A 57,671-nucleotide genomic window follows, 5' to 3' on the forward strand; every position below is an offset into this window, starting at 1 on the left:
TGGTGACCTTGGTCAGCTTTGTATCGACCAGACCGGGGGCGAGGCCATTGACGCGGATGCCCTCGGCAGCGAGCGCCTGTCCCAGCGTCTTGGTCAGGCTGATCGCGCCGGCCTTGGACGCGGCATAGGCCGGGTTGCCGATATTGGCCTTGAGACCGGAGATCGAGCTGACGACGATGATCGAGCCGTTGCTTTCGCCAAGCCGCGCGTGGAACTTCATCGAACAGTGCATTACGCTGTCGAGATTGACGGCCATGACCTTGTCCCAGCCCTCCCGCGCAAACTCGCCGCGCTTGTAGACCACCGTGCCCTGGCAGAGGACGAGCACGTCGAGGCTGGAGTAAGGAAAAGGGGCTGCCGCGATGGCATCGGGATTGCCGACATCGACGCAGGTGTAACCGAGACCGGAGAGATCAGACCCATCGGCAGGATAATAGTCTTCTGCGCCAGGCCGGGTTCCCCAGACGTGGACTGCGGCGCCGCGTGCACGAAAGGCTTGTGCGATGCCGTTGCCAATGCCGCTGGAGCCGCCAACGACAAGGACATGCCTGCCGGTGAAGTCTGTATCGTCGATCATCGCTCTCCCTTTCGGCCGCAGCATGCGACTCTGTGCAATCAGCTTAACGGTCCGGTCGCCACGCAAAAGACCCTCGCTGTCTTCCGATAGCGAGGGTCTTTGCATCCATTCCTGCAACGTCAGAACGAGGCGCGGACGCGGATGCCGTAGGTGCGAGGCGCTCCGGGATAGGCGTTCTGATCGCCGGTCTGGAGCGGGGTGGGGAATGACTGGGTGAACCAGGTCTTGTCGAACAGGTTCTGCACCCAGCCTTCGATCAGCAGGCCGGTCTTCGGCAGCTTGAACCCGAGGTTGGCGTTGACCAGGGTGACCGGGCCCTGTTCAGCCGTAGTCGCGGTGCTGATCAGCTGGCGGCTCTGATACTGTGCCTGCACGCGAGCCAGCACACTGAGGTTGTCGTTGATCGGCTGATCGAGGTTCAGCGTGGCGTTGCCAGAGAACTTCGGGCTGAAGCGGAAACGCGAGTCCGACAGGACCGGGTCGATGTTGCTATCCTTCCCGTACTGGGCATGCGGGATCCACGTACCATCGAGGCCGAGCGTCAGGCTGTCGGTGATCTGGAACAGGTTCTCGATCTCGAGACCGTAGTCCTTCGCCGACTTGGCATTGAGCACTGTGAAGCGCAGCCCGATGAACTGCGCGATCTGGAGGTCGGACAGGTCATAGTAGAAGAACGCGATGTTGGTGCGGGCCCGTCCATCAAGGTACTGGAACTTGCCGCCGACTTCGAAGGCGTTGACCTTCTCCGGCTTGTAGCGCGGGTTCAGCGGTGCCTGTGCTGGTGCATTGCCGAAGAAGCCGATGCGGATTGCGGCAGGCAGGGCATTGTAGACAGCGGCGTTGTTGATCAGCGTGCCTGCCGCATTGACGTCCATGTTGACGCCGCCCGCCTTGAAGCCGCGGTTGTACGTCGCATAGAGCATGATGTCGTCAGTCGGACGGTACTGGACGCCGAGGGTGCCCGAGAGCGCCTTGTTGGTCGTCGTGGCGTCGTATGCCGGCGATGGGGCGATACCGAGCAGGGTGAATACATCCGTCGGGATCGGGCGATAGAAGGCGTTGTTGAAGAAGCCGCGCTTCTTCTCGATCGAGTAGCGCACACCAGCAATGACGTTGAACTTGTCGTTCACCGCGAAATCGAGGTGGGCGAAGCCTGCGTAGGACTTGGCCGTGCCGCCCATGCGCTCGGTGGTCCATGTACCGGGGGCAGCGTATGCAGTGCCCGGGGCGACGCCGAGGCTGGCGAAGATCGCATCCCAGTAGAACTGCGCCTGGTTCGCCCATGGCAGGCTGCGGCCCATCTTGAGCTTCTCGTCCGAGAAGAACAGTCCGAAGACTGCCTCGGCATTGAGCGCCGGAATCTTGGTGTTGTAGGTCAGTTCCTGCGAGATGAAGCGGCTCGAGAAGCTCTCGTCATAGCGGAAGATGTCAGCGCCGGAGAAATCGGGGTCGAGATCGCGCTGGTCGACCGTGAACTTGCGCACTGCCGTGACCGACTTCAGCGTCCCTTCGCCGACCTGTGCGTCGATCAGCAACGTGCCGCCGTAATCCTCGATTTCCTGCTGGCCGTTGCCATTGAGGGTCTGCTCGAACTTCGAAGGATCGCGGGCGGGAAGCTTGCGACCGGTCGGCGTCATCGACGAAGCCGGGATCAGGCCGGCAAGCACGCCAAGAAACTGCTGGCTGCTGGCTGGCTGGTAGAGCGTCAGCAGATCGATGATCGGCTGGGTGGGACCGTCGATGAAGGCCGAGGTGGCGTAGCAGCAGTTGCCCTGGCTGTGCGAGTAGTCGCCAATCAGGCGGACGGTGAGGTTCTCGCTCGGCTCGAACAGCAGCTGCGCCTTGACCGCGCGGGTCTTGTTGTCGTTGAGGCTCTGGCCGGTGGTGCTGTCGGTGAAGAAGCCATCGGCCGACGAGGCGAGCCCGGCGATGCGGAATGCAACCTTGTCCGAGAGTGGAGCATTGACGGCGCCGCGGGCAATCAAGGTGTCGTAATTTCCGTAGGTCACTTCAACGGCGCCATTGACGTCGTTGAGCGAGGGTGATGCCGAGGCGAGCAACAGGGCGCCGGCGGTGGTGTTCTTGCCGAACAGGGTCCCCTGCGGGCCGCGCAGCACCTGAAGGTTGTCGATGTCGAGGAAGTTCTGCAGCGCCGCTGCCGCGCGGGTGCGATAGACCCCATCGATGAAGACGCCGACCGAGCCTTCGAACGAGCGGCTGTTTCCGGTCGTGCCCAGACCACGGATGATGAGGTTCGCGCTCGAGGTTGCGATGTTGGTGACGCGGAAGCTGATCGAGGGGCTGATGGCCTGGATGTTCGCGACGTTCTCGACGCGCGCCTGGGCGAGTGTTTCGGCGTTGGCCGCAGTTATCGCGATCGGCACGTCCTGAAGATTCTCGGTCCTGCGCTGTGCCGTTACGATGATCTCGGCAAGGCCGGGGGTAGATTGCTCTTCGGCCTGCTGGGCGTGCGCCAGGTTCGGCAAAGTGACCGAAGCCGCGATTGCGGCCAGTGCTGCGTTACGCAAGTACAATGCTTTCAAGGCTGCCTCCCATGCGCCGCCTTGTGGCGGCTGTAATTGGTGTTCCAGACGCTGTCCCGGACTGGACAGAAGCTGACTGCAGCGGCATTGTGCGTTTAATCGTTTAATTGATCTTGACGGATCGCGGCACAGTATTGTCAGATTGCATCATGATGGAATCGGAAAGCGGTCTCGCTCATGCCAGCGCCATGCGCCAGTTCGCTCACTTCGCGGAAGTGTCGGGGCTTGATCTGAGGAGCCTTTGCCCTCCCGACGTCTTTGCCCACGTGGAACAGGCGAACGAGGCGGAATGGCTGCCGGCAAGTGCGCACGTAGACGTTCTGCAGGCTGCCGCGATCGCATCCGGTCGCGATGATCTTGGCGTGGCCTTCTCCATGTGGTGCAATGTGCGCGGCTTCGGCCCGATCAGCCTGCTTTGGGATCATTGCACCACGCTTGACGAGGCGACACGGATAACGCGACGCTACATGCACCTCGAAAGTGCGGCGATGCGTTCGAGCACGGATATTACCGGGCATGAGGCGGCCTTGCGCCATGTTCTCATGGTGCCTGCGCGGTTTGGCGGCTCGCAATTCCTGCAGGCCACGCTGACACTCCAGTTACGCATCACGCGGATGCTGCTTGGCGAGGAATGGACGCCGATCAGGCTGGAGCTGGATCATCCCGCGCCGCAGAGTTGGCGATATCATCAGGCGGTGTTTCGTTGTCCGATCGAGTTCGGGTCGGATCGCTGTGCGCTGGTCTTCCGCAAGTCGGATCTGCATCGGCCTTCGCAGCGGGCCAATCCCAACATGGTTCGCTACCTTGAAAAGCAGTTGGCCCAAGCCGATAGCCAATGGCCGGGCGATCTCATGCAGCAGGTGCGCTACTTCATCGCCACCAACCTGACGGAGCGGCGGGCAAACCTGCCGCATGTTGCCGGGCTTGCCGGCCTCTCTCCGCAGAGCCTCCAGCGCCGCCTTGCCGAAAGGGGCACGAGCTTCGCAGTGATTCTCGAACAGGTGCGAAAGCATACTGCCGACGAATACTTCCGCACTGCACGACGACCCAACCTCACCGAACTTTCGCATCGCCTCGGCTATACCGACGCCAGCGCGGCAAGCCGCTTCCTGCGTCAACATATGTCCACCGGCGCGCGAGCCCTTATGGCGCAAACGCGCCCGCGCAAGGCACCCGATGGTCAGTCGGCAAATGCCTGAGGCACAAGGGATTCTGCAATTTTCCAGAGCTGCATCTCGCTTGCCGCGCGCATTTGACGGTTGCTTCGCAGCACCGCCAGCTCGGTGAGGATGGAAAGGCCCGCGACGGGTCGATAAACGACGTTTCCGTGATCCTTCGGGCGAAATTGCGCGATGGAGATCGCCGGAATGCGATATTCGCGGCAATATCGTTCCAGCGCAAAGGCGTGTGCTTCGGGCGGGAGGAAGCCCGTTGCCCCGGCAGCCGCGAGCCACGTCGATATCGGTTGATACAGGCTCTTGCCGTGCAGCGGGGCGAGCATCGCGATGACCGATCCGGACAAAGCTGCCTGCGGCACGACGTCGAACCGGGCGAGAGGGTGCTCTTGCGGAATGGCCAGGCCGATCGGTTCGCGGCTGAGAGTCAGGCGAGGCAAACCATCCGGAATTTCAAGTTCGCCGCATTGCTGGCGGGCCATGTCGGCCAAATACTTGTCGTGAGGCACGACGGCCGCAACCACCATGGCAAGATCGACGGTGCCCTTGATCAGCCCCTCGCAAAGCGAATAGGCAAAATCGTTGTCCACCCGCAGCGATATGTCCGGAAGCTCGCGCGCGATCGCCGATAGCAGCGCTCCGTGCTGAGGCAGTTCGAACGTATAGATTGGCGCGCCGAGGACGATCCGGCGATCAGGGCGATCCCGCCAAGCGGCAAGTTGGGCGGCGAAGGCATCGGCTTGGGCGACGAAGGTACCGGCCTGGTCGAGCAGTGCCGTGCCAACGGGCGATAGCTGGACCGCGCGCGTAGTCCGGTCGAACAGGCGCTGGCCGATCTGTTCCTCGAGCTTGCGGATCTGTGCCGAAAGGCTGGGCTGCGTCAGGTTCATGCGCTTCGCCGCACGGCCGAAGCTCAATTCCTGCGCAAGAGCGAGGAAGCACCGGATAGCTTTCAGATCGACATCGGGCTGCATGAGCTCGATATATTCGAATACCCTATAAATCGAAAGATTAAATCGATTGGACGGTGCGGTCCGGCGCTTTTAGCTTGGCGGGAAAAAGCGAAAGGATGCCATGCCCCTGTCGGAGAATACCCCGGTCATTGTCGGTGTCGGCCAGTTCGTCGAACGGGTCGACAATCCTGGATATGTCGGCCTGTCGTTTGCCGATCTGGCCGCTGCGGCCGCCCGGGAGGCTCTTGCCGACACGCAGGCAGGTGCGGCAGTTGCAGCGCAGGTGCAGGCGGTCGGTTCAATCCGGACGTTCGAGGAATCCGGAGCGATGCAAGTCCCGTTCGGGCGGGCGGACAAGCTGCCACTGGCAGTTGCGCGAAGGCTGGGCATCAAGCCGGAAGTCGCCATCCTCGAGAAGGTGGGGGGACAGTCTCCGCTGGCCTTGCTGGCTGATCTTGGGAACCGCATCGCGACAGGTGCCGTGTCGGCAGCCTTGATGTTCGGCAGCGAGGCGATCTCGACCGTGCGCCATCTCGTGGCCAAGGGCGAGACGCGTGATTGGGCCGAGAGCGATGATCCCGATGCCACCGGCGTCGAGTGGATCGACAAGGGCAGGGGCTTTGAGGGCACCCTTTCGGCAGCCAGCATTGCCCATGGCATTCGCGCGCCGGTAACGGCTTACGCATTGTGCGAGAATGCCCGGAGAGCCCGTCTTGGCCTATCGCGCAAGGCCTATGCCGACGAGATGGGGAAACTGTTCGCGCCGTTCACGAAAGTTGCGGCAGCAAACCGTTACAGCGCAGCCGCGGTCAAGCCGATGAGTGCGCAGGAAATCGCCACTCCCGGCGAGCGCAATCGGATGATCTGCGATCCCTATCCTCTCAAGCTGGTCTCGCGCGACCAGGTCAATCAGGCGGCAGCGCTCGTGCTGATGTCAATCAAGGCCGCCCGCGCGGCGGGGGTGCCTGAGGCCAAGTGGATATATCTTCACGGGGCTGCCCTGGCCAACGAGCGGGAACTGCTGGAGCGGCCGGATATCGGGGCCTATCCCGCTGCAAATGCCGCCATTGCCGCCGCCTTGTCGCAGGCGAACGTGACGGCCGATGCAATCGCCGCTTTCGATTTTTATTCCTGCTTCCCCGTCCCGGTGTTCAATGCCGCGATCGACGGCCTTGGCCTTGCTGCAGATGACCCGCGTAGTTTGACGGTTACCGGAGGTCTTCCCTACTTCGGCGGAGCCGGCAACAACTACTCCACGCATGCGTTGGCAAGCATGGTCGAAATCTTGCGAGGCAAGCCTGGAGCCAAGGGCTTGGTAGGCATGAACGGCGGCTTCCAGTCCAAGTACGGCGCAGCGGTGCTGTCCACCGGCCCGCGTGAATGGCCGGGGTGCCTGACTGCGGAACTACAGGCAGAGCTCGATGCAGTCCCTGAGGCCGCCATGGCGCTTGCGCCGCAAGGGAACGGCCGCATCGGCACATATACGGTGACCTTCGCCAAAGGCGTGCCGGAGCAGGCCATCGTGATCGGTGAACTCGACACTGGCGGACGCTTCGTTGCCACCACACGCGATGCCACCACCGTTGCAGCGATGCTGGAGCGCGATCCGCTTGGCAGGCCCGTGGTCATTACGACGGGTGAAAAGGCAAACAGCTTTGCGTTCGACTGAAGGGACAGGGCAGGTGGCGGAAAATTCGGTTCTCCTCGAAGGCATCCGCGTTGTCGACCTGACAACCGTGGTCTTCGGCCCATACGCCACGCAGATCATGGCGGATTTGGGTGCGGACGTGATCAAGGTCGAAGCGCCAGGCATTGGCGATGCGTTTCGCTGGTCGGCAAGAGCGGCTGTCACGCCGGGCATGGCACCGGCGTGGATGGCGCTCAACCGTGGCAAGAAGTCCGTTGCGCTCGACCTGAAGGACGAGGGCGACCGGGCCGTGATGCTCGACCTGCTGCGCGATGCAGACGTGTTCGTGGTGAACGTGCGGGGCAAGGCGCTCGAGCGGATCGGGCTGGATTACGAGGCGCTCAAGGCGATCAATCCCGGTTTGATCTATGTCCACTGCGTCGGCTTTGGCCAGGATGGTCCTTATGCAGACCTGCAGGCCTATGATGACGTGATCCAGGCGGCCACCGGCACCGCCACGCTGTTGCCTCGGGTCGACGGCAACCCGCGCCCGCGCTATCTTCCGTCGCTGATCGCTGACAAGGTGGCAGGACTGCATGCCGCCTATGCCGCAATGGCTGCCATCGTGCACAAGCAGCGGACGGGCGAAGGGCAACGGGTTGAAGTGCCGATGTTCGAGGTGTTTTCAAGCTTCATGCTGCTTGAACACCTTGGTGGCCTGACATTCGATCCGCCCAATGGACCCGCAGGATACCCACGGCAGGTCGATCCCGATCGCCAGCCTTTCCCGACAGCCGATGGCTGGATCAGCATCGTTGCCTATACCGACGATGCGTGGATACGCATCTTCACGCTGCTGGGGCAGCCGGACTTCCTCGATCAGGAGCATCTCTCGACGCCGCAGCTTCGGCTCAAGGCGCAGCCGGAATTGTACCAGGCGATAGCGCGTTTCACGCCGGCCTTGCCGACTGCGGAGATACTGGCGCGGTGTCATGCTGCCCAGATCCCTGCGCAGGCCGTACGCGATCTGGCAGACGTGATGACTGATCCCCATCTTCAGGAGACAGGCTTCTTCCGCCGACGCGAGCACCCGGTTGAGGGCGCCTATTTCGAGCAGGCCCCGCCTGTACGCTTCGAGGTTTCCGAAAATGGTAAATCTGTCTCTTTCCCTCCCTCGGCTGGCGCCGATAGTGAAGAGATCAGAGCTTACGGATGGCAGGCCTTTTCAGGCACAAAAGATGGTTAAGATATCTGTTTGTTTCTATTGATAAAACTACGGATTAAATCCGACTAAAGCTCCTATGAATTCCCGATAAAGGTAAGGTTCTGGAAACCGTCGAGCGCCGTTTTAGCCAATGTCAGAAATGGCAGGGGCAAGCGGGACGGCATGGCAAGGTTCATCGAAAGGCTTTTTGCGAGCAATGTCGGCAGCGTGCTGCCGATCGCCGCTGCCAGCGTGCCGGTCATCGTCGCGTTGATCGGCGGCGGGCTTGATATCAACCGCGTCTACAAGGCGCGCAATCGGTTGCAGTCAGCCTGTGATGCCGGCACGCTTGCTGGCCGCCGCGCCGTTACGACCAATGGCTATGACGCTGCCGCCCGGAACCAGGCGAATGCCTACTTCAATACCAACTTCGTGGAAGGTGAGCTTGGCGCGACCGGGACGACGTTTACCACGGCGTCGACCAATGGCGGCAATCTGATCTCGGGAACGGCTGCGACGACGGTCCAGACGGCAGTAATGAACCTGCTCGGCGTGGACACGATCCCTGTCAGCGTGGCCTGCAGCGCCACGATGGGTGTGGGCAACAGCGACATTACCATGGTGCTCGATACCACCGGCTCCATGGGCAACACGCTTTCCGGCACCAGCCAGACCCGCATTCAGGCGCTGCGCGTGGCAATGAAGAACTTCTACGATACGGTTGCCACGGCCACGCAAGGCTCCAACGCGCGCATCCGCTATTCGTTTGTTCCCTACAGCTCGTCGGTAAACGTCGGGCGCCTGATCTACAATCTCAACCCGGCATATCTGGCCGACACGTGGCCGATCCAGACGCGCGAGCCGGTATTCAACACGATTACCGAGCAGGTCTTCACCGGCTGGTCTGCAGCGGTCAATACCAGCGAGCAGACCTACTCCACCGAGACCATCGGCAGCACATCGCAGCACAGTTCGACCAATTACAATTCGCAGGCCACCTGCAACAACGCGCGCCCTGCCGATGTTGCCTGGGCCAACAACGGCAGCGCGACAAGTTCGTCCAGCACGACGACGAATGGGGCGGGGCAGCAGGTCGTCACCACCACAACCACCCAACCTCAGCGCAAGACCACATATGTCTGCCAGCTACAGAGCAGCAACCGCTGGCGCGTCTTCTGCTATTATACGACCCACAACTTCATCACCCGCAATTATGCCACCTCCGATCCGATCTACGAGACACGCACCCGGCAGGAATTCTCGAGCTGGGCTTACCGGCAAGTCAGCAACGTCGATACCAGCGTTTACAAGACATTCACGGCGGTCAGCAAACCCAACGGCAGCAACGGGACGGCAGCCAGCTACACCTGGGGAGGCTGCATCGAGGAGCGCGAAAGCGATGCCACGAGCAGCATCAGCTACTCCAGCGTCACGGGTATGTCGCCTTCGACGGCGCTGGACCTTGACGTCGATCTAGTTCCGGATGGCAATCCTGAAACCAAGTGGGGTCCGATGTGGCCTGAACTGGCCTACTATCGAACGACGACGGTATGGGGCACAACATATCTCACCGATGCCGTGCAGACCTCGCAAGGGAGCAAGGCCTCGTCCTATTGCCCCCATCAGGCGCAACTGCTGTCCACCATGAACCAGTCGGCGTTCTACAGCTATGCCGATGCCCTTGCTGCTGCCGGTTCGACCTACCACGATCTGGGCATGCTGTGGGGGCTGCGGTTGAGTTCGCCGCAGGGACCATGGGCCGACACCGTGAACATCGCGCCGACCAACGGTGGCAAGGTTTCGCGCCACATCATCTTTATGACCGACGGGCAGATGGAGCCAAGCACCACGATCCAGTCGAGCTATGGCATAGAATGGCATGATCGCCGGATAACCGACGATGGCTCGAGCAACCAGGCTGCGCGCCACACGCTGCGCTTCCGCGCCCTATGCGACAACGCCAAGGACAAGGGGTTCCGCGTGTGGGTGATCGCCTTTGCTTCGAGCCTCACTTCCGATCTGACCTATTGCGCATCGAGCAACAGCTCGTTTCTGGCCACCAACGCTACACAGCTGAACAGTGCCTTCCAGGAAATCGCGAAGAACGTGGGCGAATTGCGGGTGTACCAATGAGGAAACTTCGTAGCCTGTACGGCGAGGACGCCGGCGTCACCACCATCGAGTTTGCGATCGTGATGCCGACGTTTCTACTGGCGCTGGTGGGTTGCCTGGATCTGGGCCAGATGGTTTACGCCAAGGGCGTTCTCGATGGAGCGGTCGAGAAGGCCGCACGCGATTCCACGTTGGAGACCGGCGACACTTCCGTCGCCGACGCCAAGGTTGTCAGCGCCATGCGCCCGATCGTGCCCGGTGCGCAGGTGACTTCCACCCGCAAGAGCTATTACGACTTTGCCCGCACCAACAAGGGCGAGCCGCTCGACGACAAGAACGGCGATGGGGCGTGCTCACCGGGCGAGGGGTATACGGACGAGAACGGCAACGGATCGTGGGACGAAGATCTGGGGCGGTCGGGCAATGGCGGCGCGAACGATGTGATCGTCTACACGGTGCGGGTGCAATACGATCCCGTTTTCGCCATTCCCCTCCTGCCGCTTGACTGGAGCCGCCGCGAGATCTCCGCAACGGCAGTGAAACGCAACCAGCCTTTCGCTCTGCAGGACGGCAGTTACGGATCGACACCGCGCGTATGCTGAAGACATTTGCCGCCAGATTTGGCCATTGCGCCAAGGGCCTCGCCCGGGATCGCTCGGGCGTTTCGGTTGTCGAATTTGCGATCATCACGCCGTTCATCCTGTCGATTGCGCTCTACGGGCTTGAAGTGGCCTACATGAACTCTGTCGACATGAAGATCAGCGAGATAGCGCTCTCGCTTGCGGACAACGCTTCGCGCATCGGGCAGACTGACAACAGCGTGGTCACGCCGACAGTGAGCGAGGCCGACATCAACGAGGTCATGCGTGGCGCGCAGGAGCAGGCAGCAGGGCTTGATTTCGCAACCCGAGGCAGGATCATTCTCTCGAGCCTTGAACGCGACGCAGCGACGGGCAAGCAGTACATTCGCTGGCAGCGCTGCTATGGACAGCTCTCGCGGCAATCCGCTTATGGCAATGACAGCACGCGAAACGGGCTGAACGGTACGGCGCTGGCCGGAATGGGAAGTGGACCGACCAAGATCACCGCGTCGGCCAACAGCGCGGTGATGTTTGTCGAAGTCTACTATCAGCACCAGGGGCTTATGGGTGATCTGTTTGTCGACAATCCCGTTATGCGCAAGAAGGGGGCATTCCTCATCCGCGACAACCGCAACCTCACGCCGGGGGTTACCGGAACGGGCGGGGCCTATCCCTGTGGCTGACCGGAGCGTGGACTGACGGCTTGCGCGCAATGAATTTCCGCAAGCGGTGGGAGGGTGTAGTCTCCTGAAGGTGCCCTGAAGCCATGCTGAGTCGATGGCGAGCGGGCTGAACAGGAGAGACCTCGATGAAGCATGCGGATATTGCAGCGATTGCCGGAATGGTTGCTCTTGTCACTGGCGCGACCGGACCAGCCATGGCCAAGCCAGTAACGCTTGCCGCCACGCTCGGCGGCGCAGCCGAGACGGCGGGCGGCGACCCTGATGGCATTGGCGGCTTCAAGGCCGATGGCGACGACGAGACCGGTGATTTCTGCTTCACCCTGTGGGTCGAGAAAACCGAAAAACCAACCATGGCCCACGTCCATGAAGGCAACGCCGGAAGCGACGGCAAGCCGGTTGCCACGATCGAGGTCACCGGCAAAGACAGCGACAATTGCATCGCGATGGAACCCGAACTGCTGAAGAAGATCATCGCCGCGCCGGGAGCCTATTACGTCAACGTTCATACGGCGGATTTCCCGAAGGGCGCGGTGCGGGGGCAGCTTGAGGTGAAGTGATCCAGACGCTTAAGCGGCGGGATTAGCGTGGATTCTCGCCGTCACGCCGGCCGTTCCGCAAGAAACGCTGATAATTGCGCGAAACCGTCTGGAACGTCCCGCCAAAACGCCGAAAGGTTTTGAGGATGTCGCTGAAGAAGGTCGTCTAATAACGGTGCGGTGGTAGGTTCGGTCAATCGATTGAGCCACTGGGCAATCGGTAGTCGTGCGTACGCTAAGCCGCACAACAGGCTCTCGGTTCGGTTGCCGATCCAACCATCTCTTACATGAAGAAGATCTTGTTCGCTTGCGACCGCAAACCACGCATCGATAAAGCGTCGAACCGCATCTCTCTCATCCTCCAGCCAATTGTCCCACTGCGCGCGAGCGAGCTTGCTGAGCACGATTTCCGTGTCCGGAATTTCAGAAGAGCTAAGCGCCGCCAACTCGAATATGCGAGGCATCAGGTAACGAAAATCTCGGTCGCCTCCCAATGTCAGATAAGCGCCTGAGATGTATCGCCATAGTTGATCCCCGCGTAGTTCCCGCAGCGGCGTGGCGAGTAGCACATCGACACTGCGAGTGTTGATACAACAAGGACAGCCTTCAATGGCCGAAGGAGTCTCGGCAGAGAACACCCGATACAAATCTTCGATCGTCGTCGCCAATCTTGCGTGGCTAGCAGTCGGAAGCGGTGGACTCATTTCCAAACTTTATGGTTCAGGATAGATGTCCGCAATGGCATCGTATCCAGCACTGCAGCATTTTTCACGAAATGCTGAAGTGCGACAGCCAACCATCCGCAGAAGTCAGCTCATGCTGAGCTTGTCGAAGCATCCAGCGCGAGGCGTCATTCGACAGGCTCAGGACGAGCGGACGTTGTGAGCGTTTCCCAAACAGCAAATGGGGGCCAGCATTGCTGCCGGCCCCCACTCTACGTCCGCTCTGGCTTGTTTTGTCGCGTCTTGCTTCCGCCGTTCCGCGCTGGCTCGTCATTGCTGACGTCCATGCGCCTCGTGGCTTTGCTCGTCGGAGCGCGCTTTGCGCGTGTTGGGCGTGTGGTTGGATGCCGTCCGGGGCGCGTAGCCCCTGGGCTGCCGCCGATCCGTGCTTTCGCACAAGGTCGCGCCGCTATCCGTCCTTCCGCCTATCCGCGCCGGTCGAGTGCCAGGCACTCCTCCGTCGCTCCGGTTTACCGCGACTGTTCCGGGTGCTCTTTCAAGCGGTCCGGAAAAAGCCGTCCGTGGGCGTTTCCCCTTTGTCTGGTAGCTCGCTCCCGACCTGGCTTTCACCTGGCCGGACGAACGCCGCCGTTCACCGGGGTGAAATGCTGCTCGCCATCCTTGTCTTCGCCGCATCGCGCTGGATGGAGACCGAAGCCTGCCCGCGCGCTGTACCGTGGAAAACGATGCCGTTCCGCATTCCGTTTCCGATCACGAAGGCCGCAGTTTCGCGCATCCGCAGATCAGCCCGAAGGTGTCTGCCGGTTGGTTACGCTGCAAACTATCCGTGTTCGTATCGTTGCGCACTTAATCCTGAAAATTCAGAGGTTTGGGCCCTGAACTTTGGGGTTCGTGCGCTCTCGACAATCAAAAGCTGCGCCTGTTGCTCGAGTCGCGCAAGCAAAAAGTGCGGGAGTTATCCACAACCCCCGCACCTTTCGGTGGATAGTTATTGTGCAGCGCCGAAGCGCAGCACTTGGTGCTGCGTTCCAACCCTATCTGCACCACGCCCGCTCATCCTGAGCCTGTCGAAGGATGTCGCGCTGGACCAGCATCCTTCGACAGGCTCAGGATGAGCGGGGTGGCAGTGGGCGGCGCCTTAGCGGCCTTGCTGAGCCAGAAGGCGCAACCGGAGCGCGTTCAGCTTGATGAAGCCGGCCGCATCCTTCTGGTCATAGGCGCCTGCATCGTCCTCGAACGTCACGTGGCGTTCGGAGTAGAGGCTGTCGGGCGACTTGCGGCCGACGACCGAAGCATTGCCCTTGTAGAGCTTGAGCCGGACCGTGCCGTTGACCCGGGCCTGGCTGTGGTCGATCGCTGCCTGCAGCATCTCGCGCTCAGGCGCGAACCAGAAGCCGTTGTAGATGAGCTCAGCGTACTTGGGCATGAGCTCGTCCTTGAGGTGCGCCGCACCGCGATCGAGCGTGATGCTTTCGATCCCGCGATGGGCACGAGCGTAGATCTCGCCGCCCGGCGTTTCATACATGCCGCGGCTCTTCATGCCGACGAAGCGGTTCTCGACGAGGTCAAGACGGCCGATACCATGCTTGCGGCCAAGGTCGTTTAGTGCAGTCAGCAGGGTCGCCGGCGACATGGTTTGACCATTGAGGGCAACGCCATCGCCCTTCTCGAAGTCGATGGTGATGTATTCCGGCTGGTCGGGCGCGTCTTCCGGGTTGACCGTGCGCGAGTAGACGTAGTCCGGGGTCTCTTCCCACGGATCTTCCAGCACCTTGCCCTCGGAGGAAGTGTGGAGGAGGTTGGCGTCGGTCGAGAACGGGCTTTCCCCGCGCTTGTCCTTGGGCACCGGGATCTGGTGCGCTTCGGCCCAGGCGATCAGCGCGGTGCGGCTGGTGAGGTCCCATTCGCGCCACGGTGCGATGACCTTGATGCCGGGTTCAAGCGCATAGGCCGAGAGTTCGAAGCGGACCTGGTCATTGCCCTTGCCGGTCGCGCCGTGGGCGACGGCATCAGCGCCGGTCTCGCGCGCGATCTCGATCAGGCGCTTGGAAATCAGCGGGCGGGCGATCGAAGTGCCGAGAAGATAGTCGCCCTCGTAACGGGCATTGGCGCGCATCATCGGGAAGACGAAATCGCGCACGAATTCCTCGCGCAGGTCGTCGATGTAGATGTGATGGTCGGGCACGCCCATCAGCTTGGCCTTGGCGCGCGCAGGTTCCAGCTCTTCGCCTTGGCCGAGGTCGGCGGTGAAGGTCACCACTTCGCAGTTGTAGGTGACCTGCAGCCACTTGAGGATGACGGAGGTGTCGAGGCCACCGGAATAGGCGAGGACGACCTTCTTGATATCGGACATGAGCGCTACGACTCCCGTGAAATACGCGCCGCGCGCCTAACAGGGAGGGGGCGGGGGTGCAAGGTTTGCCGGGATGTGGCTGCCTGACGATCAGGGCGCAAAGGCGGGCAGGGGCCTGTCCTTGTAGTAGCTTGCCAGTTTCTGCAGGTTCTCGTGGTGCGCCTCGCGATAGGCCCACCACAGGCTGACAGTGCCTGCCTTCAGTTCGGCCGGGATGAACCGCTCGATGGGCTGGTTGGCAAAATCCTTGTCGTGCGCGTGTTCGGCCATGCTCCGAATGTAGTTGCGGGTCATGTCGATCAGGTCGGTGTGATAGCCGCCTTTGGCGATGACCGCCGGATCGCCATGGTTGGGCAGGATGCCCACCGGCGCCCATTCTTTCATCGCGCCGAGGTTGCGGTACTGTTCCGCAAGGCTTTCCGGTTCGGCAATGAAGGTCAGGGTATCTTCAAGCGTATCTCCCGCCAGCAGCAGCCTGTCCTGCGGGAGCCACGCGACGAGGCCGTCGGCGGAGTGGATGTTCACCGGGCGCAGTTCAACCGTATAGCGCCCGACGCTGACCGTTGTCGGTTCGGTGATGCCAACTTCGGGCACCTTCAACGGCGATATGGCTGGCGGGCCTTGCAAGGTGCCATCCTCGATCTGCGCCTTGTGCCGGATCAGCTGTGCCCGGGCCTTCTCCGTCGCGATCACCGTGCTGTCCGCATAAAGCGCATTGCCGCCGACGTGATCGAGATGCCAGTGGCTGTTGACGACGATGAAGTGCTTCACGCCGCGCTTTTCAAGCCAGGCTCGCACCTGCTGCGCCTGCTCGATGCTCGGGTAGGTGTCGTAGACCAGCGCCTCGGCGCCGTCCAACACGGCAAAGGTAGCGACGCCGACAAAGTTCGCGCCATGGTCCGCCCAGGTGGCCTTCGACAGATCGACGCCTTTCTCTTCCGGACGACCGTCATAGAAGGCGATGAGGTGATCGTTGATTGGCAGGACGCGGACTTCGCCCGCGTGAACAGTCGTCACCGTCGCGAGCAAGAGCCCTATTGCCGCAAGTGCTCTCCTGATCGCCATGTCGTCCCTCATGCCTGTTTCAGACAGGCTAGGAAGCCACCGGGCGATCAGGAATAAGCCGAACGACGCAGAGTGCGCCTTACATGTGCCGGTAGATCGCCCGTTCGTGGCTGAAGCACTTGAAGCCGAAATAGCCGTGATAGCTGCCCATGCCGCTGGTGTTGACGCCGCCGAACGGCAGGTTGTTCTCAAGGTAGTGCGAGAATACGCCATTCACGGTGACGCCGCCTGAAGAGGTGCGGGCGAGGACTTTCTCGATGTTGTCCTCGTTCTTGCTGTAGACGTAGAGCGCCAGTGGCTTGTCGCGTGCCTCGATGTAGCCGATTGCCTGATCGAGGGTGTCGTAGGTCATCACTGGAATGACCGGCGCGAAGATCTCGTCCTGCAGGATCGTCATCTGCGGTGTGACGTCGGTCAGCATCGTTGGGTGGACGGTGAGGTCATCCGCGTCGAAGGTGCCGCCCACGGCGACGGTTGCGCCCTTGGCAACGGCGTCGTCGAACATCGCCTTCACCCGGTCGAAGTTCGCCTTGTTGACGATCTGGGCGATGCTGTCCTTCTTCAGCGCGCCGCTTTCGTCATAAAGGTTTTTCTCGACGTTGGCGCGGAAGCCTTCGACCAGCGCGGCCTTCTTGTCTTCCTTCACGAACACGTAGTCAGGGCTGATGCAGGCCTGTCCGCCGTTGAACTGCTTGGCAGCGGCAAGTTGTGCCGCAATCTGGTCGATATCGGCGCTGTCGTCGACGATCACCGGAGACTTGCCGCCAAGCTCCAGCGTCACGCTGGTAAGGTGCTTGGCCGCTGCCGCCATCACGATCTTGCCGACGCGCGGGCTTCCGGTGAAGAAGATGTGGTGGAAGGGCAGGTCAAGCAGCGCAGTTGCCACGGAAACATCGCCTTCGAACAGGGCGACGTCCTTCTCGTCGAAGGCCTCCTTGATGATCACCGCAGCGATCTTCGCGGTGGCAGGGCACAGGTCGGTAAGCTTGACGATGCAGGTGTTGCCCGCCGCAATCGCAGCGGCGACCGGCCCGAGCGCAAGACCAAGCGGGAAGTTCCACGGCCCGAGGATCAGGCAGACGCCCCGTGCTTCATAGGCGATCTGGGCGCGGTCTGCCGGGTTGAGCGAGGTCTGGACTTCCGTCGGCTTCATCCACTCATCGAGATTGTCGATGTTGCGCTGGATGTTGGCGGTGACGTTGAGCACTTCGGTAACGCGGATTTCACCCACCGGCTTGCGGGTGTCCTCCAGCACGGCTGCCACGATGTCGTCCGCATGGGCTTCGACCGCAGCCTTGAGGCGCGCGAGCTTTTCCTTGCGCACATCGGCGCTCGAGGCCTTGGCTTCCCACATATGCGCTTGCTGGAGCGCGAACACGCGCTGGATGTCGGCGGAAAGGTCGGCGGCGGTAGGAGCGGTCATCGAAAGGCACCCTGCTGAAATTTGTTCGTTAGCCTAGCTAACGAACCGTCCTGCGAATGGCAACGTCTCAGCGATGTTGACCGCCCCAGCCCACCGCGCATTTCACCTGATGGCTCAGGGCAGGGTTCGCCACGCCAGATCGGCAAACTCGCACAGCAGGGGGCGGGTGTCGCGCGGATCGATGATGTCCTCCACGCCGAAACGCTCGGCAGTGCGGAAGGGCGAACGTACCCGGTTCAACCGGTCACGGATGCTTTCAAGGTGTGCTGCCGGGTCCTCGGCCGCCTCGATCTCGGACTTGTACGCAACTTCGATGCCGCCTTCGATCGGCAGGCTCCCCCAGTCCCCCGATGGCCAGGCAAAACGGTACTGGAAGCTTTCGGCGTTGCTCATCGCGCTGCCGGCGATTCCGTAGGCGCGACGGACGATAACCGAACAGAGCGGCACGGTGGCCTTGTAGATGGCGTTCATCGCCTGGACGCCATAGCGGATCGTTCCGGTGCTTTCGGCGGTGTGGCCGATCATGAAGCCGGGGTTGTCGACAAGGTGGACGACTGGCAGACGGAATTGGTCCGCCAGCTTGATGAAGCGTTCGGCCTTCTCGCTGCTGCGCGCATCCCACGACCCGCCGAGATAGCTGGGGTCGCTGGCCAGCACCGCGATTGGCCAGCCGTCAAGCCGGGCAAAAGCGGTGATGACCGCGCGGCCCCAAAGGCGGCCCATCTCGAACAGTGAGCCCTTGTCGACTACGGCATCGAGCAGACGGCGCATCGAATAGACCTGCTTCGCCTCGCGCGGGACAAGATCGATCAGGAAATCCGCTCTTCGTTCGACGGGATCGTTCGAGGCAAGCCGAGGGGCGGGAGCACCGGCATTGCTCGGCAGGTAGGAGAGGAACCTGCGCGCACGGGCAAAGGCTTCGGCTTCGCTCGTGACTTCCTCGTCAACCACGCCGTTGCGGGTATGAATGGCGCTGCCGCCGAGCTCTTCCTTGCTGCGATCTTCGCCGATGGCCGATACGACCGCTGGACCGGCGGCGAATAGCTGCGACAGGCCCTTGACCATGATCGAGTAATGGCTGGCAACAACGCGCGCCGCACCCAGGCCTGCAGTTGGGCCGAGCGAGAGCGCGACGACCGGAACGGAGTCGAGGTTCTTGACGACATGACCCCAGCCCGGCGTCGCCGGAACGTAAGTTGCGCCGATATCTTCCAGCGTCCGCACCGAACCACCGCCGCCGGTGCCGTCGATCATGCGGATCAGCGGGATCTTGAGGGTGTGTGCCATCTGCTCGCACTGGATGAACTTGCGCGCGATAGCGGCGTCCGCCGCCCCGCCGCGCACGGTGAAGTCATCTGCGGAGGCAACGACCGGGCGCCCTTCGATGTTCGCGCGGCCGAAGATCAGGTTGGACGGAGCAAGGTCAAGCAGTTCGCCGTCCGATCCATAAGCGCCCTTGCCGGCGATCTTGCCGATTTCGCGGAACGATCCGGCATCGACCAGACCGGCGATGCGGGCACGGGCATCGAGCTTGCCACGGCCATGCTGGCGGGCGACCTTTTCGGCGCCGCCCATCTGCTCGGCCAGCGCCGCGCGGCGGCGCAATTCTTCGACCTCGGGTTCCCAGCTCAAGCGATGTCCTCTCTGTCTATAAGAGGCAGTTCACTCGATTTGCCCCAACAGCGCAATCGGCATTGCTTGACGCTTTCCGCGCCTACTCCGCCGCCTTGCGCTCCAGATGCCATTCCGGCGCTTCGTCCAGAGCGGACAGTCGCGCCCATTCCTGCTGCATGTAGTCGCGGGTCATAGGCAAGGCGCTCCGGCGCTTTACGCTCTGGATGTGGAAGTTGACCATGCCGCCGTGCCGGAAACTCTGTTCGGCACCGGCAAGGTAGAACTGCCACATGCGGAACAGGCGCTCGTCATACAGCGCGACGATTTCGTCCCGGTGCATCGTGGCGCGTCGATACCATTCGGCGAGCGTGTAGGCATAGTGGTAGCGCAGGACTTCGATGTCGCCCACTTCCCAGCCGGTCCTCTCCAGCGCCGAGACCAGTTCGCTCATCGCCGGGATGTAGCCGCCGGGGAAGATGTACTTGCGCGTCCACTTGTCGGTCGTGCCGGGCGCGCCCTTGCGGCCGATCGTGTGGGTCAGCATGATCCCATCGGGATCGAGCAGCTCGTTGGTCTTCGCGAAGTATTCGCCAAAGTTGGGTGCGCCGACGTGCTCGATCATGCCGACGCTGGTGATGCGGTCGAACTGGCCTTGCACATCGCGATAGTCGATCAGCTGGAACTTGACCTTGTCGGCGACGCCAGCTTCTTCGGCGCGCTCCTGCGCGAATTTCACCTGATCGGGCGCAAGGCTCACGCCAAGCACTTCGCAGCCGAAGTGGCGGTTGAGATAGAGCGCAAGACCGCCCCAGCCGCAGCCGATGTCCAGCACGCGCATCCCTGAACTCTGCCCCGGCACCAGCCGGAGCTTGGAGGCGATCAGCGCCTTCTTGTCGACCTGAGCGCGCTCCAGTGTGTTTTGAGGATCGCGGAAGTAGGCCATGGTGTATTGCCGGTCCTCGTCGAGGAACAGCTCGTAAAACTGGCGGGTCAGGTCGTAGTGGTGAACGACGTTCTTCGAGGCCTGCGCCCGCTGGTTGATCTGGTCGATGCGCGAGACGACCCTGGACAGCGCCTTGCGGACCGGACCCTTGCGGTCGATGCCGCCGGCGCTGCTGGCATTGCCCATGACGAACAGGACGAAATCACGCACGTCATGCGGCGGTTCGATGACCATGCGTCCGTCCATGTACGCTTCGCCCGCGCCGACTCGCGGGTCCTTGGCAACGTGCATGGCCGCGCCCTTGTCCGTGAAACGGATCTTCAGGGGCGGAGCGGTTGGCTCGCCGTAGGCGTACTCCTTGCCATCATGATCGATTACGACAAGCTTACCCTTGCGGATCAGCCTCTTGAGCATCTGGTCTAGCAGCCACATGCCCACAGGTTATGCGAAGCCGATCCTGTCGCAAGGGTTTATTGACGAAGATTGCATGTAACATTGTCACTTTAAAATCCGTTCATGTCGTGCAATGGTCAATGCGATTGCAATTGTAACTTTCAGGACCGGGTGCCATGGCCAAATTCCGTCTTGCCGCTTCCGCTGCGCTGCTATCGTTGTCATTCCATTCTGCGCAGGCTCTGGCTGACGAGGGCATGTGGACTTTCGATGCATTCCCGACGGCCAGGATGCAGAAGGACTACGGGTGGGCACCCGATGCGAAGTGGCTGGCCCGCGTGCAGGCAGCAGCAGTGCGCCTGACCGGCGGCTGTTCGGCCAGCTTCGTCTCGTCCGAAGGGCTGATCCTTACGAACCACCATTGCGTCGTCGAATGCGCGCAGGACAACTCGACCGACCAGCGTGATCTCCTGAAGGACGGCTTCGTGCCCGCCCGGCGCGAAGACGAACTCAAGTGCCCCGGCCAGCAGGCCGAGGTCGTGACCGCAATTTCCGACGTGACCGCACGGGTCAAGGCGGCGATCGGCACTTCCACCGGCGAGGCGCTGGTCAAGGCGCGCGATGCCGAAGTGGCGCGGATCGAGAAAGACGGGTGCAAGGACGGCAAGACCACGCGATGCGAGGTTGTAACGCTGTTCGGCGGTGGCCAGTACAAGCTCTATACCTATCGCAAGTATTCCGACGTGCGCCTGGCCTGGGCGCCACAGTTTCAGGCGGCGTTCTTCGGGGGCGATCCGGACAACTTCAACTACCCGCGCTATGCGCTCGATGCCGCGTTCCTGCGCGCCTACGAGAATGGCAAACCGGTTCCAACTCCTGCCCATCTCTCATGGAACTCTCGCGGGCCGAAGGTAGGCGAAGCCACGTTCGTGGTGGGCAATCCGGGGGCAACGCAGAGGCTTTTCACCACTGACCAGATCGCCTTCCAGCGCGAAGTCGGACTTCCGCTGACAACGACCATCCTGTCCGAACTGCGCGGGCGCCTTATTGCGGCAATGGACAAGAGCCCGCAGCAGAAGCGCGAGGGCGCCGACGAACTGTTCGGGATCGAGAACAGCCTCAAGGTCTATATCGGGCGGCAGAAGGCGTTGAACGATCCGGCATTCCTCAAGATGCTTGGCGATGCCGAGGCGGACCTGAAGGCGAAGACCAAGGGCAAACCGGGGATCGGCGATCCATGGGCGGATACGGCAAAGGCAGTCCAATCCTATCGCGACATCTATGTGCCGTGGCGCTTCATCGTGCCGCACTCCGCATTGATGGATCAGGCCATGAAGCTGGTGCAAGGCGCGGCAGAGCGGGAGAAGCCCAATGCCGAGCGCCTGCCGGAATTCCGCGATTCCAGCCTCGAACTCACGGCCAAGACGCTGCTCGACGATGCACCGGTGTATCCGTGGATGGAGCAGCTGGAACTGGCATGGAGCCTGTCGAAGGCGCGCGAGTATCTTGGTGCCGACGATGCTGACACCCGGCTGTTGCTGGGTAAGGAGTCGCCGGAGGCTTTGGCCGAGCGACTGGTTGGCGGGACGACGCTGGCCGATCCGGCGGTTCGCAAGGCGCTGTGGGAAGGCGGCCGCAAGGCTATCGAGGCGTCATCCGACCCGATGATCGTCTATGCCCGCAAGATCGACGCCCGAGAGCGGGAACTGAAGAAGCTGGTGGACGAACGCTATGCCGGACCTCTGGCCGAAGCAGGAGCCCGGCTCGCCGATGCGCGGTTCATGGCCTATGGCAACAGTGTCTATCCCGACGCCACGTTCACGCTGCGCATCAGCTATGGGAAGGTCGAGGGCTGGAAGGAGCGCGGGCAGGACGTTGCGCCCGTCACCACCATCGGAGGTGCCTTCGACCGGGCGACCGGTGCCGAACCGTTCGATCTGGCCAGTGCATTTGCGGCGAACGAGGCGAAGATCGACAAGTCCTTGCCGTTCGATTTCGTCACGACGAACGACATCATCGGTGGCAATTCGGGATCGCCGGTCATCGACCGCGACGGCAGCGTGATCGGCGCGGCGTTCGACGGTAATATCCATTCGATCGGTGGCAACTACGGCTATCAAGGTGAAGTCAACCGGACCGTCGTCGTCAGCACCGCAGCGATCCAGCATGCGTTGGACGTGATCTATCCGGCCCCCGCGCTAGTCAAGGAACTGGCGCGCAAATAGCAAAAGGGCGGCCCTTGCGAGCCGCCCCGATGCTTGAAGCTGAAAATCGCTTAACGGCAGCGACCACCACTCCGTTCGATCTCACGCCCGAGCAGTGCGCCGCCCGCTGCGCCGAGGATCGTGCCCAGAGCGCGATCGCCCCGCGTATCGATCGTGCGGCCCAGCAGCGCGCCGCCTGCAGCGCCGATGATCAGCCCGGTCGTGCCGTTGTTGCGACGGCAGTAGTAGCGTCCGTCACGACCGCGCCACACGGTATCGCGGCTTCTGATGCGACGCGGCTCAAGGTAGCGGCCACGGCTGTCATAGATGCGGTCGTGCTTTGCCCGGTGACCGTGGGCAGGAGCCCAGTGCGGGGGATCTGCCAGCGCCGGTGCGGCGGGAATAGCGATGGCTGCCAGGGTTGCGGCCAGAATGGTCTTTCTCATGGGATGCTCCCGTAGTCGAAACGATGCTTGCAGTTCGGTTGATCCGATTTGCTGCGACAACGGCGATCCTTGCGACACGATCCACAACGTCGGATGAACAGGCACGGCAGCTGCGCGGCAAGCGACGATCCGCCTCTTGCCTGCGATAGGCGGACGCCCAAGGACAGGCCTTTTCGCGGTGCCGGACCGACCGGCACCATTCAGGCCCACATGATCAGTAGTTCCACTGCACCTGCGCGCGGATGACATCGCCCTTGGCCTGCCCGGTCCGTCTCTCGTCTGCTTCGGTACGCGAGACGTTGGCATAGTTGAGCGTGACTTCCAGTTCCTTCAACGGGAGCCACTCGACGCCCACCTCGTACTCGTCCGTTTCGAGCCGTGGCGCGTTGATCGCGCTCTTCCAGCCGCCGCGATACTTCTGCCAGCGCGCAAACGGAATGAGCTGGCCGATCGGGGTTTCCGGCATGCGGTACATGGCCATGACATAGCCGCCGGACGCCCGCTGCGAACGGATGGCGCCAAGCGTGCGGTCCCATTGCGGCGCGGTCCCGAAGGTCCATTCGGCTTGGATGCCGAAGGGCTTGGGATAGATCATGCCGTGGAAGTTCACGTGGTTGTCGTCATAGGAGATCGTCGAGACGCCGCCGGTGCGGACTTCGGGTCGGAACTGGTTGCGCATTGCGGTCACGCCGAATTCCGCGACCTGGCCATCAAGGCCGATGCCGTCGAGCCGGAACGGCACCGTCGCCATGGCGACCGTCATCAGACCGCCGTTGCGTTCAACCTTGTTGATGCCCTGGCCGTTGTACGCGGCAATGGCGAAGGCGCCGTAATTGCCAAACAGCTTCTGGCCATCCTGGGTAAGCTCGTCCCAGATCTTCTGGATCTTCGGCGGGGTGTAATAGAGGACGGCGCCAAGATCGCGTTCACCGGGAACGGGCGCGTTGATCGCATCGGTACGATCCAGCGGCACACGGTTCGAGGAGCTCTGGAGGTTCTCCCAGCCATAAGGCACCTTCGACTGGCCGAGACGCACCTTCAATGTCTTGGCCTTGTCGAGGAACACGTCTGCATAGGCATCGCGCATCTGGAAGAAATGCTGGCGCGATTCATTTGCCGACTGGTTGCTGACCGCAGCCGCCATATCGCCTTGCATGTAGAGCGAGACGCGGTCGGAGATGTCACCCTGCACGACAAGGCGAGCACGGCGCAGCGTGAAGTTCCCGTTCTCGCTGATCCCGCTGTCCTGCACCGAGCGCAGCCTTGATACTCCTGCAGGCGCGTTCTTCGGCCCGCTGACGATCTCGTTTAGGCGCATCTGGGTGTAGCCCCGGATCATCAGCTTCTCGTGCCAGGCCTTCTTCTTTTTCTCGACCGGTGCGGCGCTGGCCAAGGCAGCGGGCGTGGCCGTTGGTGCCGTGGCAGCAGGATTGGACGAAACTGGCGCTGCCGGGGCAAGAGGCGTGGTGGTGGCTGGCGCGGCCGCTATTTGCGGAGCCGCCTGGGCCGCCTGCATTGCTTTGACGATGGCCTTCAGTTCATCGACCTGGCGCTGAAGATCGGCGATCTTTGCGTCCTGATCTTCGGCCGCTGCCGCGATCTGCGGCGCAGACAGGAAGACGGTTGCTGCCAACGCCGCCTTGAACGCCTTGCTTGCCGACACTTTGCTTCTCCGTTCGCTGTGTTGCCGGAGCCGCTAGGCGCTGAAAATGACGAGTTTGTGACAGCCAGTTGACGCAATGGCAGATTTCGCATTGTGGAATACGACTTATCCATATGATTCTAAGTGGAAAAATAATATTTCGGCTTTGTGTCCGATGTCGAGAAACTGACGCACATCTGAAAAGAATCGCGTCTCGGGGCTTTCACCGATGCAGACTCCGGCCATCGTGACTCGCTGGATCACACCTGCTAACGGCGCTCCGGTGCGCACCGCACCGCTTTCATTCAAAGACCGACATGACCGACCTTTCGCTGATCCGCAATTTCTCCATCATCGCCCATATCGACCACGGCAAGTCGACGCTGGCGGATCGTCTGATCCAGTACACCGGGGGCCTTTCCGAGCGTGAGATGTCTGAGCAGGTGCTCGACAACATGGATATCGAGAAGGAGCGCGGCATCACGATCAAGGCGCAGACCGTGCGCCTTGATTACAAGGCCAAGGACGGAAAGACCTATCAGCTCAACCTGATGGACACGCCCGGCCACGTCGACTTTGCCTATGAAGTCAGCCGGAGCCTTGCCGCCTGCGAAGGCGCGCTGCTGGTGGTGGACGCGGCGCAGGGCGTGGAAGCGCAGACGCTGGCCAACGTCTATCAGTCGATCGAGCACGATCACGAGATCGTGCCGGTGATCAACAAGATCGACTTGCCCGCCGCCGAGCCCGAAAAGGTCAAGGCCGAGATCGAGGACGTGATCGGCCTCGACGCCAGCAACGCCGTGATGACCAGCGCCAAGTCGGGCATCGGCATCGAGGAAGTGCTGGACTCCGTGGTCGAGCGCATTCCCCCGCCGAAGGGCGATCGCAGCGCACCGCTCAAGGCCATGCTGGTGGACTCGTGGTACGACCCGTACCTCGGCGTCGTCATCCTCGTTCGCGTGATCGATGGCGTGATCAGGAAGGGCCTGCAGGTCAAGTTCATGGCCGGGGGAACCGAACACCTGATCGACCGCGTCGGCTGCATGCGGCCAAAGATCGAGACGCTCGACGAACTGGGTCCGGGCGAGATCGGCTTCATCACCGCGCAGATCAAGGAAGTGGCGCAGGCCCGCGTGGGTGACACGATCACCACGGTAAAGCAGGGCGCCAAGGAAGCACTGCCGGGCTTCAAGGAAGTGCAGCCGGTCGTGTTCTGCGGCATCTTCCCGGTCGATGCTGCAGAGTTCGAAAAGCTGCGCGAAAGCATCGCCAAGCTGCGCTTGAATGACGCATCGTTCAGCTTCGAGATGGAATCGAGCGCAGCATTGGGCTTCGGTTTCCGTTGCGGCTTCCTGGGATTGCTGCACCTCGAGATCATTCAGGAGCGTCTCAGCCGCGAGTACGATCTTGACCTGATTACCACTGCACCATCAGTGGTTTACCGCATCCAGCTGCGCGCCAGCCGCAACGATGATGCGCGCGAGATCCTGCTGCACAATCCGGCCGACTATCCCGATCCAAGCCGCATCGAACAGATCGACGAACCGTGGATCAAGGGCACCATCTATACGCCGGACGAGTACCTCGGCTCGGTGCTCAAGCTGTGCCAGGACCGGCGCGGCGTGCAGACCGGGCTGACTTATGTCGGCGGGCGTGCGCAGGTGACCTACGAGCTGCCGTTGAACGAAGTCGTGTTCGATTTCTACGACCGTCTCAAGTCGATCAGCCGTGGCTATGCCTCGTTTGACTACGAGCAGATCGGCTTGCGCGAGGGCGATCTCGTCAAGATGAGCATTCTCGTCAACAACGAGCCAGTCGATGCGCTGTCGATGATTGTCCACCGCAGCGCGGCCGAAGCGCGTGGACGCCACATGTGCGAGCGCCTCAAGGACCTGATCCCGCGCCACCTGTTCAAGATCCCGGTGCAGGCAGCCATCGGCGGCAAGGTTGTTGCCCGCGAGACGATCGCGGCGATGCGCAAGGACGTTACCGCCAAGTGCTATGGCGGCGACATCACCCGCAAGAAGAAGCTTCTGGAAAAGCAGAAGAAGGGCAAGGCCCGCATGCGCGAGTACGGCAACGTCTCGATCCCGCAGGAAGCCTTTATCGCCGCCCTGCGGATGGGCGAGGAATAAACCGCCTTACTGCTGTTGCGACTGCATTGGCGTTGTGCCGTCAGCCGAGGAGCGGTCCTCGGCTGGTGCGTTCACAGGCGTGTCCGCGCCGGTGCCTGACGGAGTCCCCGTCGGGTTTCCGTCATAGGCGCCGCCCATGCCCTGGTTCTCAGGAATATCCTTGGCGTCCATGGGCTGTGTCGGCGTATCCGCCGCGTCGCACGCGCCGAGCATCAGTGCGAAGGGCAGGGCCAGCGCCCCGATAAGGCGGAAGGTGGCAGGTTTGGGCATCTGGGACATGTGAAAACTCCGGCTCGAACATCATGTCCAAGCCGGAGCAGACGATTCCGTTCCACGAGGTTGATCAGCGTGGCTGCGCAGGGCCCTTCCGGTGCGGCTTGCCTTGCGGACGCTGGCCGGCCGGGTGAGGGCGGCGTGGGCCGCGATGGTCGTCGCCGCGACGGTCGTCGTTGCGCTGGAACTTGCGCGGGCCGTCATTGGCGCCGCGGCGATTGTCGCGCGCCATTTCGCGCGGACCATCTGGCGCGGCTTCGATGTGGATGCCGTTCTCGTCCTCGCCCTTGGGATCGGCGGTGCGGCGCACGGCATCGGCGAAGCGGTCGGCAATGGCGCGAGGGACCTGGAACCAGGTATCGTTCGGCGCGATGCGGATCGCGCCGATTTCCTGGCGCGAGACGTGACCGCGACGGCACAGCGTCGGCAGGATCCAGCGCGGATCAGCGTTCTGGCGACGGCCCACGTCCATGCGGAACCACACCACATCGTCAAAGCCGGGGCGGTGCGCGGCCTGCTTGCGACCTTCGTCGGTGCCGGAGAGCAGCTCTTCGGGCTGGGGCAGGGCAGCGCGATGGGCGCGGACCAGCGCTGCGGCCAGCTCCTCGGCGCTGCGCTGTTCGAGCAGGGTGCGGGCGATATCGAGATCGGCCTCGTCCGGCTCAACCGGTGCGAGGATCGTTTCGAGCAGGCGTTCGCGGTCCTGCGCGCGGATCGCTTCCGGCGTCGGCACTTCGGCCCACTCGGCATTGATCTTGGCCCCGCGGAGCATCATCTCGACGCGGCGGCGGCGCGGGAACGGCACGATGAGCACGGCCGTGCCCTTCTTGCCGGCGCGACCGGTCCGGCCCGAACGATGCTGCAGCGTTTCGGCATCGCGCGGAATCTCGACGTGAATGACGAGGCTCAGCGAAGGCAGGTCGATGCCGCGCGCGGCCACGTCGGTGGCAACGCAAACGCGAGCGCGGCGGTCGCGAAGGGCCTGCAGCGCGTTGTTGCGCTCGGACTGGCTGTGCTCGCCCGAAAGCGCGACGGCGGTGAAGCCGCGTTCCACCAGCGTGGCATGGAGGCGGCGGACGTTGTCGCGCGTGGCGCAGAACAGCATCGCGGTTTCGGCCTCGTGGAAGCGCAGCAGATTGACCACGGCGGCTTCGATCTCGGCAGGAGCAACGGCGACGGCGCGGTAGGCGATATCGCCATGGCCACGATTTTCGCCAACGGTGGAGATGCGCAGCGAGTTCTTCTGGTAGCGCTTTGCCAATGCCTCGATCGGCTTTGGCATCGTCGCCGAGAACAGCAGCGTGCGGCGGTTTTCCGGCGTTGCGTCGAGCAGTTCCTCGAGGTCTTCGCGGAAGCCCATGTCGAGCATCTCGTCGGCTTCGTCGAGCACGACGCAGGCGAGCGCGGAGAGGTCGAGCGCGCCGCGTTCGAGGTGGTCACGCAGGCGGCCCGGCGTGCCGACGACGATATGCGCTCCGCCCTGCAGCGTGCGGCGTTCGCGAGAAGGGTCCATGCCGCCGACGCAGGTGGCGATGCGCGCGTGGGTCGGCGCATAGAGCCACTGCAGTTCGCGGCTGACCTGCAGCGCGAGTTCGCGGGTTGGCGCCACGACCAGGGCCAGCGGCGCGGTGGCGAAGGGGAGGGCGCTTTCGTCGCCGATCAGTTCCGGCGCCATGGCAAGGCCGAAAGCCACGGTCTTGCCCGAGCCCGTCTGCGCCGACACGACAAGGTCGCGCCCCGAAGCTTCGGGTTCGGTAACGGCAGCCTGGACGGGCGTAAGCGCCGTATAGCCATGCGCTTCGAGTGCCTGCGCGAGCGGGCTGGGGAGGTGTGCAAAAGTCATCGTCAAAATCGCCATTCCTGCCGCCGAAGCGACATTCGCATATGTGTTGGGCCAATATCGGCTGGGTGGCCGGGGTACTTCCCCGGCACGAATCGCCTCAGCCCGTTCCCACACAGTGCACGGCGATACCTGTGCGGCGGCCCCTACACGTGTTTTACGCGTTTGGCTTGCATTTCTTTTCAAGGCACCACTTGATTAGGCAGGCTAACATATGTGAAGGTCGGCCGGATCAGAAACAAGGCCTTGGGAGAGGCAGATGAACGTCACTGCGCAGCTTGAGCCGATCGAGGAATCTGTCCGCCGCGCTCCCGCGCTGATCCGGTATCTGGGCGAGGGGGACTACGTCACGCGGCGTTATGTCTCGCAGGGCGCCGAGATGAACACCGGCGAGTATTTCGATTACGCTTGCGAAGTGCGCGACGGGATGACCATCCGCGATCACTTCACGCTTGACACGCATGGCTTCGTGCTCGGCAAGCATCGCTCTGCCATTGCCGATTTCCACGATAAGCCCGCGGTCGACGCCGCCTATCTGGCTGAAGTCGAGGACCTGGTGACGCGCCTTTCCGGGGCAAGCCGAACCGCTGCTCAAGGGTGGATGATCCGGACGTCGGCTGATCTGTCGGCCAGGGCGAAACAGAAGGTCGAGGGTTATCAGCACTCCGGCGGAATCCAGCCACCGGCAGGCGAAGCGCACGTCGATTATAACGAGATTACCGGGCAACGCGCCGCCGCGCGGGTCTATGCCGATCGGTTTGCCGATGGTCCGGGGTACAAGCGCTATATCTGCTTCTCGCTGTGGCGGACGTTTTCGCCCGGGCCGCAGGACTGGCCGCTGGCAGTATGCGACGGACGCACGGTGAGTGATGAGGAAACCGCCTCGAACACCCTGTTCGTGGTCGATGAATTCCCTACCGGCGACGCCCTGACCGCTCCTGTCGAAGGGGAGGACCAGATGATCGCCGCGACGATCTTCCGCCATCGCGAGCGCCACCGCTGGTGGTACTTCTCGAACATGCAGGCAGACGACGTGCTGCTGTTCAAATTTCAGGACAGCGATCACTCGGTCACCTGGCGCTGCCCGCACACCGCGTTTCACGATACCAGCCTGCCCGATGCGAAGATCCGGGAAAGCATCGAAGTGCGCTGTATCGCGTACTTCGAATAGCCCGCCAGACCTTCAGGGACGGTTGACGCCCGCGCGAAATGGCGACAGGCAGGCGCGCATGATCGATCCCCGCCATTTCCGTAACGTCCTCGGTACCTGGCCGACAGGTGTCTGCGTCATCACTTCGGTCGAGCCGGATGGAACGCGGCACGGTCTGGTCGTGGGCTCGTTCAGTTCGATCTCGCTCGATCCGCCGCTTGTGGGATTTTTCCCGGACAAGCGATCGAGCACATGGCCCAGGATCGCGGAGACGGGCCGGTTTTGCGTGAATGTGCTGGGCGCTGACCAGTTGGAGCTGTGCAAGCGCTTTGCAGCGAAGGCTGAGGACAAGTTTGCCGAGCTTGCGCACGATCACACGCCGTCCGGCATGCCGCTTCTCGAGGACGCGATTGCCTGGATCGACTGCACGGTCGAGCGGGTCGAGGACATCGGCGATCACTTTCTGGTGGTTGGCGCAGTCGAGGCGCTGGACCGTCGCGAAGACGGCACACCGCTGCTGTTCTTCCGGGGCCAATATCACGACGTGACGCAGCTTCCCGCGCTCTGAATTCTGCAGCAATCCTAAAAATTGTTGGTGTTTTTGACTTCCGTCAACGCGGGCTCGGGCGCGCGCGGATAGTCATGACTTCGACGAAGCGGGGTGGACGCACCCCACCGGCCTCCGCCCCGCTTCGGCGATTTCTCCCCAACTCGGGCGGCCCGGCAGACCCGGACCGCCCAATTTTTCGTGGCTCGGAGGGACGCAACGCTGATCCTTTTCGCCAATTGCCGGAAATGGTTCGGAATGATAACGAAGCGCCATGTCTTCCTGTGATACCTGTGTCGTCCGCAATCGTGCCATTTGCGCCGGACTCGACAACCGTGAGATTGAAGCGCTCAATCAGATCGGTCGACGCAGAGTGGTGACGGCGGGCGAACCGCTGATCTGGGAAGACGATGATTCGCTGCTCGTCGCCAATGTGATCGAAGGCGTCCTCAAGCTGACCACCAGCACGGAGGACGGGCGCGAGCAGATCGTCGGCGTTGCCTATCCATCGGATTTCATCGGCCGTCCGTTCGGACAGACCAGCAGCGCCAGCGTGGTCGCGCTGACGGATGCGCGTGTCTGCGTGTTCTCGCGCAACGATTTTGACCGCTTCGCCCGCGAACATCCCGAGCTTGAGCACAAGCTGCTGGAGCGCACTCTTGCGGAACTCGACCGCACGCGTTCGTGGATGATGCTCCTCGGGCGCAAGAACGCATCGGAAAAGATCGCGACATTCCTGCTGGAAATGTCCGATCGCCTGGCGGAAACGGGATGCACTCCCGCTTTCGGCCCTGCACGCCGTTTTTCACTGCCGTTTTCCCGCCAGCAAGTTGCCGACGTTCTGGGACTGACGATCGAAACGGTCAGCCGTCAGTTCACCAAGCTCAAGAATGAAGGCGTGATCGAACTGCCTTCGCGTCGCGAGGTGGAGATACTGAACCGGCAGGCGTTGGTCTCGCTGGCCGGTTGAATCCGGCTCCAGCGTTGGAAATGGAAAAGGCCGGCCCTTTGCGGGACCGGCCTTTCTCTTGTCCGATCCCGAAGGATCAGAACGACTTGCGCACGGTCATGCCGATCTTGCGCGGCGTGCCGACGTTGTAGCCGAGGCGTGCGCGGCCACCGCGTTCGCGGTCGAGCGAGAGCAGCGGCGTTTCGTTGAACAGGTTGTTGGCATAGACCAGAACCGACAGGCCGTTCTCCCAGTTCAGACCCGCCGAGATGTTGACGAGGTTGTAGCTTGGCAGCTGATACGACCCGAAGTTGTAGACGCCGCTGCCGTAGGCGCCGGTTGCCGGATTGAAGAACAGCGAGTTGCCGAACACGCCTGCGCCGGCCTCTTGATCCGAGGGCTGGGTGAAGCGGTTGCCGACATGCTGGAAGCTGGCATTGGCCGACAACTCCATGCCGCTAGACACTTCAGTGGTGTAACCGGCTGTTGCCGACATCTGGAACTTCGGCACGGTCGGCAGGCGGTTGCCGTCACGGATGCCCGCGATGATCGCGCCAGTGCCGTCCTTGACGCTGCTGTCGAACTGCGATTCGATCACCGAGCCGTTGACTGCGAGCGAGAAGCCCATGCCGAGGTCGGCAGCGAGTTCCATTTCGACACCGGTGGTGTGCGCCTTTGGCACGTTGAACACCACGCGCGACGAGCAGCTTCCGGCGTCGGCCGTGACCTGCAGGTTGCGGATATCGTTGTAGAACGCCGCCGCATTGAAGGTGACGGGGCCGCTGGCGAGCTTCACACCGGCCTCGTAGTTCCAAAGGGTCTCGTCCTTGTAGGTCTGGCTGTTACCGAAGATGACCTTGTCGTTGGCCGAGCAGAGCGGCAGGTTCAGCGGGTCGTTCACGCCACCAAGGCGAAAGCCTTTCGAAGCCTGCAGGTTGATCGAAAGATCCCGGCTCGGCTGATAGCTGACGATGAAGCGGGGATTGAACCCGTCGCTCTTGGTCTTGTCGGCAATCCGGCGGTCACCGTTGGCGAAGACGCCGCCCGAGATGAAATCGCGCGATTCCTTGAAGTCGTAGTAGCGACCGCCTGCGGTCATCTTGAAGTCGCCGATCTTGTAGCTGGCTTCACCGAAGATCGCGAACTGCTCGATGTCGTATGGGATATCGGCATTGTAAGGCGAGTTCGCGGGGAACCCGTTGGCGATCGCAGCGTCGGTCGACACGAACGGGGTCCGCAACGCCGGATTGGCGTTGGGAACGCGGCACGTGTTTTCGGCTTGGCACAGGGCGGCAAGGAACAGGTTGCCGAAGGCGTCGTAACCCGGGGTGGGCAGGCGCTGGGCGTATTCACGGTCGATCTTGCTGTAGAACCCGCCAAGTACCCACTGGAGTGGGCCTTTGCCTGACGAGGCCAGGCGCACTTCCTGGGTCCAGGTCTTCAGCTTGGTGCCATCGCGCAGGTTCGAAGGCAGGTTTGCGCCCGGCGCCACAAGCGGTTCCAAACCGGCGAACGAGACCGAGACCGAGCCGGTCAGGGCCGAAGCATCGCGGCTAACCAGAATATCGCGGTTGATATAGGTCGTGACGCTGGTGACCTCGATCGAATCCGAAACTGGAGCCGTGATCGTGAGGTCAGCCAAGGTGGTCTTGTCGCGGAAGCCTTCGCGCAGCTTCAGATACTGCGTGTTTTCCGGCAGCGCGGGAGCGCCAGCCAGCGGGCTCTGGTAGAAGTGGTACACGTCCGCGCGGTTGAAGCCGTTGGTCTTGATGTCCTGGTAGACGATGCGCGGCGTGATCTTCACGCCAGCAACAGGTTCGAACAGCGCTGCTGCGCGAACGCCGTAGCGTTCGCCGTCGTTGATGTTCTTGCCGGCCGCCGGGCCGACTGCGTTGATAAAGCCGGCAAAGTGCTCGCCATAGCCGACCACGCGCAGCGCGGCGTTCTCGCCCAGCGGCACGTTGACGGCGCCCTTGGCCGAATAGCCGACATCGCCGCCGTCGAGCACGTTGACGTCAGCGGCGACCTGGCCTTCGGTCTGGCCCAGCTTGGGCTGGTTAGTGATGTAGCGGACGGTACCGCCCACCGAACCCGAACCGAACAGCGTGCCCTGCGGCCCGCGCAGCGTTTCCACGCGGTTGAGGTCGAACAGGTCGAAATCGGGGGTGAACAGCGACAGCGAGGTGACGGATTCGTCGAGATAGATGCCGACCTGTTCCTTCACGCCCGGCTGGTCGCGGACGATCTGGCCTGCCGATACGCCGCGCACGGAAACCTGGCTCTGGCCGGGCCCGAGGTTCTGGACAGTGAGGCCGGCGACCGAGCGCGAGATGTCTTCGATCGAGCTGGCGCCGGTCTTTTCGATGTCGGCTGCGGTCTGCGCGTTCACCGAGAACGGCACTTCCTGGATCGTCTGGGCGCGCTTGGTTGCGGTGACGACGATTTCGTTGCCGGTGCTGCCGTCTTCAGCCTGTGCTTCATCGGCGGACTGGGCGAGTGCGGGCGTCGCGATCACCAGCGAGGCGACGGACGAGAGCAGAATCCTGCGAATGCGGGCTGGGTTAGCCATTGTTGTATCCTCCCAAAATGGCGCAATTGTAGTTGCGATGGCAACTTGTTCGTTGACAAGTGCTGGAGTTCCTATGCGCTAGAGCAACGGTTCGGCGCAATCAGGCTTTGGGGAAGTTCCGCCTATTCAGCCACACCTGTGTCTGCGGCGCAACAGGCCTGAAATGCCCGGAAATGTTGGGATTTGTAAGTTGAACAAACAAAAAAGTGGCGGGCAGAAAACCAGCGAGGCGATCCCAGAACCTCGTGATTTCCTGCCCGCCGTCCCCTGATCCGGCGCGCGTGGGGGGTGCCGGACGGGAAGGGGATTTCGTCAGAAGCGGTATGCGAGCCCTGCGCTCACGACCCACGGGTCAAGCGAGTGCTTGGTGGTCAGGACTTCGGCATTTCCGGCATAGAAGTGGGCGGTCGTGTCCTGGAAATACTTCTTGGCATCGATGCTGACACCAAGGCCCTTGTCGTTGACCGGAATGTCCACGCCCGCTTGAAGGGCAAAGCCCACTTCGTTGGACATCTTGACCTTGGTCACGCCCAGGCCAGTGATGCTCGAACCGGGCTTTTCACCGAAGATCAGGAACATCGACGGACCAGCGCCCACATATGGCTTGATCCCGCCGCCCATCGGCAGGTGATACTTCAGCGTCAGCGTGGCCGGCAGCACCAGCACGTGGTCGACGATGTTGGTCGCTGGGGCCAGGGCGCCCACGCCGCTGACATGGTGCTGGGTGAAGCAGCAGATCGTCTCGGCCGAGACGTTGGGCGTCAGAAAATACTCGACCGCAAGGGTCGGCACATAGTTGTCGTTGGCCTTGGTCTGCGCGCCGGTGGTCAGGCCCAGGGGGTCTTTCTTCACTTCCACGATCTTGCCGTCCGGAAGCACGCCAGTGCCGAGCACCTTGACCTGCAGCTTGCCTTCGGCCGAGCCGGCAAGGGCCGGTGCCGGTGCAAGAGCGGCGGCTGCGAAGGCCAGGGGCAGGGCGGCGGTAATCAGCTTCTTCATCGGTCTTGTCCTGCACCACGGATGGCCAGCCCCTCGCTGGCCCCAGATCGTCCGTGGCTTGGACAGCTTGATGCACAGCACCGAATCACGAGACATTGACGAAGCGCAAAAATGCGAAAACGCGATCTACGACCAAAGTATAAGGCTGATTTTGCGCGATTTGACTCTGGTCAATGTTCCTCCTCGCCCTTGGGTGCAGCGCGGCATGCACATCACTCATGGAAGGGAAGGCTCCATGGAATCGGCACTATCGCGCTCGGGCCTCTGGCTCGTTGCGCTCTTTATCGCCGTCGCCGCCTGCGCTGCAGCCGTCGACACGGGTTTCGCGATCCACATGGGCATCGTGGCACTGGCCTGCATCATCGGGCTGATCGTCACGCTGCGCGGGGTGGATCTGTCGAAGGCCATCCTCGCACCTGATCAGGGCCGCTACGACGACGACGTGATCCGCTGGGGCGTGATCGCGACCGTCTTCTGGGGCATGGCAGGGTTCCTGGCAGGGCTCTACATCGCACTGCAGCTGGCGCTGCCGGTCCTGAACCTCGGTCTTGAATGGACCGCGTTCGGCCGCCTGCGCCCGCTGCACACCTCTGCGGTCATCTTCGCTTTCGGAGGCAACGCGCTGATCGCCACGTCGTTCTACGTCGTGCAGCGTACTTGCCGGGCGAGGCTGGCCTTCCCCGGCCTCGCCCGTTTCGTGTTCTGGGGATACCAGCTGTTCATCGTGCTGGCGGCAACCGGCTATCTGCTCGGCATCACGCAGGGCAAGGAATATGCCGAGCCCGAATGGTACGTCGACCTGTGGCTGACCATCGTCTGGGTGGCCTACCTCGCGGTCTTCGTCGGTACGATCGTCAAGCGCACCGAACCGCATATCTATGTCGCCAACTGGTTCTACCTGTCGTTCATCGTGACCGTGGCGATGCTGCACATCGTCAACAACCTGAACTGGCCGGTCAGCTTCGTCGGCAGCCGCAGCTACCCGATCTTTGCCGGTGTGCAGGGCGCGCTGGTGCAGTGGTGGTACGGCCACAACGCGGTCGGCTTCTTCCTCACCGCCGGCTTCTTGGCGATGATGTACTACTTTGTTCCGAAGCAGGCCGAACGCCCGGTCTATTCCTACCGCCTGTCGATCATCCACTTCTGGGCGCTGATCTTCCTCTACATCTGGGCGGGTCCGCACCACCTTCACTACACCGCGCTGCCCGACTGGGCGCAGACGCTGGGCATGGTCTTCTCGGTCATGCTGTGGATGCCGAGCTGGGGCGGCATGATCAACGGCCTGATGACGCTCAACGGCGCCTGGGACAAGGTCCGAACCGATCCGATCATCCGCATGATGGTCATGGCGCTCGCCTTCTATGGCATGAGCACCTTCGAAGGCCCGATGATGTCGATCAAGTCGGTGAACAGCCTGTCGCACTATACCGACTGGACCATCGGCCACGTCCACTCCGGCGCGCTGGGCTGGAACGGCATGATCACCTTCGCGGCGGTCTATTACCTCGTGCCGCGCCTGTGGAACCGTGAACGGCTCTACTCGCTGCGCATGGTCAACTGGCACTTCTGGCTCGCGACCGTGGGCATCGTCTTCTACGCCGCCTCGATGTGGGTGGCAGGCATCACCCAGGGCCTGATGTGGCGCGAATATGGTGCCGACGGCTACCTGGTGAACAGCTTTGCCGAAACCGTCCTTGCGCTGAAGCCGATGTTCTTTCTGCGCGCCTTCGGTGGCCTGCTTTACCTCGCAGGAGCCGTGGTCATGACCGTCAACGTCTGGCGCACGATCCTTGGGGCGCTGCGTGACGAAGCACCGATGAGCGATGCCCCCTACGATCCCGAAAAGGACCGTCCGATCCTCGCCGCGCCTGCCGCAGCCTGATCAGACGCATCCGGAGAAAATCCCATGACGACAATCGTGGAAAAGCACAAGAAACTGGAGCGCAACGTGACGCTCCTCGGGCTCGCGGCCTTCGCGGCAGTGACCGTGGGCGGCATCGTCGAGATAGCCCCGCTGTTCTGGATCGACAACACGATCGAGAAGGTGGACGGCATGCGCCCCTACACCCCGCTCGAGCAGGCCGGACGCGACATCTATGTCCGCGAAGGCTGCTATGTCTGCCACAGCCAGATGATCCGTCCGTTCCGTGACGAGGTCGAACGCTACGGCCACTACAGCCTTGCAGCGGAATCGATGTACGACCATCCGTTCCAGTGGGGCTCGAAGCGTACCGGGCCTGACCTTGCCCGCGTCGGCAATCGCTATTCCGATGAATGGCACGTGCAGCACCTCAAGGATCCGCGCGCCGTGGTGCCGGAATCGATCATGCCGACGTACGCGCACCTTGCCGAGCATGACCTGAACCCGGGCGACATGACGGCAGAGCTGCGCACGCTCTACCAGGTCGGCGTGCCCTACTCGAAGACCGACATCGAGAAGGCCAACGAGGACCTCAAGGCCCAGGCCGATCCGAACGCAGACGCGACCGATCTGCTCAAGCGCTACCCCAAGGCGCAGGCGCGCGACTTTGACGGCGATCCGACGCGTCTGACCGAGATGGATGCGCTTGTCGCCTATCTCCAGATGCTGGGCACGCTTGTCGACGTGAACGCCCCTGCCGCGCAGGAGAAGCTCGCCAAGGAGAAGGGCCGATGAGCACCCACTCCACTTACGACATGCTGCGGCATCTCGCTGACAGCTGGGGCCTGCTGGTGATGACGGCCATTTTCGTGGGGTTGAGCGCATGGCCGTTCCGCCCCGGTGCGAAGTCGCTGAACCGCGAAGCCGCCAACTCGATCTTCAAGGACGAAACCGATGTCTGAGTCTAACAAGATTCCGGCCTCCGCCGGAGGGCGCATCGACGACGCAACCGGCGTCGAAACCGTCGGCCACGAATGGGACGGCATCGAGGAACTGAACAATCCCCTGCCGCGCTGGTGGCTGTGGTCCTTCTACGCCACGATCGTCTTCTCCATCGCCTACTGCGTGGTCTACCCGGCCTGGCCGATGATCGACAAGGCGACGGCGGGAACCTTCGGCTGGACCAGCCGCGGCCAGCTCGACCAGGAGATGAAGACAGAAGCTGCGCGCAAGGCGGGGCTCTTGGCCGAACTCGACAAGGCCTCGATCGAACAGATCGCCGCTGATCCGCGCCTGCGCCGCGCCGCGATCGACGGTGGACGCGCCGCGTTCAAGGTCAACTGCATCCAGTGTCACGGCAATGGCGCCGCTGGCAGTGCGGGCTATCCCAACCTCAATGACGACGACTGGCTGTGGGGCGGCGATGTCGCCACGGTCCACCAGACGCTCGTCCACGGCGTGCGCCAGCCCGGCGACGACGCCACCCGCATGAGTCAGATGCCGGCCTTCGGGCGCGATGGCATCCTGACGCCGGCCCAAGTGCAGGACGTGGTCAGCCATGTCCGCGTGATCAGCGCCCAGGAGAAGCCGAGTGGCTCCTCGCAGCGCGGCGCCGAGATCTACGCCGCAAACTGCGTCGCTTGTCATGGCGCCAGCGGTGAAGGCGATCGGGCTTTTGGCGCGCCCAAGCTCAGCGATGCGATCTGGCTCTACGGTGGTGACCGCAAGGCGCTGACCCAGACGGTGACGAACGCCCGGTACGGCGTGATGCCATCGTGGGGCACGCGTCTCGATCCGGTGACGGTGAAGATGCTGGCCACTTACGTCCATTCGCTGGGCGGCGGCGAGGAAGCACCCGCTCCTGCCGCTCCCGAACCCGCAGCAGCCCCCGCTGCGGCCAAATAACCCGAACACAGGACAGCACGGTCATGACTGCGCACGATCCCAAACTCCGCGCGGACCACTCGAACGAAATCGGCCTCTACGAAAAGCGGAAAGGCGTTTTCCCGAAGGCTATCAACGGACCATTCCGCCGCTTCAAGTGGCTGGTCATGATCGTGTGCCTGGGCATTTACTGGGGCACGCCGTGGATCCGGTGGGACCGCGGCCCCTATGCCCCCGACCAGGCGGTGCTGATCGATCTGGCGCACCGCCGGTTCTTCATGTTCGATATCGAAATCTGGCCGCATGAATTCTACTTCGTGGCAGGCCTGCTGATCATGGCCGGGATCGGCCTGTTCCTCGTCACCTCGGCGGTGGGTCGCGCCTGGTGCGGCTATGCCTGCCCGCAGACGGTGTGGACGGACCTGTTCCAGCACGTCGATCGCTTCATCGATGGCGACCGCAACGCCCAGCTGCGCCTGCAGAAGGCGCCGTGGACAGCCGGCAAGATCGGCAAGCGCGCGCTGAAGTGGACCATCTACCTCGCCATCAGCTTCGCCACGGGCGGGGCCTGGATCTTCTACTTCGCCGACGCACCGACGCTGCAATACGAATTCTGGACCGGCACTGCCGCTCCTGTCGCCTATGCCACCACATTCGTCCTGACGATGACGACCTTCATCTTCGGCGGCTTCATGCGCGAACAGGTCTGCATCTACATGTGCCCCTGGCCGCGCATCCAGACCGCGATGCTCGACGAGAAGAGCCTGATCGTCACCTACAAGGACTGGCGCGGCGAGCCGCGCGGCTCGGTCAAGAGCGCGGTCAAGGCTGCCACTCCGCTGGGTGACTGCATCGACTGTATGCAGTGCGTCGCCGTATGCCCGACCGGCATAGACATCCGCGAGGGGCCGCAGATCGGCTGCATCACTTGCGCGCTGTGCATCGACGCCTGCGACAAGGCCATGGCCGACGTCGGTCGCGCGCGCGGACTGATCGACTACTGCACGCTGGTCGATGCCGAAAAGGAGAAGAAGGGCGAGGAGCCCACCCCGGTCCTCAAGACCATCTTCCGTCCGCGCACGCTGATCTATCTCGGGGTGTGGTCGGCGATCGGCGCGGCAATGCTCTTCGCCCTTGGCCAGCGCGCCCGTCTCGACATTTCGGTGGCCAAGGACCGCAATCCCGAGTTCGTGACGCTGTCTGACGGGACAATCCGCAACGCCTACACGATCAAGCTGCGCAACATGGAAGAGCGCCCGCGCACCTTCCGCGTCGCGTTGGAAGGCCTTGAAGGCGCTGCCATGTTCACCGACGAGATGGACGCAGCCGCTGCCAAGCGCGATCTGACCTTCCGCGTCCCCGCCGACACCACGCAGCGCCTGCGCATCTACGTCGTTGCCCGGCGGCGTGGTGAACATGGCGAACACCGCCGCGAGGGCCACGGTGAGGGCCATCATGACAGGGGCCACGGCGAATTCGCCTTCGTCCTCACGGCCCCCGATGACGAAGGCGGCATGGACCGCAGCGAAACCAGCTTCACCCTCCCTGAATGACACGGCGAATGACCCAGACCAGCCGTACCGCTCGCCCGTTCACCGGCAAGCACATCACCCTGATCCTCGTCAGCTTCTTCGGCGTGGTCATCGCGGTCAACGTCCTCATGGCGCGGCTTGCCACGGACACTTTCGGCGGGGTGGTGGTCGAGAATTCCTACGTTGCCAGCCAGCAGTTCAACGGCTGGCTCAAGGAAGCCAGCGCTGAGCAGGCGCTCGGCTGGAAAGCCGACATCGCCCGCGACGAGCAAGGCAGGGCGGCGATCACATTGCGCGACAGCAAGGGCAGCGCCATCGCTGCCGCCAAGGTCTCTGCTGTTGCCGAACATCCGCTCGGCCAGCGTCCGGAGACCGACCTGACCTTGCACGAACTTGCACCGGGCACTTACGCCGCCCCGCTCGAAGCCGGTCGCTGGCGCTTGCGGGTCATGGTCCAGGCCGAAGGCAAGGTGTGGCGCACCGTGGGTGAAGTGCTGTGACCGTCGCCGCCCGCCTTCGCGCTGTCCCTGACGATGCAGTCCACACTGTCCTCGCCGTGCCGGGCATGCACTGCGCCGGCTGCATGGGCAAGGTCGAGCGCGCGCTCGCCGCGCTCGACGGGGTGGCCAGCGCAAGAACCAACCTGACCGCACGGACGGTGGAAGTCATCCACGCCCCGGAGGTCGAGCCGCCAACGCTCGTGGCGACGCTCGCAGCTACCGGTTTCGATGCGCAGCCGCGCGAGATCGAGGCCGAACCCGTTTCGGCCGTCAGGCCACTTCTCGCCCCACTCGGCGTTGCCGCCTTCGCCTGCATGAACGTCATGCTCATGTCGGTCAGCGTCTGGTCGGGCGCCGACGGGACGACGCGATCGCTGTTTCACTGGGTCTCGGCGATGATCGGGGTGCCCGCCATCGTCTATGCCGGCCGCCCGTTCTTCGCTTCGGCCTGGAAGGTGCTGCGCCATGGCAGGACCAACATGGACGTGCCGATCTCCATCGGCGTGACCATCGCCACCGGATTGTCGTTCTACGAAACCCTGACCGGCGGGGCAGAGGCCTGGTTCGACGGCGTGCTCATGCTGCTGATGTTCCTGCTGGCAGGGCGCGTGCTCGATGCGATGATGCGCGATCGCGCGCGTTCGGGCGTCGATGCCCTGTTGCGCCAGGTCGCCAGTGGCACGATGGTCGTTGAGGCGGATGGCGCAACCCGCTGGCTCGACACGAAATCGCTGCAGCCCGGCATGCTCATGCGCGTCGCGGCGGGCGAACGCCTCGCCGCCGATGGCGAAGTCCTGCGCGGCACGACGCGCTTCGACCAGTCGCTGCTGACTGGCGAAAGCGCACCGGTCGAGGCCGCGCCCGGCACGGTCGTTCACGCCGGGACACTGAACGTCGATGCACCGGTCGACGTGCGCGTCACCGCCATCGGACAGGACACCGCGCTGTCGGAGATCGCCCGCCTGATGGAGGCGGCCGGGCAATCGCGCTCGAAGTTCGTGCGCATCGCCGATCGCGCCTCGCGCCTCTATGCCCCTTCTGTCCACACGCTGGCGGCGCTCACCTTTGCCGGATGGATGATCGCGGGCGCTGGCGTCTACCAGTCGCTGGTCATCGCCATTGCGGTGCTGATCATCACCTGCCCCTGCGCGCTCGGCCTTGCCGTCCCGGTAGCGCAAGTCGTAGCGGCAGGCGCGCTGCTGAAGCGCGGCATTCTGGTCAAGGACGGATCCGCGCTCGAACGCATGGCCGAGGTCAACCGTATCCTGCTCGACAAGACCGGTACGCTCACGCTCGGACGCCCCGTGCCGGACGAAGTCGCGCTCGGCGCATTGACGGAAGCGCAAGGCTCGGTCGTCATGGCCCTTGCCAGCCATAGCCGCCACCCGCTGTCGCTCGGCCTGGTGCAAGCCCTTGGTGCCCGCGGCGTGCGGGCCGCAGTTGTCGAAGATGTGCGCGAGGAAGCAGGGCAGGGCATCACCGCCCGCTGGAACGGTCTGGCGGTCGCGCTGGGCCGTCCTGCCTCGTCGCAGGGCATGGCCACGGCGTTCCGCATCGAAGGCGATGCCGTCCGCGTCATTCCCTTTGCTGACCGTCTTCGCCCCGATGCAGATGAGGCTCTGGCGCAGTTGAAGGCTCTGAATGTCGATCCTTCGATCCTTTCCGGAGACTCGGTCCCGGCAGTGGCAGCGGTAGCCCGCGCCACCGGTCTGACGGCGCAAGCCGCAGCTTCTCCTGCCGACAAGCAGGAGGCTCTCCAGCGCCTGCAACGCGTCGGCTGGAAGGTGATGATGGCCGGCGACGGCCTGAACGACGGCCCGGCGCTCGCGGCAGCAAACGCCTCCATCGCGCCGGGTTCCGCCAGCGATGTCGGGCGGCAGGCAGCGGACATGGTGTTCACCGGAGACTCGCTCCTCGCCGTCCCTCGCGCGATCCGCGTCTCGCGGGCGACCATGCGCGTGGTCCGGCAGAACTTCGCGCTCGCCATCGGCTACAATGTGCTGGCTGTGCCGCTGGCCATTCTCGGCCACGTCACCCCGCTGATCGCCGCCGTCGCCATGTCGACCAGCTCGCTGATCGTCGTCGCCAATTCGCTGCGCCTTGCCGGAGAGACGAAATGAACGGCATCGCCTTCATGCTCCCCATCGCACTCGGCATGGGGCTGTTCGGACTGGCCGGGTTCTTCTGGGCCTTGAAGTGCGGGCAGTTCAGCGATCTCGATGGCGCCGCCGCGCGCATCCTGATCGAGGAAGAGGATCAGCCATGAACCGCCTCATGCGCCTGTTCGCGCCATTGGCCGTGCTGCAGATGGCCATGCCGTCGCCCGGCCACGCCAGCGTCATGATGGTTGCGTCGTGCGGCGGAACCGGCGCACCGATACCGATCCGCATCCCCGCCAAGGATGATGGCAGCAAAAATCTGCCCTGCTGCAAGGTTTGTCATATCTCAATGCGCAAGCGCACGGGCGCCGATAGCTGTTGCGGAAATGGAGACGACGGAGAAGGTGAAGGCGATGGCTGCTGACATGATGACGGGGCCTGAAGTCTTCGGCCAATGGACCTACTGGCCAGAGCTGCTCGAACGCCCGGTTCCGCGCTACACCAGCTATCCCACCGCTGCCGAGTTCGTCGAGGAGAGCTTCGAGGACCGGCAGCGTGAAGCGTTGAAGGCCCTGCGCGGCACGGTCTCGCTCTATCTCCACATCCCTTATTGCCGTGAGATATGCTGGTACTGTGGCTGCAACACTGGCGCAGCCAACAAGACCCAGCGCCTCGCCGCCTACATGGAAGCGCTGCATCACGAGATCGACCTGGTCTCGCGCCTGCTGCACCCGTCGGTCAAGGTTTCGTGCATCGCCTTCGGCGGCGGCAGCCCCAACGCCATCAAGCCGACCGATTTCGTCCGCCTCGTCGACAAGTTGACCCTCAGCTTCCGCCTCGCCAATCCGGTGCTGTCGATCGAGCTCGATCCCCGCACGCTCGAGCCCGGCTGGTTCATGGCGATCCGCGGCATCGGCGTGATCAAGGCCAGCCTCGGGGTGCAGACGCTCGATTCCCGCGTCCAGCAGGCGATTGGCCGCGTCCAGCCGCGTGACGATATCGAGCGCGCGGTTGCAGGCTTGCGCAAGGCCGGTGTCGATTCCATCAATTTTGACCTCATGTACGGCCTGCCGTTCCAGAACGACGATATCCTCAGCCAGACGCTGGACCAGTCGATCGCCATGGGTGCCGATCGCTTCGCCTTGTTTGGCTATGCCCATGTGCCCCACATGATCCCGCGCCAGCAGCGGATCGATGCCAGCGAACTGCCAGACCAGCGCGCGCGCTTCCGCATGGCCGCCGAAGGCTATCAGCGCCTGATCAGTGCCGGGTATCAGGCGGTCGGCTTCGATCACTTCGCCCTGCCGGACGATGACCTTGCCATCGCCTCGCGCGCGGGCACCCTGCGCCGCAATTTCCAGGGCTTCACCGAAGACCGGTCCGAAGTGCTCATCGGCCTTGGCGCATCATCGATCAGCGAATTCCCCGAGCTTTACGTGCAGACCGAGAAGAACGCCGGCCGCTATCGCATGCTGGTCGGCGCCGATCAGTTGCCGGGACGGAAGGGCGTGGTCCGCACGGCCGAGGATCGCCGCCGCGGCGCGATCATCAACGACATCCTCTGCCGGGGCAGGGCGCAGATCGACTCCGATCTTCTGGCCATGAACCGCAGCCGGCTGGAGCCATTTATCGCACGCGGCCTCGCCCGTCTCGAAGGCAACGTGCTGAGCCTGTTGTCGGGCAACGAGCCCTACGCCCGTTCGATCGCCTCGGTGTTCGACGCCTATCGCACTGGTGAGCGGCAATTCAGCTCGGCAGTGTGAAGTTCCAGTTGTTCTGCGTTCCCCAAGAATAGCTATGCGCCTGCCCTTAGCAGGTGCACAATCCGGCTGAGTCGCGTTAAGTCCGCTTCACCAAACGAAGCGCGCAACCGTTCTGCGCCAGGGGAGACGCCATGAAGCCGATCGAATCCATCATGCGCACCGCGCCGGTCATCCCGGTTCTGGTGATCGAGGACGTCGACCACGCGCTTCCTGTCGCCCGCGCGCTCGTGAAGGGCGGCCTGCGCGTGCTCGAGGTTACCTTGCGCACGCCCGCCGCTCTCGACGTCATCCATGCGATGAAAGCGGTTGAAGGCGCCATCGTTGGGGCGGGCACTGTCACCAACCCCGATGAGTTGAAAGCCGCGATCGACGCTGGCGCAGAATTCATCGTCTCGCCCGGCCTGACCGAGAATCTTGGCAAGGCCGCCGTGGCATCGGGCATCCCCTTTCTGCCCGGCATTTCCTCTGCGGGCGACATCATGCGCGGTCTCGACCTCGGCCTGAACCACTTCAAGTTCTTCCCGGCTTCCACGTCGGGTGGACTTCCCGCGCTCAAGGCGCTCGCTGCGCCGTTCTATCAGTGCAAGTTCTGCCCCACCGGCGGCATTACCGCCGCCACCGCGCCTGATTGGCTGGGTTTCGACCCGGTCCTGTGCGTCGGTGGCAGCTGGGTGGTCGGCAAGGGCACGCCCGATGAAGCAGCGATCGAAGCCGCAGCGCGCGAAGCCTCGGCTTTGGGGAAGTAACGAATTCAAGGGAATACAAGGGCCATGAAGACGGTCGCCAAGCTCAAGGCCAGGTTGCAGAAACTCCATGAGCGGACGGCGGAAACGCCGCTGTTCAACCCGGTCTTCCAGCTCAGCCACGATCTTTCGCGGTCGCTGGAGGGTGGCGACCTTTCGCTGTCAGACATCGATGCCCTTGTCGCGGAACTGGAATGCGAGGCGCTGAAGAGCCGCGCGGCCCGGCTCAAGCGTCTCGTCGCGCCCACAGCGGCTACCGAGAACCTTGCCACTATCGAGGCGCTGAACCCGGAAGAGGCGGGCTTTTCCGAGTTCCGCCAGCGTTGGGAAAAGCCGCTGCTCCACGCGGTGTTCACAGCGCACCCGACTTTCCTGCTCAGCCCGGCACAGTCCGATGCGGTGGCGACGGCCGCCCTGTCCGACGATCCGCACGCCTCGACCGTCTGCACCGTCCCGCACGAGGGTCCGAAGATCACGCTCGAATTCGAGCATGTCGAGGTGTGCAACGCGATCGAGCGTGCCGCCAAGGCACGTGACGCGATCAACGCCACGCTTCTCGGCCACGCCCGCCAGCGCTGGCCCGGGCGCTGGCTGGATTTCAAGCCCTTGCCGTTCCGCTTCGCCACGTGGGTCGGCTACGACATGGACGGCCGCACCGACATCGGCTGGACCACTTCCATCGCCTTCCGCCTGCGCGAAAAGGCGCTGCGCCTTGGCAGCTACGCCGCCTCCCTGCGCGGCATCGACGAGGCACACCCGCTCCTCGCCACGCTCGATGCGGCGCACGCCCATTCGGCGGAAATGGCCGAGCTGTTCTCCTCGCCGCTCGACAGCCCCGAAGCGCTTGCCGCTGCCGCCAACCGCCTGAGCGCGGACCACGAGGCCAAGCTTCTCAGCCTTGCTCCGCTGATCGAGGCGCTGGAAACCGAGGCACGGAATGCGGACGAGGCCAAGGCCATCCCGCTTGCCACGCTCGCTGCTGCCATGCGCGCCGATGGCCTCGGCATCGGCTGGATCCACTTCCGCGTGAACTCGTCGCAGCTGCTCAACGCCTTGCGCCGCCGGATCGACCCCGAAAGCACGCTGGACCTCGGCAGCAAGAGCGCGCTGTCGCGTTTGCGCGAACTCCTGGCCGACGTGAAGCCGCTGCGCGTCAACTTCGCTGCTTTGGCGATCGAAACCAGCACCGCGATGCGCCAGTTCCTGGTCATGGCGAAGATGCTCCAGCACATCGACGCCGACGCGCCGATCCGCATGCTGATCGCCGAATGCGAGCAGCCGCAGACAGTGCTTGCCGCGCTCTATTTCGCCAAGCTGTTCGGCATCGAAGGCAAGGTCGATGTCTCGCCCCTGTTCGAGACAGAGGCCGCGCTGGAACATGGCGGTCGTTTCCTCGAAGCGCTGCTTTCGGAAGAATCCTACCGCAGCTACGCCCGCCTGCGCGGCCGCGTCTCGATCCAGACCGGCTTTTCCGACGCTGGCCGCTTCATGGGCCAGATCCCCGCAGCGCTCGCCATCGAACGCCTGCAGGGCCGCCTTGCCGAAGCGATGAAGGCCAATGGCCTGACCGACGTCGCCGCGCTGATCTTCAACACTCATGGCGAATCCATGGGCCGCGGCGCGCATCCTTCGGGCTTTGCCGACCGTCTCACGTGGCCGCTCTCCGGCTGGGCCCGCCGTCGCTTCGCCCGCGCAGGCGTGACGATCGAGCCGGAAGCCAGCTTCCAGGGTGGTGACGGCTACCTGTTCTTCCGCAACGATGAACTCGCCCTCGCCACGCTCACCCGCATTGCCGAGCACGAGGCACGCGATCAGGACCTGTCGGCCAAGGACCCGTTCTACGATCGCACCGATCTCAGCCTCGATTTCTATCGCTCGATCCGCCGCGTTCAGCGCGAACATCTCGAAAGCGCCACGTACTCGCGCGCTCTGACCGCCTTCGGCCTCGGCCTGCTCAAGGGCACCGGCAGCCGCGTCTCGCGCCGCCAGTCCGATATCGGCGCCGACCGCACGATGAGCCTGCGCCAGATCCGGGCGATCCCGCACAACGCCATCCTTCAGCAGATCGGCTACCCGGTGAACGTTGTCGCCGGGGCGGGGACTGCGGCTGGCGAGGAGATGGAATCGGTCGCCGAACTGCTCGGACGGTCTGAACGCGGCAACCAGCTGGTCCGCCTGCTGCGCGCTGCCAACGGTCTCGCCTCGATCAAGACCGTGGCTGCGTACGGTGAACTGTTCAACTCTGCCTACTGGGCCAGCCGCCCCTATCGTGGCACCGAAACGGCGCTTGAGGGCGCGTGCCTCGCGCTTGCCGAATATCTAACCAAGGATGACAGGGCCGGAGTATTCCGCCGCCTGACCTCGCGCCTGCGGGTCGATTGGATGAAGCTCCACCGCCTGCTCTCGCTGGTGCCGGGGCAGAAGGCCGGGCGCGATGCCGCGCAGGACGCTGACCGCCGCAACATCGGCCTGCTTCAATCGGTGCGTCTCGCTCTGCTGATGCACATGTTCATCCGCGCCGTGCAGGTCCCGCCCTTCGCCCGTTCGAACGACGTCAGCCGCGAGGACGTGCTGGAGATGGTCCTCTCGCTGCGCGTCGACGATGCGCTGGCCCAGCTGCGCCGCGCCTATCCGGTGATCGAGCCCGAGATCACCGATTTCCCGGTGGACGAGCCGACCGACTATCCGGACCATCGCGGCGAGGACTACGGCGCCATCCGCGCCCGCTTCATAGACCCGATCGACCGCGCCCACGCCCTCAACATCCGCGTCGCCGTAGCCATTGCCAACTACTTCGGCGCCCACGGGTAACAGGAAAAAGCCCACCCCCGACCCCTTCCGCCTGCGGGAGGGGGTGGGCGTTCAATTACCCCACAAACGAACGCCCATGCCGCACCGGTGCCTTCGCGGCACTGAACACCGCCCCGGCTGACAGCCTGCTGCCGCGAACAACGAGCATGACCTTGTCGCCCTGTTCCAGCGTCACGTCCTCGCCAGGGTGCTGGATCGACTGGCCGCTCGCCCGATCGATCTGCACCACGAAGAATGCGCCGTTGCCGCGTCGCTCGGCCTCGCCGACGGTCTCGCCGGTGAGGGCGCTGTCCGCGCCCATCTCCACCATCTCGATGTCCAGCCCGAAATCGTGCAGGTTGCGCCGCACCGCGCCGATGTCGTCCAGCTGTCCGGTGGCGGGATAGAGGATCATCTCGACAATGCGCTCGGCGCCGATATGCGTGGGCATCACCACCTTGTCGGCGCCGGCGTGGAACAGCTTGTTCTCGGTCGTCGGCGCCTCGCCGCGGGCGATGATCTCGATTGCGGGATTGAGATTGCGCGCCGATAGCGTGATGAAAACGTTCGCCGCGTCGTCGGGCAGGACCGATGCCAGCACCTTCGCCCGCGCGATCCCCGCAGCCTTGAGCGTCTCCTCGTGCGTGGCCTCGCCAACCATGCACAGGAAGCCTTGCGCCTTGGCATCCTCGGCCTTGGCATGGTCTCGCTCAAGGATCAGGAAAGGCTTCTTTGCCTCGGTCATCGCCTTGGCCAGTTGCACGCCGATGCGGCCGTAACCGCAGATGATCACATGGCCGGTCAGCTTTTCTATTTCGGTCATCATTTTGTCCAGACCCAGCAGGCGGCGGAATTGGAAGAGTGTGAACACCTGAACCAGCGCACCGGTCAGCACGATCATTCCGGTGCACCCCAGCATGATCGTCGCGCTCGTCCACCAGCGCAGGAACAAGGTGTCGACCGGGCGGATCTCGCCATAGCCGACGGAGAACACGGTCAGCAGCACCATGTAGGCGGCATCGCCGAACGGCCAGCCCGCATAGACGAACCCGCACGTCGACACGACATAGACGGCGAGAACAAAGATCAGCGTCCCCGTCAGCAGGCGCAGCGGCGACCCCAGCACCGAATTTGCCCCCTGCGTCAAGGCAGAGCTGCCATCATCGCGTATCATTCACAGCCCCCTCAGCCTTCTGATAGGGTGGCGCGGGCCGATATGTCCATATCAGGAAAGGCCCAGTCGCTCCGACAGCCAGACAAGGGCAGCGATACCGGTCAGCACCGCCAGAACCAGCCTCGCGCGATTGCCGTATCGCCAGCGGGCAAGCATCAGCAGGACTGGCAGAGTGACCGCCACGACGCCCAGTTGGACGGCTTCGATGCCCAAATTGAAGCCAAGGATAGCGACGATGCGCGTGGTCGTGCCAAGTCCGAAGTTGCTGACCAGCGTGGCGAAGGCGAGCCCGTGGACGAGGCCAAACAGCCCCGCAACGAGTGGTTCCTTGCCGGGAAACACGGGCCGCGCCGCATGAATTGCCGAGACGAGAACCGAAAGCGCGATACCCGCTTCAACCGGCTGTGGTGGAAGCCGAACGGCGAAGAGTGCGGCCAGGATGAGCGTCGTCGAATGACCGACCGTGAAGGCCGTGACGATCCACGCCAGTTTGCGCAACGTGGCTGCTGCCGGTCGCGCCTCGCCCCAGCGTCCGCCTGCCGCGAGCAGCGGGGCAGGGTGAAGCAGCGCAAGCAGGAACAGCAGATGATCATAGCCCTCGGCAATATGCTGGGCACCAAGCGCCATGGCGTTGAGGAAGAGCGCTCCCAGCCCAGCCTTGCCGCGCTCCACCAACAATTCGGATTTACCGGCAGTGAGCGCGCCAATCAGTTCGCGCTCCCCACTCACACCTCCCGCCAGATCCCCGTCCACCACCAACAGGGCAAAGTGGTTCGGTGCTTCCCGCGTCACGACATGCCAGCGCCAGAGCAACGACCTGTCCGAGGAACCGGGCGGGGGTGTCAAGGACAGCTCCAGATGCAGGTCAGGCGGCCCGGCAATCTGTTCGAAGGCAATGCGATCAACAGCGACGCGCCACGGCTTTCCGTTTGCGTCGAGCACGGCCATGTCGGCCACTACGCGCGCCTGCGCCTTGGCAAGACTGGCCGTGCTGTTGTCCGTCGGCAATCCCGTGGCGTAGCCGAATTCCGCCTGCGGCACGACGATGTCAGCCTTGACCAGCCCCGGTGCGAAATCGAGGCGGATTTCCGAGTTGGGCGTAAGATGCGCGGCGGCAGGGCTGGCGAGGCAAAGCCAGGCCAGCGCCGTCAGTAGCGTCCTAATCGTGACCGAACCAGATGTAGCGCGCCGCCGGATCGGTGGCCTTGGGATTGAGATCAAGCGCGTCCTCCCGCGCATCTTCGGCGGCATCGATGTCTCCAAGCGCGGTGTGGACGTCTGCCATGGCAAGGTAAAGTCCTGCCGTCCGCCAGCCGGTCTTCTCGGCACGTTCAAGCGTTGCAAGTGCACCTCTGGCATCGCCGGTCAGAAGCTGCGCCCGCGCCAGCAAGATCAGGCTGGCCCCGTGCGGACGCGCCTGTGCATCGGCCTTCGCGATTGGCAGGGCTTTGGCCGGATCGCCCAAGGCCAGTTCGTGCTCCACCACGTGCGCCGCTGCCGCCTCTGGCATCACGCTATAGCGCTCGGTCCAGATCGCGCCGGCCTTCTCGGCCCACGCCCGACTTTCGGCGCCGCGGCCCTGCAGGCGCAGCGTGAAAGCAAGCGCATCCATGATCTCCGGCAAGGGGGCTTTGGCCAAGATCGCTTCATATTGCCGAACTGCGCCAGCCACGTCCCCTTCGAGAGCCTTCTGCTGTGCGACATGCGCCATGGCGAGCGGGTTGCCAGGGAAGAAGCGCTCGGAAAACCGGGCCCAAGTGCCCGCCGCCTTCCAGTCTCCCGTGGCATATGCGATCGTCGCCCGCTGCAAGCCGACCTGCGACTTGACGTAGCGGCTCAGCTTCGGGGCGCGCAGCACTGCGTTGATACGGCGGCGGGCAAGATCAGGATCGCCCGTGCGCAATGCGAGCATTGATTGCCTTAAAGCAACGGCGGCGTTGTTGTCGTATTCCTCCGCGCGGCTGAACGCGAGGCGCGCTGCCTTCATGTCGCCGCGCTGGAAGGCGATGTCCCCCTTCAGGCTCCATGCGCCGGCAGATTCGCCGTCGTCCGGCTCCCCCACTTGCGCGAAGAACCGTTCGAGCCCCTTTCCGGCAGCGTCGAGGCGGTGTGCCAGGACCGAAACTTCGGCGCGAGACAGGCTCGGCCCGGCGGGGAAGGGGGCACCCGCCATCCCCTTGTCCAGCAATCCGTCCGCTTCGGCGAGATCTGCATATGCGCCTGTCGCGCGGAAGCGCCTGACGAGAGCTCGTGCCAGTACCTCCTGCCGCAGCCACTCCTCAGGATTCAGCGCCAACCGCGCGCGTGCGCCATCCACTGCAACTTGCGCCGCCTGCTCCAGTTCGAGCTGGTTGCGTGGTCCGAACCATGGCTTGATTTCCGAGGGCAGCGGATCCGGCGGGCCTTGCCGAGCCTTGTACTTGTCAAAGGCAATGCTGGCGGCGGTTATCAGGAAAACCGCCGCCAGCAGGATCCACGGCCACTTGGGGCCGGGCTTGTCGCTCATGCCTGTCAGGACTTCGTCGCGCAGATCTTCAACTGCAGCTTTTCCAGATCGTCGCCAATCAGCCCGAACAGCTTGTCGAGTTCGTGCTCGTATTCGGTCAGATACTTGTCGCCAGCGACGTCTCCGGTCGGCGTATCATCGTTGTAGCTCAGCTTCATCGAAGAACTAACCAGCGCCGTAGCGATAGCCGGATTGCCCATGCGGTCCACACTGACATAGGCCGAATCCGGGTCGGTGCGGAAATTGAAGTTTGTGCCGGTGCCGGTTGCTACCTGCGGCGTGCCGTTCGGCGTTGCCAGGAACGGGAAGGTCAGCAGGAAGAACTTGTCATTGCGCTGCGGATTCAGTGGCACATCTGCCAGCGTGTATGGTCCTTGGCCGGTAACGCTCATATCGAGCAGCAGGGTTGCAAGCAGAATGTCGACGACCTGATCTTCGGGATGGCGTCCATTCGGAAACTTGGTCGGTCGGGTCAGGTCGAGCTTCAATGTATCCGGAATGATGAATGACTTGAGGTTCGCGCCGTTCTGGCCCTGGATCGGCTGCAGGAAGCATTTGGTCGAGTCGTAGGCAACCGCGGTTGCCGTGGCAGTCGGCGTCGCGGTCGATGTCGAGCTCGGTAGCGGGGCCGGGACGACGACTTGGCTACCAGCACCATCATCGCCGCACCCGACCAGCGTCAGGGCCAGAGCGAACGGCGTCGCGATCCGGATGATCTTGCGCAGGCTCATCAGATGTTCCCCCCAAAGCGGGCGGTCTGTCCCCAGACGCCAAGATTGGTTACCCCTGCGCCAAGGTTCGCGTCAGGAATTTCAAGCACGATCGCGGTATCGTTCTGGGTGTCGAAGAAGTTGCGGTCGTTGCGGATTTTCAATGTGCCGGTGGATCGCGTCTCGCGGAAACCGATCAGGTCGAAGAAAAAAGGTTCGTCGAACAGGCCGACGCGGACCTTCACGCCATCCTTTTGGAGGTTCTGCTCGACCGGACCTTCGATCACGCCGTTAACGCCGGGCACGCCTTCGATTCGTACTCCCCATTCGCCAGGATTTTGGCCCGGCCCGAAGCGATACTTGATCGTGAACTCGGGGGTATTGCCCGGCGCCGCAGTCGAAATGTTGATTTTGTAGAGCACGTCCCGGTCATAATAGAGCGGCGTCGTCGCGGCGGCGGAGACGGGTCCTGCAAAGGTCATCGCGATCTTGGTCGTGCCATTCGAATGCCAGGCAAACACGTCGGCGATGTCGGCCGGAATATCCGGGTTGGGATCTACGCCGCCGTCGGTGCGGCTCGGCGGATCGAGGTGGTCGGCGCTTGTCGCGACGCCGGTCGGCACCAGCATCAGCGCGGCGAGGCTGGCGGCCCCGGCGCTGCCCGCCAGCAATGTCTTGAAAATGCGGCGCACGGCGAATCTCCCCACTGCGAATTCTGACGAAAGAACGTGCGACCACTCTTTCGCCTCATTCTGCGCCGTCTGCTGTGAACTGGTTCACAGGGAGTCAGCGGGAGGCCTGTTTGTTCGATGTTAGACTATTTTGCACCGATTGGTGAAGCCCAAATCAAGCAAGACTACGTAACATAATCATGAAAAGGCGGCGACGGTCCAGACTACGCCGACCAGCAGGAACACCCCGACCACGTCGAGCGCGAAGCCTGCCTTGACCATCGCGCGCATCGAACAGTGCCCGGTTGCCCAGGCCAGCGCATTGGGGCCGGTTCCTGCCGGCAGCATGAAGCCCCAGGTCGCGGCGAAGGCTGCCGGAAGAGCCAGCAGGATCGGATCGGCCCCCAGCGCCGCCACCAGCGCTGCCACGACCGGCATGATTCCGCTCGCCGCCGCGATGTTGCTGGCAAATTCTGTCACCACGATCACGAACCCGACGAGGACCAGTGCAACCACCGGAAGTGGCACATGGGCAAGCGGCAGCAGCATCTCGCCCATCCACTTGGTCAGCCCGCTTTCGGTCATGCCCATCGCCATGGCAAGGCCGCCGCCGAACATCAGCACCACGTCCCACGGTGCGCGATTGGCCTCGGGCCAGGTCAGCATCGGGCGGCCGGTGCCGTCGGGCAGGAAAAACAGGACCAGCCCCGCGATCGCAGCCACCGTGCCATCGGTGAAGCCACCCTTCGGAAACACCCCTTCGATCAGCGGCTGGAACACCCACGCCAGGAAGGCCAGTAGCACCACTGGAAGCAACCGCCGTTCGGCCACGCTCCATTGCGCGGAATGGCCAATGGCATCGCGCGCAGCCGCAGGATCGAACGCATCCTCCTTCAGCTTCTGCACCCGCGCGATGATCCACGCGGCAATCGGCACGGCGGCAACGGCGATCGGCACGCCGTACATCGCCCATTGCAGGAACGTGACCCGGGTCCCCAGCGCCTTCTCGATCAGTCCTGCCGCGATGGCGTTTGTCGGCGTGCCGATCAGCGTCGCCAGTCCGCCGATGGATGCGGCAAAGGCTATGCCCATCGGCAGCGCTCCGGCCATGCCCCCGGTTTCCCCTTCGCGCACGCCGCCCGCACGCAGCATGGCAATCGCCATCGGCATCATGATGAGGGCCGTCGATGTGTTGGAAATGAAGCTTGAAAGCACTGCCGTCGCAGTCATCACGCCCAGCAGCAACTGCCCGGGCTTCGCGCCCGCCAACCCCATGATGAACAGCGCCAGCCGCCGGTGGAGCCCGGTCCGCTCGATTGCCAGCGCCAGAAAGGCGCCACCTACGAAAAGGAACATGATCGGCGAGAAGTAGGCGGCAGCCGTCTTGTTGGCATCCGCCACGCCGGTCAGCGGCAGCACGAGGAAAGGCAGGAATGCCGTTGCCGAAAGCGGCATCGCCTCGGTCATCCACCAGGCTGCCATCCACCAGACAAGGCCCGCCGCACTCCATGCCGCATCGGGCATGCCAGCCGGTGCTGCCGCCAGTTGCGTTACGGCAAACCCCAGCGGTCCGGCCCAGAACCCGATCCTGCGCGCATCCACTGCCAACCGACTACTCCCCCATGTCCCGGCGCATGGACCTAGCAGAGCACTGTCGCGACTGGCAAATGCCGATCAGAAGATCGGATCGTAGCCCGGTGGCAGTTCGTCGCCCGGCTTGCTGGCATCCGTCGGCGAATGGATGCCGCATTCGGTCTTGTCCCAGCCCTTCCACCGGCCAGACCGGGGATCTTCACCGGGGGCGACCTTGCTGGTGCAGGGCGCACATCCGATCGACGGATAGCCCTGGGCCACCAGTGGGTGCGCCGGCAGGCCGTGCTGCGCGAAGTAGGCTTCGAGCGCGGTCTTGTCCCACGATGCCAGCGGATTGATCTTGAGCCGTCCTTGCGCGTCGGAGTGGTCGATCTCGAAGCGCGGCAGGCCGGCGCGGGTCTTGGACTGGAAGCCCTTGCGCCCGGTCAGCGAGGCATCGAAATGCAGCAGCGCCTTGGCCAGCGGCTCGACCTTGCGGATCTCGCAGCAGCCATCGGGATCCCACGACCAGCGAAGGCCGTTCTCGTCCTTCTTGGCGATCACTTCCGGATCGGGCTCGATGATCTGGAGATTGGTCATCCCCAGAAACCCGATCAGCTCATCGCGATAGGCTACCGTCTCGGGGAAGTGCTTGCCCGTCTCAAGGAACAGCACCGGCACCGAAGGATCGACCTCGGCAATAAGGTGAAGCAGGACAGCACTTTCCGCGCCGAAGCTCGAAACCACCGCAAGGTCGCCCGCGAGCCCGTCGCGGATTACCGAACGCAGCATCTCGTGCGTGTCGGTGCCCCGGAACAGGTTGTTCAGGCGGATCGCGTCCGTCTCGGTAAAGCGCGGGCGCACATCGATCAGGTCGATCTTGCGGTTCCCGAGTCTTGAAACTGGGGTGCTGTCCATACTTCTAAGTCCTTTTCCCGCAGCTCAGGCGGGGTGACGCTTCGCCCAGATTGCCGGGCGTCCGTCGACGGTCTTCTGGTAGACTTCAGGCCAGGTCGCGAAGGCCTTTTCGGCGGCCTCCACGCTGATCGGCTGGTTCGGCGCAAAGCTGTCGAACCCGCAGCGGCGCATGTGCGAAAGCTGGTCGAGCAGCACATCGCCCACGGCCCGCAGTTCGCCGGCATAGCCATGCTCGCGCAGGATACGCGCCGCCGAATAGCCGCGCCCGTCGGTGTAGGCCGGGAAGTTCACTTCCACGAGTGCCAGCCGATCGAGATGCGGCAGCAGCGCGCGGGCATCGTCGCCCGGTTCGATCCGCACGGCAGTTGCGTTCGACTGGTCGGCAAAGGCGTCGACCGTCACCGCAGGATCGCCGACCGGCTCGTCATCGCGAAAACGCAGGTTCTGCTCAACCATTGGCGGTCTCCTTGGCGTAGATCGCCTCCTTGAACGGGGCCATGCCGATGCGGCGGAAGGTGTCGACGAAACGCTCCCCTTCGGCGCGCTGGGCGAGATAGACATCGGTTGCCTTCTCGACTGCATCGACGATGCCGTCCTCGTTGAAGCCGGGGCCGGTGATCGTGCCGAGCGAGGTGTCCGCGCCCTCGCAGCCGCCGAGCAGGAGCTGGTAATTCTCCACGCCCTTGCGGTCGACGCCGAGGATGCCGATGTGGCCCGCGTGGTGATGCCCGCAGGCGTTGATGCAGCCCGAAATCTTCAGCTTCAGCTCGCCCAGCTCGCGCTGACGGCCCAGGTCGGCAAAGCGCTCCGAGATCTTCTGCGCCACCGGGATCGACCGCGCATTGGCCAGCGCGCAGTAATCCAGACCCGGGCAGGCGATGATGTCGCCGATCAGGTCGAGGTTGGCAGAGGCAAGGCCTGCTTCGTCCAGCTTCTGCCACAGGCCATAGAGGTCAGCCTTCTTTACATGCGGCAGCACGATGTTCTGCGCATGGGTCACGCGCAGTTCGTCGAACGAATGCTCAAGCGCCAGGTCGGCCATCAGGCGGATCTGGTCAGCCGTGGCATCGCCCGGAATGCCGCCAACCGGCTTCAGGCTGATGTTGACTATGGCGTAGCCCGGCTGCTTGTGGGCATGGACGTTCTGGTCCACCCACAGCGCGAAGTCGGGATCGGACAGGTCGAGTTCGTCGGACGCATTCGCATCGAAGCCCGGCTGCTCGAAGTAGCCCTTGATGCGCTCCAGCTCGGCCGCTGGCGGCTCGAGGCCCAGCGTCAGGATGTGCTTGAACTCTTCTTCCACCTGGCGGCGGTATTCGTCGGCGCCGATCTCGTGGACGAGAATCTTGATGCGCGCCTTGTACTTGTTGTCGCGGCGGCCATAGCGGTTGTACACGCGCAGGCACGCTTCGAGGTACGAGATCATCTGCAGCGGCGGCACGAAATCGCCGATCACTGGAGCGATCATCGGCGTACGGCCCATGCCACCGCCGACGTAGAAGCGGCAGCCGATCTCGCCGGCATCGTTCTGCACCAGCTGGATGCCGATATCGTGCAGCTTCATCGCTGCGCGGTCGGTTTCCGAACCGATGATCGCGATCTTGAACTTGCGCGGCAGGTAGTCGAACTCCGGATGGAACGTCGACCACTGGCGCAGCAGTTCGGCATAGGGGCGCGGATCGACCAGCTCGTCCGCGGCGGCACCGGCGAACTGGTCGGCGGTAGTATT

At 63.3% G+C, this 57,671-nt stretch carries 48 protein-coding genes (2 of these 48 running past the window's edge); 24 read left to right on the forward strand and 24 right to left on the reverse strand.

The window, feature by feature from the left end:
- Both AX703_RS08475 and AX703_RS08480 read right to left on the reverse strand, forming a co-directional pair.
- Positions 1 to 577: the 5' portion of an SDR family NAD(P)-dependent oxidoreductase gene (locus AX703_RS08475; protein ID WP_062343603.1), read on the reverse strand. It extends 161 nt beyond the left edge of the window; only the first 577 of its 738 coding nucleotides appear in the window; it begins with the start codon at positions 575 to 577; its stop codon lies off the left edge, out of view.
- A 119-nt stretch (positions 578 to 696) separates the two neighbouring features.
- The gene (locus tag AX703_RS08480) at positions 697 to 3,120 is read right to left on the reverse strand and encodes a TonB-dependent receptor (protein WP_231735462.1); all 2,424 of its coding nucleotides are present in this window, start codon (positions 3,118 to 3,120) and stop codon (positions 697 to 699) included.
- Between the two features lie 149 nt (positions 3,121 to 3,269).
- Between AX703_RS08480 and AX703_RS08485 the strand changes: the two genes are divergently transcribed.
- On the forward strand, positions 3,270 to 4,319 hold the full coding sequence (locus tag AX703_RS08485) for an AraC family transcriptional regulator ligand-binding domain-containing protein (protein WP_052242470.1): 1,050 nt from the start codon (positions 3,270 to 3,272) through the stop codon (positions 4,317 to 4,319).
- On the opposite strand, the gene AX703_RS08490 is transcribed toward AX703_RS08485, so the two are convergent.
- On the reverse strand, positions 4,301 to 5,269 hold the full coding sequence (locus tag AX703_RS08490; protein ID WP_062343604.1) for a LysR family transcriptional regulator: 969 nt from the start codon (positions 5,267 to 5,269) through the stop codon (positions 4,301 to 4,303). The genes AX703_RS08485 and AX703_RS08490 overlap by 19 nt on opposite strands.
- A 100-nt stretch (positions 5,270 to 5,369) precedes the next feature.
- Here AX703_RS08490 and AX703_RS08495 point away from each other — a divergent pair, with 100 nt between their 5' ends.
- The 6 genes from AX703_RS08495 to AX703_RS08520 all read left to right on the forward strand — a co-directional run bounded on the left by AX703_RS08495 (position 5,370) and on the right by AX703_RS08520 (position 12,012).
- The gene (locus AX703_RS08495) at positions 5,370 to 6,917 is read left to right on the forward strand and encodes an acetyl-CoA acetyltransferase (protein ID WP_062343605.1); all 1,548 of its coding nucleotides are present in this window, start codon (positions 5,370 to 5,372) and stop codon (positions 6,915 to 6,917) included.
- 13 nt (positions 6,918 to 6,930) lie between these two features.
- Entirely contained in the window at positions 6,931 to 8,121 is a 1,191-nt protein-coding gene (locus AX703_RS08500) for a CaiB/BaiF CoA-transferase family protein (RefSeq protein WP_062343606.1), read from the forward strand.
- Positions 8,122 to 8,262: 141 nt separating this feature from the next.
- Positions 8,263 to 10,212 carry a TadE/TadG family type IV pilus assembly protein gene (locus AX703_RS08505; protein WP_062343607.1) on the forward strand — a complete coding sequence of 650 codons (1,950 nt, stop codon included), beginning with the start codon at positions 8,263 to 8,265 and terminating at the stop codon, positions 10,210 to 10,212.
- Positions 10,209 to 10,793 carry a TadE/TadG family type IV pilus assembly protein gene (locus AX703_RS08510; RefSeq protein WP_062343608.1) on the forward strand — a complete coding sequence of 195 codons (585 nt, stop codon included), beginning with the start codon at positions 10,209 to 10,211 and terminating at the stop codon, positions 10,791 to 10,793. The genes AX703_RS08505 and AX703_RS08510 overlap by 4 nt, the downstream gene beginning before the upstream one ends.
- Positions 10,787 to 11,455: a TadE/TadG family type IV pilus assembly protein gene (locus AX703_RS08515; protein WP_062343609.1), complete on the forward strand. Its 669-nt coding sequence runs from the start codon at positions 10,787 to 10,789 to the stop codon at positions 11,453 to 11,455. The genes AX703_RS08510 and AX703_RS08515 overlap by 7 nt, the downstream gene beginning before the upstream one ends.
- Positions 11,456 to 11,580: 125 nt before the next feature.
- Positions 11,581 to 12,012, forward strand: a complete 432-nt coding sequence (locus tag AX703_RS08520) for a CHRD domain-containing protein (protein WP_062343610.1) — start codon at positions 11,581 to 11,583, stop codon at positions 12,010 to 12,012.
- Positions 12,013 to 12,053: 41 nt separating this feature from the next.
- On the opposite strand, the gene AX703_RS08525 is transcribed toward AX703_RS08520, so the two are convergent.
- From AX703_RS08525 to AX703_RS08550, 6 genes are all read right to left on the reverse strand, one after another.
- Positions 12,054 to 12,659 carry a hypothetical protein gene (locus AX703_RS08525; RefSeq protein WP_156451982.1) on the reverse strand — a complete coding sequence of 202 codons (606 nt, stop codon included), beginning with the start codon at positions 12,657 to 12,659 and terminating at the stop codon, positions 12,054 to 12,056.
- Positions 12,660 to 13,812: 1,153 nt separating this feature from the next.
- Complete coding sequence (locus tag AX703_RS08530) at positions 13,813 to 15,027, reverse strand: argininosuccinate synthase (RefSeq protein ID WP_062343612.1); 1,215 nt, start codon at positions 15,025 to 15,027, stop codon at positions 13,813 to 13,815.
- 90 nt (positions 15,028 to 15,117) lie between these two features.
- Positions 15,118 to 16,092 carry an MBL fold metallo-hydrolase gene (locus tag AX703_RS08535; protein ID WP_062343613.1) on the reverse strand — a complete coding sequence of 325 codons (975 nt, stop codon included), beginning with the start codon at positions 16,090 to 16,092 and terminating at the stop codon, positions 15,118 to 15,120.
- 79 nt (positions 16,093 to 16,171) lie between these two features.
- Entirely contained in the window at positions 16,172 to 17,515 is a 1,344-nt protein-coding gene (locus AX703_RS08540) for an aldehyde dehydrogenase family protein (protein WP_062343614.1), read from the reverse strand.
- A 114-nt stretch (positions 17,516 to 17,629) separates the two neighbouring features.
- Positions 17,630 to 19,147: an acyl-CoA carboxylase subunit beta gene (locus AX703_RS08545; protein ID WP_062343615.1), complete on the reverse strand. Its 1,518-nt coding sequence runs from the start codon at positions 19,145 to 19,147 to the stop codon at positions 17,630 to 17,632.
- Positions 19,148 to 19,229: 82 nt separating this feature from the next.
- The gene (locus tag AX703_RS08550) at positions 19,230 to 20,504 is read right to left on the reverse strand and encodes a cyclopropane-fatty-acyl-phospholipid synthase family protein (protein ID WP_062343616.1); all 1,275 of its coding nucleotides are present in this window, start codon (positions 20,502 to 20,504) and stop codon (positions 19,230 to 19,232) included.
- Positions 20,505 to 20,641: 137 nt separating this feature from the next.
- Here AX703_RS08550 and AX703_RS08555 point away from each other — a divergent pair, with 137 nt between their 5' ends.
- The gene (locus tag AX703_RS08555) at positions 20,642 to 22,690 is read left to right on the forward strand and encodes a S46 family peptidase (protein ID WP_062343617.1); all 2,049 of its coding nucleotides are present in this window, start codon (positions 20,642 to 20,644) and stop codon (positions 22,688 to 22,690) included.
- Positions 22,691 to 22,740: 50 nt separating this feature from the next.
- On the opposite strand, the gene AX703_RS08560 is transcribed toward AX703_RS08555, so the two are convergent.
- Together AX703_RS08560 and AX703_RS08565 are read right to left on the reverse strand one after the other, a co-directional pair.
- Positions 22,741 to 23,115: a glycine zipper 2TM domain-containing protein gene (locus tag AX703_RS08560; RefSeq protein ID WP_062343618.1), complete on the reverse strand. Its 375-nt coding sequence runs from the start codon at positions 23,113 to 23,115 to the stop codon at positions 22,741 to 22,743.
- Between the two features lie 214 nt (positions 23,116 to 23,329).
- Positions 23,330 to 24,778, reverse strand: coding sequence for a porin (locus AX703_RS08565; protein ID WP_062343619.1), 1,449 nt, complete (start codon positions 24,776 to 24,778; stop codon positions 23,330 to 23,332).
- 296 nt (positions 24,779 to 25,074) lie between these two features.
- Between AX703_RS08565 and lepA the strand changes: the two genes are divergently transcribed.
- Positions 25,075 to 26,892, forward strand: a complete 1,818-nt coding sequence (gene lepA / locus AX703_RS08570) for a translation elongation factor 4 (protein ID WP_039335165.1) — start codon at positions 25,075 to 25,077, stop codon at positions 26,890 to 26,892.
- A 6-nt stretch (positions 26,893 to 26,898) separates the two neighbouring features.
- On the opposite strand, the gene AX703_RS08575 is transcribed toward lepA, so the two are convergent.
- A complete protein-coding gene (locus AX703_RS08575) occupies positions 26,899 to 27,171 on the reverse strand; it encodes a hypothetical protein (protein WP_062343620.1) in 273 nt (90 codons plus the stop codon).
- Positions 27,172 to 27,235: 64 nt separating this feature from the next.
- Positions 27,236 to 29,008 (reverse strand): DEAD/DEAH box helicase, encoded by a 1,773-nt coding sequence (locus AX703_RS08580; RefSeq protein ID WP_062343669.1) that lies wholly within the window; start codon positions 29,006 to 29,008, stop codon positions 27,236 to 27,238.
- Positions 29,009 to 29,264: 256 nt separating this feature from the next.
- Between AX703_RS08580 and AX703_RS08585 the strand changes: the two genes are divergently transcribed.
- The 3 genes from AX703_RS08585 (at position 29,265) to AX703_RS08595 (ending at position 31,672) form a co-directional block, all read left to right on the forward strand.
- Positions 29,265 to 30,176 carry a CmcJ/NvfI family oxidoreductase gene (locus AX703_RS08585; RefSeq protein WP_062343621.1) on the forward strand — a complete coding sequence of 304 codons (912 nt, stop codon included), beginning with the start codon at positions 29,265 to 29,267 and terminating at the stop codon, positions 30,174 to 30,176.
- Positions 30,177 to 30,234: 58 nt separating this feature from the next.
- Positions 30,235 to 30,723: a flavin reductase family protein gene (locus tag AX703_RS08590; RefSeq protein ID WP_062343622.1), complete on the forward strand. Its 489-nt coding sequence runs from the start codon at positions 30,235 to 30,237 to the stop codon at positions 30,721 to 30,723.
- 253 nt (positions 30,724 to 30,976) lie between these two features.
- Positions 30,977 to 31,672, forward strand: coding sequence for a Crp/Fnr family transcriptional regulator (locus AX703_RS08595; protein WP_039335157.1), 696 nt, complete (start codon positions 30,977 to 30,979; stop codon positions 31,670 to 31,672).
- Positions 31,673 to 31,748: 76 nt separating this feature from the next.
- Here AX703_RS08595 and AX703_RS08600 read toward each other — a convergent pair whose 3' ends face one another.
- Both AX703_RS08600 and AX703_RS08605 read right to left on the reverse strand, forming a co-directional pair.
- Positions 31,749 to 34,220 carry a TonB-dependent receptor gene (locus tag AX703_RS08600; RefSeq protein ID WP_062343623.1) on the reverse strand — a complete coding sequence of 824 codons (2,472 nt, stop codon included), beginning with the start codon at positions 34,218 to 34,220 and terminating at the stop codon, positions 31,749 to 31,751.
- A gap of 312 nt (positions 34,221 to 34,532) precedes the next feature.
- On the reverse strand, positions 34,533 to 35,219 hold the full coding sequence (locus AX703_RS08605; protein WP_062343624.1) for an OmpW family protein: 687 nt from the start codon (positions 35,217 to 35,219) through the stop codon (positions 34,533 to 34,535).
- Between the two features lie 235 nt (positions 35,220 to 35,454).
- Here AX703_RS08605 and ccoN point away from each other — a divergent pair, with 235 nt between their 5' ends.
- From ccoN to AX703_RS08665, 12 genes are all read left to right on the forward strand, one after another.
- A complete protein-coding gene (gene ccoN / locus AX703_RS08610) occupies positions 35,455 to 37,101 on the forward strand; it encodes a cytochrome-c oxidase, cbb3-type subunit I (protein ID WP_062343625.1) in 1,647 nt (548 codons plus the stop codon).
- A 24-nt stretch (positions 37,102 to 37,125) separates the two neighbouring features.
- Positions 37,126 to 37,875 (forward strand): cytochrome-c oxidase, cbb3-type subunit II, encoded by a 750-nt coding sequence (ccoO, locus tag AX703_RS08615; RefSeq protein WP_039335152.1) that lies wholly within the window; start codon positions 37,126 to 37,128, stop codon positions 37,873 to 37,875.
- Positions 37,872 to 38,042: a cbb3-type cytochrome c oxidase subunit 3 gene (locus AX703_RS08620; RefSeq protein ID WP_062343626.1), complete on the forward strand. Its 171-nt coding sequence runs from the start codon at positions 37,872 to 37,874 to the stop codon at positions 38,040 to 38,042. The genes ccoO and AX703_RS08620 overlap by 4 nt, the downstream gene beginning before the upstream one ends.
- Positions 38,035 to 38,985 (forward strand): cytochrome-c oxidase, cbb3-type subunit III, encoded by a 951-nt coding sequence (gene ccoP, locus AX703_RS08625; protein ID WP_062343627.1) that lies wholly within the window; start codon positions 38,035 to 38,037, stop codon positions 38,983 to 38,985. The genes AX703_RS08620 and ccoP overlap by 8 nt, the downstream gene beginning before the upstream one ends.
- A 23-nt stretch (positions 38,986 to 39,008) precedes the next feature.
- Positions 39,009 to 40,517, forward strand: coding sequence for a cytochrome c oxidase accessory protein CcoG (gene ccoG / locus AX703_RS08630; protein ID WP_062343628.1), 1,509 nt, complete (start codon positions 39,009 to 39,011; stop codon positions 40,515 to 40,517).
- Between the two features lie 8 nt (positions 40,518 to 40,525).
- Entirely contained in the window at positions 40,526 to 40,996 is a 471-nt protein-coding gene (locus AX703_RS08635) for a FixH family protein (protein WP_197423655.1), read from the forward strand.
- Positions 40,993 to 43,116 carry a heavy metal translocating P-type ATPase gene (locus AX703_RS08640; RefSeq protein WP_062343630.1) on the forward strand — a complete coding sequence of 708 codons (2,124 nt, stop codon included), beginning with the start codon at positions 40,993 to 40,995 and terminating at the stop codon, positions 43,114 to 43,116. The genes AX703_RS08635 and AX703_RS08640 overlap by 4 nt, the downstream gene beginning before the upstream one ends.
- A complete protein-coding gene (gene ccoS, locus AX703_RS08645) occupies positions 43,113 to 43,262 on the forward strand; it encodes a cbb3-type cytochrome oxidase assembly protein CcoS (protein ID WP_062343631.1) in 150 nt (49 codons plus the stop codon). Before AX703_RS08640 ends, ccoS begins: the two co-directional genes overlap by 4 nt.
- On the forward strand, positions 43,259 to 43,519 hold the full coding sequence (locus AX703_RS08650) for a hypothetical protein (RefSeq protein WP_062343632.1): 261 nt from the start codon (positions 43,259 to 43,261) through the stop codon (positions 43,517 to 43,519). The genes ccoS and AX703_RS08650 overlap by 4 nt, the downstream gene beginning before the upstream one ends.
- Positions 43,509 to 44,858, forward strand: a complete 1,350-nt coding sequence (gene hemN / locus AX703_RS08655) for an oxygen-independent coproporphyrinogen III oxidase (protein ID WP_082734490.1) — start codon at positions 43,509 to 43,511, stop codon at positions 44,856 to 44,858. Before AX703_RS08650 ends, hemN begins: the two co-directional genes overlap by 11 nt.
- 131 nt (positions 44,859 to 44,989) lie before the next feature.
- Positions 44,990 to 45,604: a bifunctional 4-hydroxy-2-oxoglutarate aldolase/2-dehydro-3-deoxy-phosphogluconate aldolase gene (eda, locus tag AX703_RS08660; protein WP_039335137.1), complete on the forward strand. Its 615-nt coding sequence runs from the start codon at positions 44,990 to 44,992 to the stop codon at positions 45,602 to 45,604.
- A 24-nt stretch (positions 45,605 to 45,628) separates the two neighbouring features.
- Positions 45,629 to 48,412, forward strand: a complete 2,784-nt coding sequence (locus AX703_RS08665; protein ID WP_062343633.1) for a phosphoenolpyruvate carboxylase — start codon at positions 45,629 to 45,631, stop codon at positions 48,410 to 48,412.
- 55 nt (positions 48,413 to 48,467) lie between these two features.
- Here AX703_RS08665 and AX703_RS08670 read toward each other — a convergent pair whose 3' ends face one another.
- From AX703_RS08670 to AX703_RS08710, 9 genes are all read right to left on the reverse strand, one after another.
- A complete protein-coding gene (locus AX703_RS08670; protein WP_062343634.1) occupies positions 48,468 to 49,565 on the reverse strand; it encodes a TrkA family potassium uptake protein in 1,098 nt (365 codons plus the stop codon).
- A gap of 51 nt (positions 49,566 to 49,616) precedes the next feature.
- On the reverse strand, positions 49,617 to 50,786 hold the full coding sequence (locus tag AX703_RS08675; RefSeq protein WP_197423656.1) for a HupE/UreJ family protein: 1,170 nt from the start codon (positions 50,784 to 50,786) through the stop codon (positions 49,617 to 49,619).
- Positions 50,725 to 52,071 (reverse strand): tetratricopeptide repeat protein, encoded by a 1,347-nt coding sequence (locus AX703_RS27310; protein WP_062343636.1) that lies wholly within the window; start codon positions 52,069 to 52,071, stop codon positions 50,725 to 50,727. Before AX703_RS27310 ends, AX703_RS08675 begins: the two co-directional genes overlap by 62 nt.
- Positions 52,072 to 52,076: 5 nt before the next feature.
- On the reverse strand, positions 52,077 to 52,802 hold the full coding sequence (locus tag AX703_RS08685; protein WP_062343637.1) for a DUF4331 family protein: 726 nt from the start codon (positions 52,800 to 52,802) through the stop codon (positions 52,077 to 52,079).
- The gene (locus AX703_RS08690; protein ID WP_039335130.1) at positions 52,802 to 53,473 is read right to left on the reverse strand and encodes a hypothetical protein; all 672 of its coding nucleotides are present in this window, start codon (positions 53,471 to 53,473) and stop codon (positions 52,802 to 52,804) included. Before AX703_RS08690 ends, AX703_RS08685 begins: the two co-directional genes overlap by 1 nt.
- Before the next feature lie 177 nt (positions 53,474 to 53,650).
- Positions 53,651 to 55,054: a DASS family sodium-coupled anion symporter gene (locus AX703_RS08695; protein ID WP_082734492.1), complete on the reverse strand. Its 1,404-nt coding sequence runs from the start codon at positions 55,052 to 55,054 to the stop codon at positions 53,651 to 53,653.
- A gap of 72 nt (positions 55,055 to 55,126) precedes the next feature.
- Positions 55,127 to 55,942: a phosphoadenylyl-sulfate reductase gene (locus AX703_RS08700; protein ID WP_062343639.1), complete on the reverse strand. Its 816-nt coding sequence runs from the start codon at positions 55,940 to 55,942 to the stop codon at positions 55,127 to 55,129.
- A gap of 24 nt (positions 55,943 to 55,966) precedes the next feature.
- Complete coding sequence (locus tag AX703_RS08705; protein WP_062343640.1) at positions 55,967 to 56,398, reverse strand: DUF934 domain-containing protein; 432 nt, start codon at positions 56,396 to 56,398, stop codon at positions 55,967 to 55,969.
- A protein-coding gene (locus AX703_RS08710; protein ID WP_062343641.1) for a nitrite/sulfite reductase crosses the window boundary here: on the reverse strand, positions 56,391 to 57,671 show its 3' portion. The gene runs 372 nt beyond the window's last position; only the last 1,281 of its 1,653 coding nucleotides appear in the window; the start codon falls outside the window, past its right edge; its stop codon occupies positions 56,391 to 56,393. Before AX703_RS08710 ends, AX703_RS08705 begins: the two co-directional genes overlap by 8 nt.

This window comes from Novosphingobium sp. CCH12-A3, from assembly GCF_001556015.1.
Classification (GTDB): domain Bacteria; phylum Pseudomonadota; class Alphaproteobacteria; order Sphingomonadales; family Sphingomonadaceae; genus Novosphingobium; species Novosphingobium subterraneum.

Excerpts from the sequence above, each read along its gene's own strand:
- AX703_RS08490 (WP_062343604.1), bottom strand. The coding sequence starts at position 5,269 with ATGCAGCCCGATGTCGATCTGAAAGCTATCCGGTGCTTCCTCGCTCTT.
- AX703_RS08705 (WP_062343640.1), bottom strand. The coding sequence starts at position 56,398 with ATGGTTGAGCAGAACCTGCGTTTTCGCGATGACGAGCCGGTCGGCGAT.
- AX703_RS08555 (WP_062343617.1), top strand. The coding sequence starts at position 20,642 with ATGGCCAAATTCCGTCTTGCCGCTTCCGCTGCGCTGCTATCGTTGTCA.
- AX703_RS08700 (WP_062343639.1), bottom strand. The coding sequence starts at position 55,942 with ATGGACAGCACCCCAGTTTCAAGACTCGGGAACCGCAAGATCGACCTG.
- AX703_RS08650 (WP_062343632.1), top strand. The coding sequence starts at position 43,259 with ATGAACCGCCTCATGCGCCTGTTCGCGCCATTGGCCGTGCTGCAGATG.
- ccoO (WP_039335152.1), top strand. The coding sequence starts at position 37,126 with ATGACGACAATCGTGGAAAAGCACAAGAAACTGGAGCGCAACGTGACG.
- AX703_RS27310 (WP_062343636.1), bottom strand. The coding sequence starts at position 52,071 with ATGAGCGACAAGCCCGGCCCCAAGTGGCCGTGGATCCTGCTGGCGGCG.
- AX703_RS08585 (WP_062343621.1), top strand. The coding sequence starts at position 29,265 with ATGAACGTCACTGCGCAGCTTGAGCCGATCGAGGAATCTGTCCGCCGC.
- ccoG (WP_062343628.1), top strand. The coding sequence starts at position 39,009 with ATGACTGCGCACGATCCCAAACTCCGCGCGGACCACTCGAACGAAATC.
- eda (WP_039335137.1), top strand. The coding sequence starts at position 44,990 with ATGAAGCCGATCGAATCCATCATGCGCACCGCGCCGGTCATCCCGGTT.
- AX703_RS08530 (WP_062343612.1), bottom strand. The coding sequence starts at position 15,027 with ATGTCCGATATCAAGAAGGTCGTCCTCGCCTATTCCGGTGGCCTCGAC.
- ccoN (WP_062343625.1), top strand. The coding sequence starts at position 35,455 with ATGGAATCGGCACTATCGCGCTCGGGCCTCTGGCTCGTTGCGCTCTTT.
- AX703_RS08550 (WP_062343616.1), bottom strand. The coding sequence starts at position 20,504 with ATGTGGCTGCTAGACCAGATGCTCAAGAGGCTGATCCGCAAGGGTAAG.
- AX703_RS08595 (WP_039335157.1), top strand. The coding sequence starts at position 30,977 with ATGTCTTCCTGTGATACCTGTGTCGTCCGCAATCGTGCCATTTGCGCC.
- AX703_RS08505 (WP_062343607.1), top strand. The coding sequence starts at position 8,263 with ATGGCAAGGTTCATCGAAAGGCTTTTTGCGAGCAATGTCGGCAGCGTG.
- AX703_RS08520 (WP_062343610.1), top strand. The coding sequence starts at position 11,581 with ATGAAGCATGCGGATATTGCAGCGATTGCCGGAATGGTTGCTCTTGTC.
- AX703_RS08575 (WP_062343620.1), bottom strand. The coding sequence starts at position 27,171 with ATGTCCCAGATGCCCAAACCTGCCACCTTCCGCCTTATCGGGGCGCTG.
- AX703_RS08665 (WP_062343633.1), top strand. The coding sequence starts at position 45,629 with ATGAAGACGGTCGCCAAGCTCAAGGCCAGGTTGCAGAAACTCCATGAG.
- AX703_RS08560 (WP_062343618.1), bottom strand. The coding sequence starts at position 23,115 with ATGAGAAAGACCATTCTGGCCGCAACCCTGGCAGCCATCGCTATTCCC.
- AX703_RS08540 (WP_062343614.1), bottom strand. The coding sequence starts at position 17,515 with ATGACCGCTCCTACCGCCGCCGACCTTTCCGCCGACATCCAGCGCGTG.
- AX703_RS08600 (WP_062343623.1), bottom strand. The coding sequence starts at position 34,220 with ATGGCTAACCCAGCCCGCATTCGCAGGATTCTGCTCTCGTCCGTCGCC.
- lepA (WP_039335165.1), top strand. The coding sequence starts at position 25,075 with ATGACCGACCTTTCGCTGATCCGCAATTTCTCCATCATCGCCCATATC.
- AX703_RS08685 (WP_062343637.1), bottom strand. The coding sequence starts at position 52,802 with ATGAGCCTGCGCAAGATCATCCGGATCGCGACGCCGTTCGCTCTGGCC.
- AX703_RS08635 (WP_197423655.1), top strand. The coding sequence starts at position 40,526 with ATGACCCAGACCAGCCGTACCGCTCGCCCGTTCACCGGCAAGCACATC.
- ccoS (WP_062343631.1), top strand. The coding sequence starts at position 43,113 with ATGAACGGCATCGCCTTCATGCTCCCCATCGCACTCGGCATGGGGCTG.
- AX703_RS08495 (WP_062343605.1), top strand. The coding sequence starts at position 5,370 with ATGCCCCTGTCGGAGAATACCCCGGTCATTGTCGGTGTCGGCCAGTTC.
- AX703_RS08515 (WP_062343609.1), top strand. The coding sequence starts at position 10,787 with ATGCTGAAGACATTTGCCGCCAGATTTGGCCATTGCGCCAAGGGCCTC.
- ccoP (WP_062343627.1), top strand. The coding sequence starts at position 38,035 with ATGTCTGAGTCTAACAAGATTCCGGCCTCCGCCGGAGGGCGCATCGAC.
- hemN (WP_082734490.1), top strand. The coding sequence starts at position 43,509 with ATGGCTGCTGACATGATGACGGGGCCTGAAGTCTTCGGCCAATGGACC.
- AX703_RS08580 (WP_062343669.1), bottom strand. The coding sequence starts at position 29,008 with ATGACTTTTGCACACCTCCCCAGCCCGCTCGCGCAGGCACTCGAAGCG.
- AX703_RS08590 (WP_062343622.1), top strand. The coding sequence starts at position 30,235 with ATGATCGATCCCCGCCATTTCCGTAACGTCCTCGGTACCTGGCCGACA.
- AX703_RS08535 (WP_062343613.1), bottom strand. The coding sequence starts at position 16,092 with ATGGCGATCAGGAGAGCACTTGCGGCAATAGGGCTCTTGCTCGCGACG.
- AX703_RS08620 (WP_062343626.1), top strand. The coding sequence starts at position 37,872 with ATGAGCACCCACTCCACTTACGACATGCTGCGGCATCTCGCTGACAGC.
- AX703_RS08510 (WP_062343608.1), top strand. The coding sequence starts at position 10,209 with ATGAGGAAACTTCGTAGCCTGTACGGCGAGGACGCCGGCGTCACCACC.
- AX703_RS08670 (WP_062343634.1), bottom strand. The coding sequence starts at position 49,565 with ATGATACGCGATGATGGCAGCTCTGCCTTGACGCAGGGGGCAAATTCG.
- AX703_RS08485 (WP_052242470.1), top strand. The coding sequence starts at position 3,270 with ATGATGGAATCGGAAAGCGGTCTCGCTCATGCCAGCGCCATGCGCCAG.
- AX703_RS08605 (WP_062343624.1), bottom strand. The coding sequence starts at position 35,219 with ATGAAGAAGCTGATTACCGCCGCCCTGCCCCTGGCCTTCGCAGCCGCC.